The organism is Anoxybacillus sp. P3H1B, assembly GCF_001560855.1.
GTDB classification, from domain to species: Bacteria; Bacillota; Bacilli; order Bacillales; family Anoxybacillaceae; genus Anoxybacteroides; species Anoxybacteroides rupiense.
Genome location: NZ_LPUG01000031.1, coordinates 1 through 54,289 on the forward strand (window position 1 = coordinate 1; position 54,289 = coordinate 54,289).

The following is a 54,289-nucleotide window of genomic DNA, read 5'->3' on the forward strand; positions in this document are numbered from 1 at the left end:
CATTTATTACCAAATGGATAGTGATCACCTTTAGTTGGTTACTGCCTTGTTTTTCGTTTATCATAAAATATTTTATCCAGAAAATTCTGTATAAAATATTTTTATTTTTTATGCAACGCTACTGATAATGTATGTTGAAATCAATCTATTAAACTAGTTAAGGGGAGAATTCCTAATGTTTTATAAGCGACTGATTTATTTTTTCTTTGTAATCTCGTTGATGTGGATGATGACAACGGTAGAAGTTCGTGCAGAAACTGCCGTCTATTGGGAAGGAGCAAAACTTGTAAAAGGACAGATTGGTAAAATTGAAATATTAAAACCGATTAATCTATGGAAACGAGAAAATGGAAAATTACGTTTTGTAAGATTATTAAAGCCAAAAGAACAGTACCGTGTTTATTCATATGATAAAAAACAATATGGAGTGGGAGGCAGTTTATATGTAACTAATATCAAGGGATATGTACAGTATAAAACACCTTCAAAAGAAAAGCTAAAGCTTGTCGATCCGGAGCGGTATGGTGTTAAGAGAATAGCGCTTGGTACAATTATGAACGAGTCTTCTACAGTTATTGTTCCTGGTGTTGAAAAATCTGAATTAGATATATATGGGGATAACAGAAAACAGCATGTGTACAAGCTCGATATCAATACTAAAGAAGATCACATAGAGATTGAAACAGCACTTTCAAATGAACAAATACTTGGAGTAGAGTCTGTTCTTCAGCAAGCTAATCAAGCTAACACTGGTGACCACTTAGTGCTTGGTGCAATCAACGGTGATTATTTTAAGGCCAATGGCGCCCCGATTGATTTAATGGTGCATCATGGCGAAATCATTACAACTAACACAACTTCACAGGACAAACGGGTGATTTTTGGTATTCGGGCAGATGGCACCCCTATCATTGGAAATCCCGATGTCAGGATGGAAATGACAACTAATGATGCTAATAATCACCCTATCCATTCAATTAACAAGCCTCGTTATGCGAATAATCTTGTCCTTTATACTCCCTATTTTTCGACAACAACGTTAACCAATGCCCTCGGCACAGAAGTGGTATTAACGAACATCCAAGGAAAGTTAAACGGAAACAACACGATTACATCCAAGGTGAAAAAGGTGGTCAGCGGTGCGGGAAACGAACCGCTTCTTCCGGGAGAAATGATTTTATCTGGGCATGGAGAGGCAAGCAGCTATTTGCAGCAAGTCAAAGCTGGTGATACAATTCAAATTTCGATTCAGTATGACCAACATCCTTGGAATGAGGTACAAGAAGCGATTGGCGGGCGATATCGCTTGGTCGCCAATGGTGTTGCACAATCATTCAATATTGCAGGCGCACATCCGCGCACGGCTATTGGTATAGATAAAACCGGAAAAGTATTGGCTGTTGTAGTAGATGGACGTAACCCCGCTCATAGCAACGGTGTTACCTTAAATGAACTTGCTAAGTTAATGAAAGATTTTCATGCTGTTGAGGCAATGACCTTAGACGGAGGAGGCTCTTCAACATTCGTAGTAAGACAATCGGATGGGAAGTTGGCAGTTATCAACAAACCTTCCGACGGAACGGTACGACCAGTGGCGAATTCACTTCTTATCGTCTATAAAAAACAGGCAAAAGAGTCTCAATAACTTATCATTTCACCTTAAGACACTATATATAGTCACGGAAAATACCCTGCATATAATACTTAAAATGTCGGCAGTTCTTCAGGAGACGGTTTCATGTTTTTTCAACCCCATGGAACAGCTTCTGGACTAAGAGAACTTTGCAGATACCTTTGTTGCTTCAAAACAGTCGATGATGCTAAGCATCATTACTACTTCTTCCGAAAAACATCTGGAAGCCCCATGTTCAATTGCTTAATGATGTAAACAAGCTTGTAATCAAACGAAAAGAAATTTATATACGTGAGAATAAGACGCAATTATTCAATATTCAATCATTTTACAAAAAAGGAGATTTACTTTAAAACCAAGTCACTTTACATATACAACTCCCTATAATCTAGGCAAGTAAAAAACAATGTTTTTCAAGAATCAAATCAAAAAGAATCAGGAATACTAACAATTAATTCCTCTTGGTTCAAAAACCAACTAATACTCTGGTTATAGTCCGCATCCTCAAAGCAGTGACAATGGAAGACTTTTAGGGAAAAGCCCGTAATTGCTGATATGTGGAACTAGCTATGCTTCTTCAAGTGTTTATCACCGACAAATAAATTAAAAAATAGGGATTGTATATGATTTTGGTAAAAATTAGTTATATATATCTGTCCAAAACAGGAGGCGTCAAAAAATCATCATGTGGTATATGAAGATGCAAAAAGCCATGGGTTTGGTACACGAGTAAGAGATGGGAAATGTCGGTTATAATTGGATCAATTTTACAGAAACGTCAATTGAATTCAATAAAGATATTCGGAAGCTAATCATCCTAATATAGCTCTTCCGATTACACTTAGAACTATCGGTTCAATATGGAGATCCACGAATTAAATAAATATGTAGCTTTACTATATATATCGACGTCATTCAAGCAATTACAACCAATAGTCGCTTTATCTGTATTTTTTGTACTGCTTATTGTCAATACAGCTACCTTGATTTCCATAGAAAAACGTTTGCATTTCATCTGAAAGTATGTATATCATAAGACAGAATGGCTTGAAAACATGTGTATGCGGAGGGGGTTACAATGCTCTTATGACAAATCATGATATATTAAAACAATTGCAAGAAAACCCTCCTAAATTGATCGGAGGATATAAAAAACAAGGATGGGCTATTAAGGTATTAGAGAAAATAAGCAACCATGATCTTGAGGAAGAAGGAAATGGCTTAATTACGGCTAAAGCGGTTCTTGAGGCAAAAGATAAAACATACTATCCCGCTTTTCTCACATTAGATATACTAAAAAAAGGAATGATCGTTGGTTTGTATTTTATTGCAGAAAACAAAGAACAGTTTGACCTGATTCCATTCGAATTGGCAAAGCGGTTCTTAAATAAGCCCGAAAACGATTTATTACCGTTTCGCTATCGGACGTTAGCAAAAATTGAAGGAGATCAACAACAGACCAATTGGCCAGATTTTACCTAAAGGAGTAAGAAGAAAACTTACTCCTTTTATAATGCAAGAAGTTTATGGGCGTCAGAAAAACGGCTTGTATTTATATAGCTCTAATGTTGTACAACTTATGGCGATCCTATCTACACAACGCATTATTGCTGAAAGCACAGCACATGACAACTAGAGGCTGTTCCTGTCAAAGAACAGCCTCACATCCAGACTTCATTATAAATAACTAAGGAGTATAAAAATCTTGTGTATAATATGGCTGATCATAACTATTAAATGTCACTCCTACACCTAAACGTTGAAATTTAGGATGTAAAACATTCTGACGATGACCAAGCGAATTCATCCAAGCTTCATGGACAAAGATAGCATTAAATTGACCATAGGCAATATTTTCCCCTGCTGTGCTATAAGAAATTCCATCCCTCTTCATTCGATCAAATGGAGATAACCCTTGCAAGTTGGTATGACTAAAATAGTCTTGTTTCGCCATATCCTCGCTGTGCTTCCTTGCCGTTTCCGCCACTTTTCCATCCCATGTCAAAAGTGACAGATGATTTTTCAAACGCTCTGCATTGACTAAGTCAAAGATTTGATATTCATAAGCTGTGCGTAACGCTGTATCCGGTGTTCCATAAAAGCCTTTCTTCTTCTCTTCTAACTCTTTTCCCACTACTTGCACAGCCGTTACGCGGTTACTGTTATACTTATCAAAGAAAAAAGTGACATAATTTCCATTGAGCAAATACATATCATACTCTACATTTTTCATCATATATTGCGTACTTCCTTTTTGAATATAGGAAAGCGGCTGACCATATTTCGCTTCCACTTCCGTCTTAGTTGTTCCGAGCACTCCGCCCTTTTTCGTACTGACAATTGGTTGATTCGTATACATAGCAGCAACACGATTATTCTGATAACTCACCATCAAAAATTCTTTGTAGTTCCCGCGATCATATGCTTCCCAGTATAGCCCATAATCATTCCATGTTCTTCGCTTTGCTTTTCCATACAACGCTTCCACCTTCGACCGCGAATCTCCAAGCACCACTTGATTCATCGAAACAGTGGCGTTCGTCTGTTTCGCTTGCTCAATACAAGTCACACTCGCTAATTTCGCTTTCGATGGTGTTTCATACTTAATACTGGTATCACGTTTGACATAATAGCCACCACCAACGCTTAAATAGCCAGATTGAAACGCATACACCCTATAAACATTACCTGGATATAATGTTCGTACAGCAATCAACTCATTATTTTTAAATGATATCAAAGCTGTTTTTTTCAGCACTGTTAAGCGACCAAGTTGTCCTGGCCTTAGCTCTGCTCCATCCCACCAAACCTTCTCCTCTCCCGTGTATGACGCACAGTTTTCCACTGCCACAGCTTTAGAATACGAAAGCAGCCCAAACAGACCGCACACAAATGCAAATATCATCGCAAGCTCCGGACGAATGATCCTAGCCATGCCATCTCCTCCCTAGAAGTAGATTTACTTCTATCATACTAGGAAATTGAGTTTTTGATAAAGAGGATATTTCTCTGAATTTATATAAATCCAATTTCAAAAATTCCCTATATTATAATATATGAATGATTAATTCTTTCGACATAGCAATATCGCTTTCTCATGCAGATAAACAGTCTCATAATTAATATATAGCTTGAAGATGGAACTAATCAGCTCTGGAAAGCAACCAACCAAAGACAAGACTGTGCGACCTTCCTTGATTTTGTTGTCGATACCTTTCGTCCGACTGTTTATGAGAAGAGGATATAAACTGGGGTTAGAAGCACAACAGCTCGTATTCTCGTTTAACTTTTGAAAACATAATAGATGGACATACATCGCGTAGATAATCGTTTTCCAGACTTCATTGTTGCACTGCGTACTTTTCCCTTGACTAACTTTTCAAGACATCGGCTCCCCCAATCGGCAGATATACCCTCCTCTACTGAAATCCAGATTTAGTTATATTTTTACTTTAATATACATATGAGTATTTTTATTGATTTACAAGAATATTATTTTATATTTTCAAAGTATTTTACCTTGTTTTATACTAAAATTGCTAATGACAATTAATATAGGGGGTTACTTACACATGAGAAAAAAATTCATTCCTTTCGCTTTGGCTACATCGCTCGCCATCGCGGCATGTCCTGTTTCTGCTTTTGCCATGGATTCCCGCGATCCAGAGCTGCAAAGCTATTTGAATGAAATCGGCATGACAGTCGAAGAATTGGAGGAATACTTAGCAGACTCTTACGATTATACGCTTGATGATTTTGACAGCGTCGACGAACTCCGCGCTGAGCTCGGTGATGCGCTGACAGAAGAGAACTTGGCGCAATTGCTGAACGAATACGGAATGACCGAAGACGAACTTAAACAAATGCTGATTGACAATGGTGAACTCGAACCAAATCAACCAATCACCGATGTGTTTAAATTTTACAACGAGCTGGCTGATTATGTCGAATTTTTCCATGACTATTCGACTCCAATTACAGATGAAACATTAAACCAATTTTTGCAAGAACGCCATATGACAAAAGATCACTTGCTGACACTGTTAAAAAAACATGGAGAATCTTTAGAAGATTACAGCTCCATTGGGGATTTAGCAGATGCCGTAGACTATTATCAAAGCCTCACTCCGCTTACTGAAGAAGCGTTAAATGAATTTTTAAGCGGGCTTGGTTTAACGAAGCAGCAGCTGGAGAAGCTTTTAGCCGCTCACGGTGATTCATTAAGCCATTATACGACTGTCGAAGAGCTGGCAATGGCTGTCGTGGATTATCTAATGCCTGACTTGGATGAGCTTGGTCTGACAAATGACGAATTGGAAAAATTGTACAATCATTTTGGATCGTTAAATCTTGAAGATCCACAATTCGCAAGCAAAATGGAGGAAATCGGAGAACGCTTAGCCGCCATTGGCGCGTACGATTTTACAAGCGCAACCGAATTGTCTCCTGCTCAATTAGCGGAAATTGCCGATGTTCTTCATGACATGCTTGACCTGTTTGAGCTGGATGTTCAATTTTACCTAACAAAAGCTGGCGAGAAAAAACCATTAAGCTTATCGTCATTGCTGACTCTTGAATCGACCAATGGCTATGACCTTCTCATCGAAATTTACAACAAGCAAGGAGAAATGCTTGCTGATTTTGTGTTGACAGCCGATATGTTCAATTCCGATCTATTTGAAGAAGTCGGAAATGATGTGAAACAAGGCGGAAAAGTGATACAAATCCAAAAACAACTTAAACCAAAACCAGTCAAGAGAACGGAAACAGGAGCCAAGCTGCCAAAAACGGCTGCTCCTTATGCGGCAAACATGCTAGCTGGCGTTGCTCTTGTGGCCATTGGAGCCTTTTTATTCCGAACTCGAAAAGGAGCAGACAGCAAATAAAATGCGAAAACGAACCATCACCCGCTTTTTCGGTATCATCCTGATGGCGGCTGGTCTTTTGTTGATCTTATTCTATGGATACAAATGGGAAAAAGGCATTCATGCCTCTAAACCGATCCCAACCAAAACAGCAGACGCAAAACCAGCTGTATCGGCCAAAGCCGCACATGTCGTCTACCGTCATCCTCCAAAAACTGGAGAGCAAATAGGGGAGCTTCTCATTCCCAAGCTAAACGCCGCATTGCCGATCTATCACGGCACGAACGAAGACGAGCTTGAGAAGGGCGTCGGCCATTACGCTGGAAGCGTCCTTCCCGGTGAGCCAGACAACTGTGTGCTCGCTGGCCATCGCGACACAGTCTTTCGCAGGCTTGGTGACGTGGGAAAAGGAGATATCCTCATTGTCAAAACCGAAGCTGGTGAGTTTACTTATAAAGTCCGCAAAGTGCGGATTGTCGACGCCAATGACCGGACCGTCATTGTGCCAAAACCAAAAGCTACGTTGACCGTTTCCACGTGCTATCCGTTTCACTATATTGGAGCGGCTCCAAAACGGTATGTACTTGTCGCCAATCTTGTGAAAACAGAAAAAACATGAGGGTTCCGCCAACAAACAAAGCACGATCCGCATGGAAAAACAACGGCTTTATTCTTCGTTAGCCTATGTAAAACCGGAGCGGCCATTCCTTATTTGGAAACAGCTGCTCCGGTTTTTTCTTGCTTGCGCTAAATGAAGGGTCGCACGAAACAACGCGGTCTGCTATGCGATCCACTCCTATTTCAAGCACATGGCAACTCCCTATTCCTTTTCCATGTCGCCTCTTCGCCCGTCCTGCCGCTGTGTCTTCCTCCATAATGCTGACTTCGCATAAGCCATGACGCTGACCGGCAAAAGCAATAGCCCTGAAAAAACAAACACGATGGAGGCACCGAACGTATCGGAAAGCCATCCCATAATCAAAGAGGAAATTCCAAATATAGCGGTGGATATTGTCCCAATTGAAGTATAGACAGCAGCCAATTGTTCCTTTGGAACATTCGTTTGAATCAGTGTTTGTTGTGAAATTTGCTTCAATTGGCTAAAGCAGCCAATGACAGCCGATAAAATAAGCGCCAGCACCGGGATTCGTGTCATCCCTACCCCAATCGTCGCCATGCCAGACACAAGCGAACTCCATGCCATCAACGCTGCCCGTCGCCGGTCCACCCATAAAGGAAGTTTTACGCATAATAAGCTGCCGAGCATCAGGCCAATCAAGGAAGCGCTGTTTAGATACCCCCACCATATTTCCTGCACGTTTAACATCTCTTGTACGTACACCATTAATATGGCAGCGATCCAAACAGAGCTAGAAACCGTTTCTAAACATTCCATAACCGCAATCGTTTTTAATGCCGGTATCGCAGCAATCGTTTGCCAGCCTTGCGTCAGCTGATCCCGTCATGCGGTAAATCGTCGCCATCACACCGACAATATAAAGCACATCACCAATATTGGCCAATGATTGGCCCAGCATCAGCACTAGAAAATGCCGTTCTATGTTCAAATAAGATCCCCCATTTTTCTTAGTAATGATAGAAAACGTGGGAGAATATTTAAATTGGACGACTTGCCATATTCCCTTGCTCCTTTACCATCATGCCAGTCCATAACAGCCTGGAGGATCAAAAGCTGTCGCACTGGCAGTCATCTTAATCGTTGCAAATGAAAAAATCCATTCTCATCTTTAAGTTGTATTTTATATTAGGTTCACATTTTATTTCTACGCAAAATTTGCTGCATATTTCCCAATTTTAAAAATGAGCAGCATGTTCCTTCTTTAATTTAACGCAAAAAAATATTGACAAAGCAAAAACCACTTGCTACCATATTTCCAAGTAATCATATAGGAATTTACAATTTTATTGCTTCCTTGAACGAAAGGAACGTTAAATTTTAAAGAAGGGAGATGACCAATGGGACCAAGATCTACATATAAGAAGCATGTGCTTGCTAGAGGGGTTTCTTTCATCAGCGTCGCCTTCATACTTATGATTTGGACAGTCAGCACCCATTTCAAATGGGTCGATCCTGTATTTCTTCCACCCCCTCAATCTGTATGGCAAACGTTTTTAGAATTACTAAGAGACGGATATAAAGGCATTTCGTTAAGCTCTCATATACTCGATAGCTTACACCGGCTTTTTATCGCTTTAATCCTAGCCTTGTTCACAGCTGTACCGTTAGGGATTTTCTGCGGGATTTCCAAATACGTCCTTGCATTTTTTGATCCCATCATCGAATTTTACAGACCGCTCCCGCCGTTGGCTTATTATGCTTTGCTTGTTTTATGGCTAGGAATTGATGATCGATCAAAAGTAGCCCTGCTATTCTTAAGCGCCTTTGCTCCTCTGTTTCTTGCAACGGTGGCCAGTGTGCAGAGGGTGCCGCAAGATCGAATCAACGCAGCACGATCTTTAGGAGCTACCAAACCGAAAGTCCTTTTATATATCATCTTGCCATCCTGCTTGCCAGACATCATAACCGGTTTGCGCACCGCCATTGGGGTTACATATGCTACGCTGGTCGCAGCTGAAATGGTGGCCGCTACTTCAGGCATCGGGTGGATGGTATTAGATGCTAGCAAATATTTGCGGAGCGACATCGTCTTTGTCGGAATCATTCTAATGGGAGGAATCGCTATTCTTATGGATAGCCTCATCCGATTGTACCAACACTTGCAATTCTCTTGGGTGGGAAAACAAGACTCTTAAGCGATCATCATCGCTGATAAACTTTAATTTCACACAAAAAGACAGAATAGTGGAACGAATAATAATCAATCATAAGCAACGGGTGGAGGGAAAAAATGAAGCTTCAATGGAAATCAAATACGTTATCGCTAATTTTTCTGCTCATGCTAACAAGCGCCATCATCGGCTGTTCCAAGCAAGACACCGCGACAACAGCTGCCCAAAACACGGCATCAAGCCATGAGCCTAAGGAAATCAAGCTAGGATACCAAGTGTCGCCAAACGGGGAGCTTTTAGCCAAAGCATTAGGGCTGCTTGAAAAAAAATATCCCCACATTCAAATTCGGTGGATCAAATTTGATTCCGGCCGGGATGTAAATAATGCCATGGCAAGCGGGAGCATTGATTTCGGTCTTGTCGGCACCCCTCCGGGATCTATCGGCATCGCTAACAAGCTGCCTTATAAAGTGTATTATCTTCACGATATGATCGGTGAAAGTGAAGCGCTCGTGGTCAAAGAATCTTCTGGCATCCAATCATTGCATGACTTAAAAGGAAAGAAAATTGCGACTACATTTAGTTCCACCTCTCACTTTAGCTTGCTCGGAGCCTTAAAAGAAGCAAGCATTGATCCGAAAAAAGAGCGAATCACCTTGCTTGATATGCAGCCGCCTGATATTTATGCTGCTTGGCAACGGGGGGATATCGACGGCGCTTATATTTGGCAGCCGACACAGACAAAGCTTATCAATGAAGGCGGACGCGTAATAATCACCTCCAATGACCTAGCACAAAAAGGCGTGGTAACCGGAGAATTTGGAATTGTCAATAAAGAGTTCGCTCAAAAATACCCTGACATTGTAAAAGGTTATATTTCTGTTCTAGATGAAGCGGTACATTATTATCACAGCCAGCCGGAGCAGGCTGCTCAAGTACTTTCGAAGGAACTGGGATTGTCCCCTGATGAAAGCTTAAAAACCATGAAGCAAATTATTTGGCTGGACGCTTCGCAGCAAAAAGACTTTTTTGGTGAACCAAATCAACCAGGAAAATTAGCCAAAATATTAAAAGACACGGGAGATTTTATGGCTAAACAAAAAAACATACCATCTTCTCCTAGTCTGGACGTTTATCAAAAAGCATTATTAAGCGAGCTTTATCAATAAAGAATGGAGAGGGATGTTATGCAGACTAGTGCGCCAACGACCGCACATTCGTCAATGGCTCATAACCGCAATCCGACATTGATCGAGTTAAAAAATATTCGTTTAGCTTATTCGCAAGAACATCACGATACGCCCATATTGGATGATATCAATCTTCAACTGGATGCCGACGACTTTGTGTGCCTGCTGGGCCCATCAGGCTGTGGCAAATCTTCATTATTAAATATATTGGCAGGATTTCAGACACCAACCGCCGGCGAAGTAATGATTGACAGCCAGCCTCACACCGGTCCAAGCGCCAAAGTAGGGGTTGTCTTTCAACACCACAACTTGTTTCCATGGATGACCATCGCCAAAAATATTGAGTTTGGTTTAAAGATGAAAGGAGTGGAAAAATCCGAACGAAAAAAACTCGTTTCGGATTATTTGAATCTGGTAGGATTAGAGTCTTCCGCTCATCTGCTGCCTTATCAGCTCTCTGGAGGCATGAAGCAGCGGGCAGCGATCGCTAGAACACTAGCTACCGATCCGCAGGCCATTTTAATGGATGAACCGTTTAGCGCACTGGATGCTTTAACACGGGAAAATATGCAGGCTCATCTACTTGAACTTTGGCAAAAAACCAAAAAATGCATCTTTTTCATTACTCATGATGTAGAGGAAGCCCTTTTGCTGGGCAGAAGAATTTTAGTCATGCACGCCAATCCTGGAAGAATGGTAGTCGATTTGCAAAACCCGCTATCGTCATACCGCCAGTCTATTCAAGAACTCAAGCATTTGAAGGAATTTCATGATCTGCGATCTTATTTAATTTCTGCAATTAGAAATAAAGAAGTGAACAGTCCAAGGTTGGGCTGGTTGAGATAAAGTAAAAGCTTTCGACCATTCTCTTAATCTCGTATAGCTTTTGGACGGTCGGACACTCACACGACAAACCGCCCTAAGTACTATGAATAAGCTCATTCTCATTGTGCATTCACATGAAAAAGTCAAGTTCACAGATTGGCCTCCGACCGCCCTTTTTCCAAGATGATTCGTTCCATCTGATTCATGTTTCCGGCAGGCTTTATGATTGCTTTATGTTCAGAGTCATAGATCAATATTTGAAAGGAGCATATTGAATGTCTAATGTAAATACTCGTTATCCCCGTCCATTGAAATTTGAAAATCGTGATGATCATGTAGGTCCGCGTATTTTACGCCGTCTCCCTGAAGGTGTAGAAGAACAGCCCTATACACTGTTTAAAGTCAAACCGTTAAGTCCGATCATAGGCGCGGAAATCAGTGGTATCGATTTAAGAACCCCTGTTACACCGGAGCTGCAGGCAGAACTTAACCGCGCCCTCTTGGAATGGAAGGTTCTCTTCTTTCGCAATCAAAACATCACAAGCGAACAACAGCAAGCCTTTGCCCGGCTATGGGGCGAATTGGAAGTTCACCCGTTCTATCCTGTCGAAAAAGGTCAATCGAAGGAAGTGGTTCGCTTTGCGAGAAATCATAAGCAAGGAGGATATGAAAACATTTGGCACGCAGATGTGACTTTCCGAATCAATCCGGCTAAAGCGGCCGTATTAAGGCTTATTGAAGCTCCGCCGATTGGCGGTGACACGCTGTGGGCCGATATGGCCGCCGCATACGACAATCTGCCTGATGAAATAAAGGAACGTATTGATGGCCTTACGGCGATTCATGATTTCACTCCTGCATTTAGCCATTTGCTGACGCCAGAGGAATTAGCGATAAAGCAACAAGAGTTTCCGCCTGTTGAACATCCGGTCGTCCGCACTCATCCGGAAACAGGCCGGAAAACATTGTTTGTCAATCCTTCCTTTACAACGCAGATCGTCGGGCTGGAACCAGAAGAAAGCGAGCAGCTGCTTCAATATTTGTTCCGTCAAGCTCACGTTCCCGAGTATCAAGTACGCTTCCACTGGGAAAAAGACTCGATCGCCTTCTGGGATAATCGCGCCACTCAGCATTACGCTGTTTCCGATTATTATCCGCATCCTCGCAAAGCAGAGCGCGTAGCCATCGTTGGCGATCGGCCATTTTAAAATAAATAAAACGAATGGAATCCATTTTGGTTCCATTCGTTTTATTTATGAAAGTTACCGTTATTCAGCGGTTTCTTATCGACCTTTTTTATTGTATAATATTTCCATGAATGATCCCTATACATACTTTGTCTGATGGAAAACGCTTGTATGATTTTATTTCGTCATTACTTTAAAGAAAGAAGGAGAGTTTATGAGCTGGTTTTTTCTATTATTAGGAATCATCTCGGAAGTAATGGGTACTACTTCAATGAAAATGTCGCAAGGATTTGCCAAACTGATCCCTTCTATTTTCATGTTTGTTTTTTACGGAACCAGCCTGACTTTCGTAACGCTGGCGCTCAAAAAGATTGATGTCAGCATCGCTTATGCCATTTGGTCTGGACTTGGCACAGCCATTATCGCCGCAATCGGAATCCTATTCTTCAAAGAGTCTTTTTCTTTATTCAAGCTCTTAGCCATCCTTCTCATTATCATCGGAGTCGTGATGCTCAATATGAGCGGGGAAGCGCATGGAACTGAAGCCGCTTCATCATACGCACCTATGAAAAAAAATGGTGAACAATAACACGAGCTGTTTCCCATTTTTTCGCTGCTAAAAGAGAACGCCATGTCTCAATGATGCCCATGCCGTTTTCATTCCCCATCGAATTAGGTTATCGAATTAGGTTCGGCGTTTTTCTATTCACTTTCGTCCCTACCCAAACAAGCTCCTTGGAGGAGGCCCTCTCCAAGGAGCGGCTTCTATTCTCAAATGATCTCAAGAACGTGAGAGAATTTTCACGAGATTGCAGAAATCCCCTTTGATCCAACAGCTATTGAATGATGATCTTTCCCATATGCTTGACGCGCTCCAGCAACGCAAACAGCCTTGAATAGCCATCTTGGATCGTTTTCTCATTTTTTATATGATTGTAAAGTCCTACACCAAAATAGGTGTCTTTATAGAAGCCGATAAAATAATCGCCCGATTTCATTTGATGCGCCTTTTCATCGCTTAATTCACGATCGACAAACGCCAAATACACTTTCTCTGATTCAATAAATACAAACGGAACAGGAGATTGCAAATAAATGTCAGCATACGGCGGCTTGGCCGCTTCTTTTAAATAGCGTTTATGAATCAATACAGCATCGACATTTTGAAAATTTTTCTTTAACACATCCTCCATCGACAAGGGAATAAAGGAAATGTTTTTTTCGCGAACGTTCGGTGGCTCTCCAACGATGCCGATGGTTAATGCTTCTCCAGAATAAATCGGTGAGTCAAAATGAGGTGGTTGACTGCAGGCCGATAATAAAAGCAGGCTTGCGATAAAAATGAACCATTTTTTCATCTCGTCCCCCTAATAGATCTGCGATATGCAAGACAGCTAAGCCGGAACAAACCCTCTCAACCATCATCGGAATTCCATATCAATCATCTAAACGTAGTATAATTTGGTAAATATGGACTGTCAATCCTTCAGGATTATTCATCGTTCAAGAAAGCAGGCATATGGAATAAACTCCTTTTTCTGCCGCAAAGTTCAGATGTTTCGGTTCGATTAGCGGCTAGCGCAAACAAAAAAGAAGAGCTCGCCGCTATAAAGAGGACTGCTCTCCTTGTTCAAGCTCAAGCATAAAAAAGGGACTGCAACTCCTGATTCCAGCATCTAGAGAAGTGAGGCACCAGCTATCTCATCGCATACAACCGCTTGTAGCGTTCGCTTGTCTTTAATAATTGCTCGTGTGTGCCGTGCAGCTGAAGCTTCCCGTGATCCAAAAACAACACATCATCCACCATATGAATAAAGGCGAGATGGTGCGTGATCCATAAAACCGATTTGTCTTTTAACACCTCAAATATGGTCAGCATCAGCTCTTTCTCCGTCATCGGATCCAATCCGATGGTCGGCTCGTCTAAAACGACGATGGGCGCATCTTGCAAAAGAATTCTCGCAAGAGCGATCCGCTGTCTTTGCCCTCCTGAAAAACGGACCCCCGTTTCCAGCAGCGGCGTGTCATATCCAAGCGGGAGAGATTGAATATAATCATGCAATTTCACCTGCTTAGCTGCCCAAACAATCTCTTCGTCCGTTGCGTCTTCCCTTCCTAATCGAATATTATTTCGGATGGTCGTATCAAATAAATGCGGCTTTTGATTTAACACCGCCACCCATTTGGCGATATCAACGCCCAAGCTGGTTGTAGGAACGCCATTCAACACCACCTGGCCAGCCGTTGGCGACACCGCTCCTTCAATAAGCTTCAGGATGGTCGATTTCCCCGCTCCGCTCGGTCCAAGCAGCGCCAGCTTTTCCCCTGGTCTAATCGTAAAGGAAATATCGTCTAACGTCTGCTCCGTATGGTCATAATGAAACGAAACATGGCGCAATTCGAGCGTGACCCCGCCACCCGCAGCGATCCGTGGGATATCCTGATGAAGCGAAAGTTTTGGTTCCTTTTGATCTTTGGCAAGACGGGACAGGCGCCCAAACGAGTCCTGATAAGCCGGAATCTCGCTCAGCGCATCGGATATTGGCAAAAACGCCTCAGTAAGCGGAAAAATCACAAGGACAAAAGCGGCGATCATCACCGGTGCCAATTCGCCCCGCGCCGTTTGTTCCGCCGTCCAACGCAGCATGGACACCACCATCAAAGCGATCACCCCTTGAGCCGCCGTGTTGCGCCATCTCACAAAACGCATGCGCTGCCGCTCATCTTGAGAGAGGGCTTCTTCCTCGCGTTCATATTCTTGAATAAAATCATGTTGGCGGCCGCTAAACTGCCAGTCGCTGATTCCCATCACCGCATCGGTCAGTCGTTCATATAGCCGATGGCGCCCCGCTTTCATCGCTTGCACCTTTGCCTTCGTCACAAGAAGCGAGACAAGCGGAAAAAGAAGCAACAAAACACCAGCGTAAAAAGCCATCAAGAGAGCAAAAGGCCATGAAAACCAGCCGAGCGCCGCGATGGATAGCCCATACATCAAAAGAGTCGCAAGCATGGGAAAGACCGTTTTTAAATAAAGATCTTGGAGCCGTTCGATATCTTCCGCTAATATGCCTAGCACCTCTCCTGTTTTCCATTTCGCAAACGGAGATAGGACGTTCGGTTCCACGAGCTGGTAGACACGAAGCCTCATCTTTGTTAATAGGCGGAGCACGACATCATGGCCGACTAATCGCTCCATATAACGCGAAACCGCTCTTGTAATCCCAAAAGTCCGAACCGCTACAATCGGCACATAAATCATCAATAAATTTTCAGGGCGCGTCGCTGCTTTGGAAATTAAAAATCCCGATGTAAACATTAATAAAGCGGCTGAAAAAATCGTAAGCACCCCGAAAAAAATGACAAATCCCAGCATCCGTTTATTCTCTTTCAAATAAGGAAGCAACCAATCCTTCGTTTTCACGCCTGATCCCCCCAATGCGCCTTGGCCATTTGATAATAATGCCCTTTTCGTTCCATTAATTGCTGATGCGTTCCTTCTTCAACAATTTCCCCGTCCTTCAAAAAATAAATATGATCCATATGGGGCATCCAATGGAGGCGGTGAGTAGCCAAAAACACCAGCTTGCTGCAAAACAGCTCCAGCATTTTTTCCTTGATATCCAATTCCGTCTCCACATCCAAATGGGCGGTCGGTTCATCGAGCAATAAAATGGGGCGGTTTCCTAAAAAAGCTCTGGCTAAAGCCACTCGCTGCGCTTCCCCTCCGCTTAACGCCCGGCCTCCCTCGCCAATCTTTTCATGGAGACCGTTCGGAAGCCTTTGCACAAGCTCGCCCAATCCAGCCTTCTCCACCGCCGTCCGCACTTCTTCTACCGTCGCATGGGGCTGATAAAAGGTCAGATTGTTCCATAGCGTATCGTGAAAAATATACGGGTGCTGCGGAATATAAAGAAGCTGGCTTTGCCAGTCCTTTTTTTGCAAATGCGTCATTTCCTGTCCGCCGATCTGAATCGTCCCCTCCTGCGCCTGGACAAATCCCCCCATTACATCAATCAATGTCGACTTTCCCGCACCGCTTTCACCAACGATGCCAATCTTTTGAAATCCTTTTACAGAGAGCGTCACACCTTTTAATGACGGCGGATCGCCCTCTTCATGCCGAACCGTAATCCCGTTCAATTGAAGCTCCTGTTGATGATTCCAGCGCTCCAGCTTGCAGGTCCCTTCTTCTCTAAACCGAGGCAAGTCCACGATTTCCTTCAGCTTTCTTCCAGCTTCCTGTCCGTTTAACGTCGCGTGATAATCTGCTCCAATTTCCCGAACGGGCAGAAAGTATTCCGGCGCTAAAATAAGAATGGTTAAAGCAGGCCAGAGGGTCATCTCCCCGTCAACTAAGCGAAGTCCTAAAAACACGGCCACCGTTGCCACCGAGAGCATCGTAAAAAAATCGAGCGCAAACGATGACAGAAAAGCGATTTTTAACGTTCCCATCGTCGCCTTTCGGTACCGTTCGCTGACGCTTTGAATATTTTGGGTATGCGCTTGGCTGCGTCCTAAATATTTTAATGTTTCCAATCCTCGCAACGAATCAACAAAGTGGTTGGCGAGCACCCGGTACACCTTCCACTGTTTATCGGCCTTTTTCTTGGCGGCTAAACCAAGCAAAATCATAAAAATTACCAATAATGGCAGCATCACCATTAAGATGACGGCCGATGTCCGGTCCAGAAGCAGGACATAAAGCCAGACCATCGCGGGAATGATCGCCATATTCACCATTTTCGGCAGAAAAAGAGAGAGATACTGTTTAAATTGCGAAACTCCTTCTTGCAGCAGGGTGACGGCGTTCCCTGTTCCAAGCCGTCTGGCTACCTTTGGCCCTAAATGAAACAGCGCATCAAGCACCTCTTTTCGGAGATGGGCGCCAAGCTTTACAGAGTACTCGTACACCATTTTTTGCTTCACATGCTGCAAGAAATGCCGCATAAGAAAGGCGCCAATAAATAAGAGTAGCGTTTCATATACCTCATGGAACGCCTCTTGCTGAAACAAACGAGTGACCACCTCCGCAAGCCATTTGGCCTGCAGAATGATGGACACTCCTTGAACCACCGTGAAACCAAAAAGCAGCGCGAGGATTCGTTTCATTCCTTCAAAGGCAAGCAGTTCTTTTTTCATTAATAGACCATGTCCTTCCCATCTACACGCTTACGAAACACATAATAGCTCCATATTTGATAGCCAAGAACAAACGGCAGCAACGTGACCGCGACAATCGTCATCACCTTTAACGAATAAGCGCCGGAAGCGGCATTATAAATGGTTAAATCATAGGCGCTTGAAATCGAGCTGATCATGACGCGCGGGAACAATCCGGCAAAGATCGCTCCGACTGTTAAAGCAATCCCGAGACCGCTCATCGCAAAGGTCCAGCCATCGCGTCCTTTTTTAGAAAATAGGATGACCAACCCATACGAGACAACCACAAGGGCTACGAGCGGCACGGTTACCTCGCCGCGGTACGTAAATAAATCTGTCTCTGTATAAGAGAGGCCAACAAAAGCCACAAGCGCCGCAAGAACGGCATAGATCATTTTTTGGGCAAGCTTGCGGGCGCGCATTTGTAAGTCTTCCACTGTTTTGAGAGTCAGAAAGAGCAGCCCGTGCAAGAAGCATAAAAGCGTGACCGCGACGCCGCCCGTTACCGTATAAATATTCACATAATCGGAAAACTCCGCGTGCAGTGTCATCGATTGATCGATCGGCATTCCTCTTAATATGCTGGAAAATAAGACGCCAAAGAGGAACGGAGGGAGAATGCTTCCAAAGAAAATAATCCAATCCCACGTTTGTTTCCAGCTTGGATGATCGACCTTTCCTCTGAATTCAAAGGCGACTCCGCGGCCAATCAACGCAAGCAGGACAAAGACAAACGGAATATAATAGCCGCTAAACATCGTCGCATACCAATGAGGAAACGCGGCAAAAATCGCTCCTCCCCCTGTTAAAAGCCACACTTCATTGGCATCCCAGAATGGCCCGATCGTATTGATCATGATACGCCGTTCGACATCATTTTTTCCAAGAAACCGTCCAGCCATTCCCACACCAAAGTCGAAGCCTTCCAGAAAAAAGAATCCGATAAATAAAACAGCAACTAAAATAAACCATAATTCATTTAACGCCATCCTTGAACGGCCTCCTTTTCAAAAGGATCCACGGAAAGATCGCTTTCCTTCTGTTCATCATGATGCCCGGCTCCTTTTTTAATTTCCCGCACAAACAGATAAATGAGCACGATGGCCAAAATAAGATAAATCGTTGTAAAGGCAATGAACGAGAACAATAATGAGCCGACAGACACATTTGGCGAAATCGATTGAGCCGTTTTCATCAATCCAAAAATGGTCCATGGCTGACGGCCGATTTCTGTCATAATCCAGCCCGCCGTATTCGCGATAAATGGAAAGGCAATCAATGTCACCATGATCTTTAAAAAGGCTGATTTTTTCATTAGTGTCTCCCGGAAATTCCACCATAAGCCGAACGCGGCCATCACAATCATCAACAGCCCTGCGCCCGCCATGATGCGGAAGCTCCAAAATGTCGTTTTCACCGGCGGAATATAGTTGCCCGGTCCGTATTTTGCTTCATATTCCTTTTGCAAGGTGAGCATTCCCGGCACCTTGCCTTCAAACTTCTCATAAGCAAGATAGCTTAACGCATACGGAATCGATAGCTCCAAGTTATTTTTTTGGTTTTCCACATCAATAAGGGCAAAAATCGTCCAAGCGGCCGGATCGCCGCTGTCCTGCCACAGCCCTTCGCTTGCGGCCATTTTCATTGGCTGGGATTCCATTAAATGCTGAGCTTGGGCATGTCCACTAAACGCCACGCCGAGTCCGGAAATCAAAGCAACGACCATCGCCATTTGAAACGACTTCTGGAAAAACTCTACTTCTTGCCGCTTCAATAATTTATACGCGCTCACGCCGCCAATGAAGAAAGCGCCTGTCGCCAATGATCCAAAGATCACGTGCGGATATTCCACTAATAATTGTGGGTTTCGTAATAAAGCAAAGAAATCGTTCATTTCAGCCCGTCCATTCCGAATGACGATGCCAACAGGTTCCTGCATAAACGAGTTTGCGGCCAAAATCCAAAGAGCCGAAAGCATCGTTCCAATGGAAACAAGCCAAATGCACAATAAATGGATTTTCTTGGATAGACGCCCCCAGCCAAAAATCCATAAACCGATAAACGTCGACTCCATAAAGAAAGCGAGCAGTCCTTCAATGGCCAAAGGAGCGCCGAACACATCCCCAACAAAGCGCGAATACTCTGACCAGTTCATTCCAAACTGAAACTCTTGAATAATTCCCGTTACCACCCCAACCGCGAAATTAATCAAAAACAAATGCCCCCAAAACTTCGCCATTTTTTTATAAATCTCTTGATTTTTCACCACATAAAATGTTTCCATCAGTGCAACCATAAAAGCTAAACCGATGGATAGCGGAACAAACAAAAAGTGAAAAATCGTGGTTGCGCCAAATTGAAGCCGAGCTAAAAACAGTTCAGACATCGTAGCTTTCCCTCCTCGATGCATGTTACCCCTAATCATACGGTGAAAATATTGTTCAACCTTTCACATACTATTGTAATGAAAAACGATGTGCCTTTTGTTAAAGGACGTTGACTGATTTGTGACAAATATGTAGAGAATTTGTGACATAGTGAACAAACATTTCGTTGCCCATCTTTTTTCCACTCTCGACAAGTGACAGGGCATTCATCCTCTGTTTTTTGATGTTAACTATTAAAATGCAAAATATACTTTAATATTTTACTCAATCAACATAAAGTAGAATTAAAGCGGTATATCACCATATTCGCCATTGCGATTCCTATCAAGAGGTGAAAGGCATGTAAAAATGAATGAATTAAAAAATATTGACAATGAAAATGCAGGGAAATACAGAACACATCATGTAGGCATCTCAGGAAGCGTTCATCACCCTGTTCATTTTTTAAATGTCCAAGAGGAAATGAATCATTTATTTTCTTGGTATGAACAAAATAAGACCGCGCTTCATCCCGTCCCATTAGCTGCAAAGCTTCACTTTCGGCTTGTCTATATCCATCCTTTTGCGGATGGGAACGGACGAACCGCACGTTTGATGATGAACTTTATACTCATGCACCATGGATACCCTCCTGCGATTATTAAGGCAAGCCCTGAACATCGCTTAAAGTATTATGAATCGTTAGAAAAAGCAAGTGTAGAAGGGGAATTGGAGCCTTTTACCGAACTGGTGACCAAATGTGCAGAGGAAAGTTTGACACATTACCTCCAGGCTTTAGGAATAGAAGAATAAATAAAAACGAGGGGAAAGGGACAGGGCCTGTCATTCGTCGATTATTTGCAGGAAAAGGCGCAGGCGATTTTAGCCTAACGAAAACATCATCACACTTCAGACATATCAAAAAACAAAGCCGCTTCGTTGTAAACAACGAGGGCAGCGGATCTACCAGTTGTTAAAAATATTTTAAGATGATGGCCAACCCTATGATTCATTTTTGATCAGGTAGAAAAATTCCGATTTGACTGATGTTGCATGAGGGTTCAAGTTCTTTCTACGCAACAGTCCGTTCCTATCCCCCCCTCCAGCCGTATTTTAAGCAGCTGGAGGGGTTCTACATGATTTTCGACAAGTGACAGGCACCCGTTCCCACGTAGCAGGCTTTCCTTTTAAGAACTAGTATGAATGATGGAAGCATTAGCTTGGTCAGCTTTTACACAATCAATAGCAATGACAATGGCGACGATGATCTTTTCCATCTCTTCATCCAATATTTGAACTTCGTAACTATCCCCCCAAGTAAACCACTTCTTACTAACATAGCCGACAACCTTCCCCTGCCGCAAAACTTGAAAGTCCATTTCCCACCAATTACCACGAACTTCAATATTGGCTGCATCAATCGTATAGCGCGGTTTTAAAATAGAAAAATCTTTTCTTATTGTTAAGACTTCTTGACCATTCACCTCTACAAAAAACTTCGGTAAAAAACTGAACGTTTTTTTCGTAATAAGAGCTACTTCTTCTCCACTTGCATTCCGGATTGAAAACGTTTTAGGAATTTTCATAAAACTGCCTTCCACGTAATAAACATCTTTTTCCGTATGATCTTTGATTGTAAATTTTTCACCCATACCTAAATAGCTTCTGCTTGATAAAAAGTCGTTTCATTATCCATCCCCCCAAATAGACCATTCGCTATTGCCACCATCAAGAACATGGTCCAAACGCTGTCTTCGGCTCATTTCCTACTCATTGTAAGTTCAAAAACAAAGAGAAACATACTTTTATTTTACAACATTTCCATATTTCACAGAATCATCTTTAATCATATAAAATCTTTATTATAAAATAGAAGCAGTTTGATTTCCACCAGCACTGTAGCCAATGATTCCCGGCTAAAAAGGTTCACAAACATACAAAATGCCACCTTCGTTCTTGGTTAGGAGGTAACTGTGAAAAAATTAATTATTTGTTTTTTTATACCATTATTATTCATTTCTTGTGATAATGAGGAAACAGGAAGAAAACGGTCTGATTTTGTTTTATTTGAGGGGTATGTAGCGCTAAAGAAAGAGTATAACGGTAAAAGGCTATTGGTTATTCAAGATATGACAAAAGAAGATATACGCCGTATGTCCGAGGACGAAATATTGACATATGCAGCTAATCACGATAGTTTTTTATTTTATGTTCATGAGAAAGATTATCAGAAGATAAATGTTGGTCAAAAAATTAGAGTTTGGTATGCCCCGCCTGTACAAGAATCGAAAATTTTGCAGGTTGGGGCAGAAAAGATTCAGGTGATAGACAAGTGAACTATTGTAAAGGAATCAAGGGATGATAGCCGCTTGTTGCAACGGAGGGAGAGCCATTTTGAAAAAGAAATGGAGGGCTGTACTTTTATCATTCATACTTATACTTCTATGCTTTGCGGTTTTGGGCATAGTTTGCTAAAGGATCATTACGAACATCCCATGCTCTACCTTATCAGCGGGGCTGTCCACTTTTTGGCCAGCCCCTTAAACAGCAAATCAATATACAATTTGTAAAAAATCCTCCAATGATATATTGCCAAAATAATGTTTAACATCTATCCCATTGAGCGCTTTTTCAATTTCAGCTTTTTCATATTTTATTCCTGTTAATCGTTCTTCAATCTCTTTGACATCCCCAACACCAAAGAAGTCTCCATAAATTTTGCAGTTTTCAATCATGCCTTTATTCACTTCAAGACGAACATCAATGGAGCCAATCGGGAATCTTTGTGAATGCTGCAAATTAAATTTCGGCGATTTCCCATAGTTCCAATCCCAATTTTTGTATCTTCTCTCCGAAAGGCGATGAATTTCTTCCCAATCTTTTTCTGTCAACTGATATTCGGGAATGGGCTCTTTCCCCTCAAAAATATATTGCAGCAATAATGTTTTAAACTCATCCATCGTTATTTTTTGATCAAGAAATTCAGAAATGTTGGCCACACGGCTTCGAATGGATTTAATTCCTTTCGATTCGATTTTCTCTTTTTTCACTTTGAGTGCAGATACCACATGGTCAATCTCTGAATGAAGCATTAATGTTCCGTGGCTAAACATTCGTCCTCTCGTCGCAAATTGCGCATTTCCGGAAATTTTCCTTCCATCTACGACAATATCGTTACGGCCACTGAGTTCAGCATTGACCCCAAGCTTTTTTAAAGCGCGGATCACCGGTTCCGTAAATTTTCTGAAGTTATGAAAACTTTCTCCATCATCTTTGGTAATAAAACTAAAGTTCAAATTTCCGAAATCATGATAAACCGCTCCGCCACCTGAAAGTCTTCTAACCACTTTAATGTTATTTTTCTCCACATACTCCGTATTAATTTCTTCAATCGTATTTTGATTTTTGCCAATAATGATCGACGGCTCGTTTATGTAGAATAATAAATACGTTTCATTACTATCTAAATGTTTTAAAGCGTATTCTTCAATAGCCAAGTTAACGGTTGGATCTGTGATTCCTTTATTATCTATAAATAACATGGGACATCCTCCCTCTAGAAATATGGTGATATCAAGGTTCCCTAGCTTTTCAGGGGACAAAAAATTTCTTCGACAACACTCCCCTCCTCTGCTCCGTTTAGAGGTGGAAGGCTTGTCGGCGGATGATGTGAAACATGGGGCAGAATAGGCCCTGCTCACACGATGGTGATCCTTATGCTAAAGGGATATGACGGGCTTACGGGGATGGCCATTCTTGGACAAACCCCGGTTTCTGGCCATATCGTACAACACGATACCACTACTTGATCGTCTATTATATATTTTAAGTAAATAAATAGAAATCATTGAGAACGTTCCACCTAAGATAATAATAATGGATAAAGCAAGATAAATAAAACGTATATTGATCATATCTCCCAAATATCCAACTAATAAATAGGAAGTAAAACTTATATACGAAATCGCCATTGATATGGTGCTTTTTACTCTACCTTTTCGACAAGTGACAGGCACCCGTTCCACTCCCCTACTGTTGTTCTAACAGTTGCTTCACACCATCATTTACATCCTCCAATTGAACCTGTAACTCTTTTAACTCTCTCTGGTTTTCTGTTAATTGCTCGTTTTGAAAATATAACATGATGACCGTAATTACGTTTATAAGCAAAATTAAAATGAACATAATCATGTATTTCTTCGCTCCCTTCACCTTCTCTTCCCCTCTCACGTATTTGATTCAAGGACAGTGCCGATGCCTAAAAACTATTGATTTTAATAATCAAAAAATCCACATATTTTACATCTTATAATATATAAAATTTGGATTTATATAAAATTTTGGATTAATCACCTCGAATTTCGCTTGATATTTTTGGGGAGGCGTGTATGAAGAAAATAGATGGTACTAAAAAACGAATGTTCCTGTATGGTAAGCAGGTCCAAACCATTGGAGGAAAATTTGCATGTGTTCTCCGTTCATCAAAGAACTCATCGATTGACCAGATTTTTCGATTCAAAATGAGCGAAACGAAAGAGAACGCTGGATGTTTGAACTTTCTCTTCCCGAACCATGTTTTTTATGTCTGATCTGCTTGCAACGCACGACAAGAATGGCTCGAAAAAAGAAGCAATGGATGCATGGCGATGCCCAAAGAATCGGGATTTTTTGAGAAGAAATCATTTCGTGTATTTTGTTGCCTTATTCGAATGGGAGAACGGAAGGGATGAATAACAAAATCAAGTGGCTCAAACGTCAGGGGTATGGATACAGAAATATCTAACGATTGGCATTGTGTATTCGGTTAGAAACGTCTACCGCAATTCAAAGGTAGACGCAAGCACATCTTTTGGTGATGAACCACATTTAACTCAAATAGTATATTTATTCCTAAAAATTCTTAAAAAAATGACAGCCTTTCCATTCCAATACATAGCCCATTTTTAGGCCATATTGGATTATGTTTATGCACCCAAAACAAAAAAGCCCTATAAAAGCTGAGCTTTATAAGACCATAGAGGATCCATCACTGTTACGCCCCTTTTTCTGATGGATTTTACTTCGTAGTGACTGACTTCCATATGGAGGATAAAATCCGGTTTGGACTGATTTCTGCTTGCTTGATGTGCGGCAATATGGGCATCGCTTTTCTCCCACATTTTCCAATGCTCCTCTGACTCCTAGGCAACCAGCATCACCTCGCCGCCTTTTTTCACTAATATTTTCAAATCTACCAATCCTTCTTGCTGTTCAATCATTCCCGGCTGGCTGAATTGGTTCACAACCCGTTCTGTATATCCTTCTGCCACTGTGATTCTTCTTATTTGAATAAACATCTTTTTACTCACTCCTTTTATTCCTTTATTGCATGAGCAGAAATCGCACAGTCGCAGACGTTCACGATTCCGCCGTTGTCTCATCCTTCCGAGGGCCTTTGCTGTCTCCAACAGCTATAATGGGTTGATGAGGGATTTTTTCAATTCGTTCGTTCACCTCTTTCAAAAAGTGATCCGAAAACCAACAACAGGCGTTGGCCCTCCGAAGGGGGCGAACGCCTGTTTGTTCATCTTACAACGCTTCTTTAATCATCTTTTTATAATAAAGAACGGACAGGATGCCGAAAATCGAGTATAACGCCGTATAGACGAGCATGACGGTCAGCATCGGCATCCAAAGCTCGGTGCCAAAAAAGAACCAGCCGGAGCGGACGGCAAAATAGCTGTGGGACAATCCCAAGATTAAAGGAATGCCAAAGTTGAATAACTGCTTTCCTTGAATGCCCGAAAGCAAATCGCCTTGCGTAAAACCAAGCTTTCTTAAAATCGTATAATTCGGTTGCTCGTCTTGACCTTCATCCATTTGTTTAAAATAAAGAATGCAGCCTGATGTGATCAAAAAGGTTAATCCTAAAAAGGCGACAATAAACATGATCAGCCCAAATTGATACTTCTGGTTGCTGATGATGGCGAGCCGGGAATCGGCTGGAGCATGGAAATTCATCGTTTGAAACATGTCGTCCGCTTTTTCTACTTTTTCTTCATCGGAAATATGAATTCCGATATAAACCGTGGACTCCTTTTGGATTTTCGGATCGATGTCCTTTTTTAGCCGTTCGAAAATCGTTTTATCTACAATGACCGTCGGAAAGCCGTATGTGAAACGATAAGAAATATAATAGGTTTTTTCCAGTCCCAAATAACGCAGCTTGATCCCTTCGTGCTTTCCTTTTAACTGGATCTGCCCCGATTTTTTAAACGGCATAAATTGAGCGAGATAATCTTGATAACCGGTAAACAACGTTTGATCCGGCGGCAAATCGATCGTTTCCACATCGCTGTCGCGAATGACCGGCATCGGCATGGCTGCTAGATCCACATTTAAGATGCTCGAATCCACATTCTCGAGAATGGAGGTGAGATCCGCCTTCACCTGAATCACGTCGATCACTTTTTCTTTATACGGAATGCCTTTCTCCTTGAGAGCCTCCGTGAAGCGTTTGGCATCTTCTTGATTCATAAAAGAAAAATCGGCAGCCACGGTATTTCGCGCCGTCTGTCCTGCTGAATAGTAGGAAATATAACTTAAGGACAGCAGCCCAATGGCAAGGGCGGACACCGTTGTAATAATCGTCAGCAGCAAAGCATTGGATTTCATGCGGAACATTAAAGACGAAAGCGACAATACTTCGCCAATATTTAAGTATCCTCCTTTTCTTTTGCGAAGGAGATAAAAAAGAAAGCTGACCGTTCCCTTGAAAAAGAAGTAGGTGCCGATAATGACAGATCCTAATATAAAGGCCATCGCTAGGAAAAGCTCATTGATCGTGGCAAAATCGCCGTCAAATAATTTGGATGACACATAATAGCCTGTCAGTATCAATACGAGACCAAAAATTCCGATGAGCATTTCCAAAACCGATACTTTTTTTACTTCTGTCGTGGACGTTACGCGAAATAAAGACAAAATGGTCTGCTTTTGGATAAACCAGCGGTTCATCAGCATAATGAACAGATAAATCACACTAAACACAACCAGCGTTTGTACCAACGCTTTTTCGGAAAAAGACAAAGTGGCGATGGCTTCGATATTCGTCACTTTAAACAAAATCATCAGCAAAAGCTTGGAGCTGGCAAATCCAATAAAAATGCCAATGATGAGAGAACTGTAATAAAGGATAAAGTTTTCAGCCGTCAACATGCGGGAAATTTTTCCCTTCGTCATGCCGATTAACTGAAATAAACCGATTTCTTTGCTCCGCCGCTTGATGAAAATGGCATTAGCATAGAAGAGAAAAACACCGACAATGGCAATAAGCAGCACGGAAGCGGCCCGAATGGCAGCGGCTCCTTTTACCGTTCCTTTCATCTCATTCAAGGCCGGATCATATTGCAATGTCACAAAAGAGAAATAAAGCGCAACGGCAAAAATTAAAGCAAACACGTACAAATAGTAATTTTTCACGTTTTTTCTCAAGCTGCGAAAGATGAGTTGATTAATGCTCATGCTGCACCCCGCCTAACACGCCTTGGGTTTTCATAATGTCGTGAAAGAAGGCTTGCCGCGTTTCATTTCCTTTGTTTAATTGTGTATACACCTGGCCGTCTTTGATAAAAATGACCCTGCTTGAGAAACTGGCGGCGACCGGATCATGAGTGACCATCACAATCGTGGCTTTTCGCTTCCGATTTAAATGCTGCAGCTTATTTAACAAATCGGATGCCGATTTGGAATCGAGAGCGCCTGTCGGTTCATCGGCAAAAATAATGCTCGGTTCATGAATAAAGGCCCGCGCCGCTGAAGTGCGCTGCTTTTGCCCGCCGGAAATTTCGTTTGGATATTTATCTTTGATCTCATAAATGCCCAGCTCTGTCGCCAGTTCAGCAAATTTTTGCTCCGCCTCTTTTTTGGGCGTTTTCGTAATCGATAGAGGCAGTAGAACATTTTCCTTTACGGTCAAGGTATCCAGCAAGTTGTATTCCTGAAAAATGAATCCTAAATGGTTTTTGCGGAATTCCGCCAGCTGTTTTTCCTTCATGCCGACAATATCTTTGCCTTCAATTTTAATCATTCCTTGACTGACCCGATCAATGGAAGAAAGAACATTGAGCAGCGTTGTTTTTCCGGAGCCCGAAGGTCCCATAATGCTGAGAAATTCCCCTTTTTCTACACGAATATCGAGTCCTTTTAACACTTCTTGTTTATTAAATTTATTTCCATAGCTTTTGTAAATGTTGGATGCTTCTAAAATGATCATGTTGCTTCCCTCCTCGTTTTCTATGTTAATCCACCTGGTTGTTTTTTTCCTTCGATTGGCCGAACAAATCGAAAAAGCATGTGACAATTTTGTCACATGCCTGTGATGCGGACAAATTCATTTTTTTCCGGGAACGTGATCGTGAAAGTCGTCCCCTCATGGAGCTGCGATTGGACGTCGATATCGATGAGCAATGGTTCGGCGGCTTTTTTCGCCAAATATAACCCCATGCCCGTGGCCGCTTGATCTTGATGCGCCGTCGTCGATGTGAAGCCTTTATCGAAAATGCGCGGCAAATCTTTCGGATCAATGCCGCGGCCAAAATCCCGAATTTCTAATTGGACATGGCCCTTCTGCATCGAGCTTTTGATGACGATATCGGATGATTCGCTGTATTTCACGGCGTTGGTTAAGATTTGCCGAATGATAAAAGAAAGCCATTTCGCATCGCTCAGAACGGAAGAAACCTCCAGCTCGATGTCAAAGCCGATTCCTTTTTGCATACACCATGATTGCAGCGCTTTAATCTCTTTAAAAATAAGCGGTTCCAGCTCGACATGTTCGATGTATAAATCGTTTTCCATAAAAGGAATCCGCTTCTGATGGAGCTGCTGGTCAAGCAGCATATGAATGCGCAGCCACTCGTATGACAGCTGCGATTTGATTTTCTCCTCCTCTACCCGTTCAATGATTAAATGCATCGCCGTCAGCGGGGTTTTTACTTCATGGATCCATGATAGCAGCTCATCCTTCTCCTCTTCTAAGGAGACCCGATTCTCCCAAGCGGCCTGCTTCAGCAAGTTCGTTTGGTTGACGAGCGTGGATTCCACCATTTTTTCAAAAGGGCTTTCGGCATGGAGAACGTTTGAGAGGTCAAGATCGCTTTCCCATTCTTCTAAGCTTTTATAAAACTTGGTTTCTTTTTTATAGCGGACGATCACAAAAAGGATCAACATGATCGTCAATAAAAAGACTATATAAAAGGCAGACTGCAATGAGATCGCGGCATCAAGATAAGAGACAAAAAGGATAAATAGCTGCATAAATAAAAAGAAAAAGATCCAGCTTTTTCTTTCCATGATATATTTTTTAATCATCGATAGCGGCCTCTTCCTTTGCCATATAGCCCTGTCCGACTTTCGTTTCAATCAAGCGGCCCAAGCCAAGTTCATCCAGCTTTTTCCGCAAACGGTTGACATTCACCGTTAATGTATTGTCGCTGACAAAACGCTCGTCTTCCCATAGCTGCTTAATCAATTCGGTCCGGGTGACAATTTTGTTTTTCTTATGAAGCAAATGTTTAAGGATCAATATTTCATTTTTAGTTAATTCCATCGTGCCTTGATCGTTGGTAACGGTATTCTTTTCATAGTCGATCGTCGCGCCGCACCACGTTTTCAACTTCATTTGATCGGTGCTATAATTATATACTCTGCGAAGGATCGCTTGTATTTTCGCAATCAGCACATCAAAATGAAACGGCTTTTGGATAAAATCATCCGCCCCAAGCCGCATCGACATCACCATATCGGTCGGATGGTCCCGTGACGATAAAAACAAAATCGGAACATTCGAATGGGAACGGATCATGCGGCACCAGTGAAACCCATCAAATTTGGGCAGCTGAATATCAATGATGACTAAATCCGGTTTAAAAGCGGAACATTCCTCCATCACTTTTCCAAAATCGCGAATGCCCCGCACCTCGTATGTCCATTGCGTCAACCGTTCTTTTATTTCTTGAAAGAGGGTGAGATCGTCTTCAATAAGCAAAATTTTAAACATGTTTTCACCACGCTTTTCCGCCGATCTTCGACATTCCAGCACCATGTTTCCTATTCATTGGATGATCTGCCGGATTCATCACATTTGTTCTTATTATACCTGATTTTTCAATGGACATGAAATGGGTTTCGTATGGGGTGAGCGATTGCTAAAGCCGATCATCAAATCACTCTTATTGAAAGAAGGAGGGGAAACTGATGACAGGATCAAATCAAGGTTCTGTGAGAACTCTTCACATAAAGTGCCGAATGAACCCCCCTTATCATACAGAGGAATTTTTTCGATAGAAGCCAGCCTTTTTATCGTTTTTTAGTCGACTGACAAGCTTGTTTATATCGATACCACGAGAAGATAGAACGGATAGCCGCTACAAAAGCAGAAGCCGCTTTTGAATAAGCCCTATGCTCCATCTTCTCGTTGGATCTAGATCATTCACAAATGGATTGGCCTCCGAAATCAATGCCCCCTCTTCACCCCGTTTAGAGGTAGGAGACTTCTCAGTGGATTGCTAAAAAGATTTTCTTGATTTAGGCTGGTCGAGTGGGCTACAACCACTTTCCCTTCCTGTTAACAAGAATCATTCCTAACACAATTAAAAGCATGCCACTTATACTCAACATGGTTAAACTATTTTTGAATACAAAAAAATCAAATATCACTGTTATAGGTGGCACACAGTAAAATAAGCTTGTTACATTTGTGAGATTTCCCTTTTTTATCATCTGATAAAGCAACAGGGTTGCCCCGACAGAAATAACGAACACCATCCAAAATAGAGAGAATACAAACATAGGGGTCCAATTAATTTTTTGATCAAAAAAGTACAATAAAATGGATAAAAAAATGGTTCCAGATGTATATTGGATAGCCATATTGGATATTTGATTAGCTTGTATAGATTTTTGTAATATGGTTCCACCTGTAATACAAATAAGTGAAAGAAATGAACTAACCAAGCCTATCTTGGAAAATCTGTTAATCGCTGTATGATCGATTACTACAAGAACAAGACCCATTATTCCAATAAAAAGCCCAAGCCATTGAGTGATATTACTTTTTTCTTTTGAAATAAATGTAGTAAGAATAGGTTGTGCACCAAGTATTATGGTGAGAAGCCCAGGAGAAACCTTGTAATCCAAAGCTAAAAAGTAAAATGTTTGATAACCTGCTTGCATGCATAACCCAGTAAACATCATATATAGCCACTCTGTTGAAGTTGTTGGTAAAGGAGTTCGTAATATAAACATTGTTATCCAAAAAAGAAGTGATGAGATGAATAATCGGAAAAAAAGGAAAATAAATGGATCGGCATCATGTAAACCAAATTCTACAAAAATTGCCCCACTACTCCACATAAAAACAAATAACCAAGGGATAGCATTCTTCCCTAACGAACTTGTACCCTTTGTAGATTTTTTCATTCGTGCATTCACTAAAATTTTGAATGATTCATTCATTTTTCATCCCTCTTATTTTTTAAATAAAGAGCTTTGGAAATAAATCCAAAGCTCTTTACTTTTTCAGACTAATTGTTCAGATTCTGAGAAGTTAAATGAAAATCTTTCACCAAGTTTACGTTCTTCAACTAAAAATCTTCGCAAATTGATAGCCTTATTATAAACAGAAGAATCACCAGATTTTTCTGTTATTTCTACTAACCAGTCATAGCAGTCTGAAACGGATATATTCTTATAGAAGTGAATTTTTGAAAGAAGAAAAACAATATCCCTAAAGTTGTATTTAGAAAATCACTTTAGATAAAGACGTTACAAGCGATTCCTTAAAATCACTGGATACCTCTTCTCTCTTAATAATTGTTGGATCAAGATTTGGATTGTATACACTATCATTTATAAAGACATCCTTAGGGCTAAAGGGGCCGGGAAAAGCATAATCTAAACATAGGAAAATTCTGATCTTATTGGAAAAATTAATAGCAGCATGGACAATCGCGGCATCTAAAAACCAAACTTCTCCTTTTTTCATTTGAAATACATTTTCTTCATCTGAGTGAAAAGCATACTCATTATCTTCTAATGGTATAAAAACTCTAAAATATTGATCTTTTGATCTCTCTAATTCTACAAAGTCTTTATGCGGAATAACCATACCATCAATTAGATTTCTCGTTCTAACCATTTTCAGATTATTGAATGTGAAATTTTCTCTAATTAATTCGTCAATATATGTTAGAGCCTTACCATATCGTGTTTGTTGAATTGGGTAATCATAGTCTTTATACATTGGTATTTAATTCATCACTAGTCCAACTCCACAAGGTGCAATTTTGCCAAAATCCTGTACCAAATTCGTCATACTCTTCAGCAATCTTAGGAAATTCATTGTGAATTTCTAAATCTCTTTTTAATTTTTCATCATCAATATTAATCTTGCCTAAAATATAAGAAGCCATAGTACTTCCTCCTTCAAATAAAAGATATACTATTTTTAAAAGAACAAATTTCCAATACAATTTTATAAATTTTTCATGAATTAGTAAATTTAGTGATTTAAAATATAATTATCGAATTTTTCAATAAGAGGTGTGAGGGTTTATGGAAATTAGACATCTGAATACCTTTAAAGCCATTATCCAAACAGGGAATTTTTCCAAAGCCGCAGAGCTTCTTAATTATTCCCAATCAACTGTAACTTTTCATATAAAAGCAATAGAAGATGAACTAGGGGCCCCCATTTTTGATAGGATAGGCAAAAAGGTGTTATTAACGGAAGCAGGTAAAAAGCTATTGCCCTATGCCATTCAGATACTAAATGCTTTCGGAAATTTAAAAGAAGCTGTAGGAGAGCAGGGGGAAATAAGAGGTCAATTAAGGATTACAGCACCTGAAGCTCTTTTAATCTATAGATTACCTCCGCTTTTAAAAGAGCTGAAAGAGGACTTTCCAGGCATTGAAATTCAATTGCAACATTTGGACCCAATCAATTGGCGAACAGATTTAAGTACAGGGAATGTTGATCTAGCGTTAGTAATCGAGAAGGATAAAAATGAAGACAATCACATTATTTTGGAAAAGTTATGTGACGAGACGATGGCACTTATTTCAGCCAAACCCATTAAACTGAATGAATTACATTCATTGAAAGGACAAGTGTTTTTATTAACCGAGAAAGAATGCAGTTATCGCGCAATCTTTGAAAGGATCATTATGGAAAATATTCCAGATACATCACCAGAATATTGGAAGCAATCTAGCATTGAATTTTGGAGCATAGATGCTACTAAGCAGTGTATAATGTGTGGCTTCGGTATAGGATTATTACCGTATAGCACAGTCAGTCAAGAAATAAGTAAGGGATTCATGCATGCTCAACCTTTGCCATCCAGTGAAAATTTATCTGTTTATTTGTCTTATCATAAAGATAAGTGGCTCTCGCCTTCGATGCGAACATTTCTAACCCTTTTGAGGAAGCATGCTAGCAAATGGAATCTCGAGATGACTTAGTTCATCACCGTCTATCTTAATAGCCACTAGAATATTGAAATTATCGTTCATCCAAAAATAGATTCCTATTTTTTCTACAGTCGAAGGCAAGGAGACTGACTTGCCTTCGTTACACAACGACCAACAGGATACATCCGGATCAATGAACTTGTCGGGATGTAGTGTTGTTTGGTCATCCAACCGCCAAAAGACGAAAGAAGCCTTATAGAGAAAAGCGCTCTACAAGGCTTCCTTGGATGCCGGCTCGACATCCTTTCAGAGATGGCAAGTATCATATTTGAACAGGTGTGACGGCATCATGCAAATATGTTTCTAATTCTTTTTGATACTGGTGTTGCTCCGCTTCACTCCATTCCAAGGTTTTCGCCATATAGTGAATCACCGATTCCTTCCATTGACGAACGAAATGAATATTGAAAAATAATGCTCCCGTTCTTCGAATAAAGAAGTCTTCCGGTTTGACAACCATCTCTTCCTCCAGGCCATATTGAAGGGAAGCCAACACATCGACCGGCAATTGAAGCTCGGCCGCTTCTTTCTTTAATTGAACGGCTAATTCAAACACCCGGTCTACATTTGTGCCATATAAGCGAGCCAATCGTTCGGCCTGTTTTCTCGAAAGTCCCGCCTTTTCTCCCTGTTCGGCTTTTTTGGCCACAAACGCTTCCATATGGGCGGAGCCTCCGAAATCGCCCCCGGAAATGGGCAGCTTTTTCGTTTGGCAAGGGGAAAAGCTGGCGTTTCCTTCTTCTTTTAGCAATTGAGCGACCCGATCCACAATCGTTTCCGCCATTTTGCGGTATCCCGTTAATTTTCCGCCGGCGATCGTGATCACACCTGAATCTGCTGTCCAAATCTCATCTTTTCGGGAGATTTCCGACGGGCTTTTCCCTACCTCATGAATCAACGGTCTGAGTCCAGCCCAGCTGGATTCAACATCTTCCGCGGTAATGCCGACCGTTGGAAACATATCATGAATCGCCCGAAGGAGATAATCACGATCCTCCACGGTCATTTTCGGATGGGCCAGATCCCCCTCATAAAACGTATCCGTTGTGCCAACATATGTTTTTCCATCACGCGGAATGGCAAACACCATTCTGCCGTCAGATGTATCAAAATAGATCGCTTGTTTTAATGGAAAACGGCTTTTGTCAAACACTAAGTGAATGCCTTTTGACAAAATCAGATGCTTTCCTTTCAAGCTGTGATCTTTTTCCCGCAAAGTATCGACCCAAGGGCCAGTGGCGTTGATGATTTTCTTCGCGAAAACCTGATAGGACTTTCCGGTGATTTGATCCACTACGCTTACCCCTACAGCTCTCCCCTTCTCATAAATAAACGCATTGACCTTGGCATAATTGAGCGCTTTGGCGCCGCATTCGACTGCCTTTTTCATCACTTCAATCGTCAAGCGTGCGTCGTCTGTTCGATACTCGACATAATATCCCCCGCCTAATAATCCTTCTCGCTTTAAGAGCGGTTCCTTCTCCATCGTTTGCGACGCCGTCAACATCGTTCTTCGTTCGCTTTTTTTCACATCCGCCAGATAATCGTATATTCTTAGTCCAATCGAGGTGCTCCATTTACCAAAGGTTCCTCCTTTATAAATCGGCAGCAGCATCCATTCAGGCGAAGTCACATGCGGCCCGTTTTCATAAACAATCGCGCGTTCTTTCCCCACTTCAGCGACGAGCTTCACTTCCAGCTGCTTTAAATAACGGAGCCCTCCATGCACCAGCTTCGTGGAACGACTGGAGGTTCCAGCGGCAAAATCCTGCATCTCAAATAAAACGGCACTCATTCCTCTTGCCGTTGCATCGAGCGCAATCCCCGCGCCGGTAATGCCGCCGCCAATAATGATGACATCAAATGTTTTGCCTGCGACCTCTCTTAAAATTTCTTGTCTTTGCTGTGCAAATACAGGTTTCTTCATGAATGATTCCTCCTATGATCCGTCAAAAGTTGAAAAAAAGAGACCACATACACACTACGCTCCTTTTACAGACGCAATGTTATGTGGTCTCTCCTTGTCTCCAACCGAATATTAACTTTGTATGTATTGTATCATATTTTTCGATTTCTGAAAAATTTTTTGCATGTAAATACGATGAATTTTTTCCATCTATATCCGCGACCCAGCGCATAGATTCCTCTCCCTTCACGTTTCGATGCCAGGCATCCCCCTTTGTCGTATAATGGAGATAAGAAGGATTTCTCCAATCTTTCTCTCTTTTCCCAACAATTAACATAATAAAAACATGGGAAAATGCGGGATCTAGGATGAGGGTTTTAAAAAACCGCTCTGTTAAAATATCCATAAGGAGGAAATAAAATGTTTCTAAAACTCACCGTCCATAAAAAGAACGGCCTTCACATCCGAATGGCGGCCGCGTTCATTTCGCTGCTTCAAAACTTGCTTCCGAATCAAGAAACACTGAAAAAGACGTACGTTCTTTATCGCGATCAAAAAGTGCAGGTGAACAATCTGCTATCATTAGTGTCCTTAAAGATCGGCCAAGGAGAGGAATTTATCCTGCACGTTGCCGAAAAACTTGACGATTCGGCCGTCCAGCAAATTCAAAGCTTTTTCGCGCCAACGGATCTTGAAGACTCGCAGCAATCGGAAACCGATCGTCTTCTCATGGAAAATTCCCTTACCCTTCATGAAGCCATCTCAGCTTTACCGAATGGAATCATCGTGGTCAATAGCGACAATATCATTACTTACGTCAACGCGCGGGCAGCCCAGCTTTTGCAAACCAATCCTCATGAGCTGATCAATCAGCGCGCGGACGAAGTCATCCCCCATTCCCGACTGCATGAAGTGCTAAAGACGGGAAAAACGGAATTATCGAGAAAACAAACGATCCATCATCATACGCTGCTGACCACCCGTTCCCCGATTATGTTTAATGGAAAAGTGATTGGAGCCGTCGCGATTTTTCAAGATATATCAACCATCGAGAAAATCAGCAAAGAATTAAATGAAGTAAAAGAGCTGCAGCAACGGTTGCATCTCGTTCTAAAATCGGTCTCGGATTTGATCGGATTAACAGATGAAAATGGGACGTTGATCTACACGAATGAGGAAATGAACGCTTTGCTAAAAAAGATCAAGGGCGGGCCCCACATTCAATCGATCATCGGCCCGCATGAATGGAACCATGTGAAAAAAGCCGAAAAGCAGCTAGTAAAGCTCATCCAAGTAAACCAACAATCTAGTTATATCACGAAAATCAATCCGATGTTTGTGGACGGCGCATTTCGCGGAGCAGTCGCCACGCTGACTCCTTTCGATGATATTCGAACACTTCTTGACAAAATTGATCTCATGGAGCAAAAAACGAAATACCTAGAGTCAGAGCTGGCGAAACACCAAGGGGTTCATGAAGCCTTTCACCAAATCATCGGAAATAGCGAGATCCTTAAAGAATCGTTAACGATTGCGGCAAAGGCGGCAAAAACCGATTCAACGGTCATCATCACAGGCGAAAGCGGCACAGGAAAAGAACTCGTTGCGAAAGCGATCCATGAGGCCAGCTCTAGAAAGAACCATCTATTAGTTCGCGTAAATTGCGCGGCCATCCCTCCTCATTTAATGGAAAGCGAGCTGTTCGGCTATGAAAAAGGAGCCTTTACCGGGGCGTATAAAACACACCGCGGCAAATTTGAACTCGCTCATAAAGGGACGATTTTTTTAGATGAAATTGGTGATTTAAGCTTGGAGTTGCAAGCTAAAATTTTACGTGTGCTGCAGGAAAAGGAAGTGGAACGAATCGGGGGATATGCGCCGATTCCATTGGATGTTCGCGTGATTGCCGCGACCAACCGCGATCTTAAAAAAATGGTGGACGAGGGGCGGTTTCGCGAGGATCTTTATTATCGGCTCCATGTCGTGCCGATTCATCTCCCCCCTTTAAGGGCAAGAAAAGAAGATATTCCCCTCTTAGTGGAAGCGTTTCGTCAGCAACTGAATGAGCGTTTGGGAAAAAATATCAAGGGCTATGAAAAAGGATTCATGGAAGCTCTGCTTAGCTACCACTGGCCAGGGAATATTCGAGAATTGCAAAATGTGATTGAACGGCTCTTTAATCTCGTAGATGACGATATTTTACGCTGCAAGGATTTGCCTTACTACATCTCCCACCCTTCATGCCATGAACAGCAAAACACGCCTGAGAAACAAGCAATCGATTGGGGCAACGAAGTGCGGCCCTTCAAAGAATATGAAAAACAAATTTTTGCTTTTGCTTGCCAGTATTATCCGAGCTATAACCAGCTGGCCCAAGCGCTGGGAATCACTCATAAAACGGCCGCCAAAAAAATAAGAGAATACGGCTTGGAGCACTTGGTCGGGAAAAAGTATCAAACAAATTGATACTTTTTCCCAACGTATTCGTCATCCCATAATGAAAACGCTATAATAAAGCGCTTTCATTTTTGGCATGATTTTTGCAGTTATAAAATAAAGAAATTATTCAGAGGAGGTAAGTCTATGAAAAAATTAATCAATGACCCGAACCAAGTAGTCGATGACATGCTGGCAGGAATGGTGGAAGCCCATTCTGATAAACTAAAAAGATTGCCAGACACGAACGTCATGATTAGAAAAGACGCTCCGGTTTCCGGGAAGGTCGGCGTCATCAGCGGCGGCGGAAGCGGCCACGAGCCGGCGCACGCCGGATATGTCGGCAAAGGCATGCTTGATGGAGCCGTATGCGGTGAAGTGTTCACGTCCCCCACCCCCGATCAAATTTTGGCAGCGATCCAAGCGGTCGATAGCGGAAAAGGCGTGTTGCTCATTATCAAAAATTACACCGGGGATATGATGAATTTTGAAATGGCGGCGGAAATGGCGGAAGCAGAAGGAATCCAGGTCGCAAAAGTGGTGGTAAATGACGATGTGGCGGTAGAAGATAGTACATACACCACAGGCCGGCGGGGCATCGCCGGTACCGTGTTCGTCCACAAAATCGCCGGTGCTCTAGCGGAGCAAGGGGCCACGCTCGCAGAGGTGGAAGCGGTCGCGAAGAAAACAGTGGAAAATGTGCGATCCATGGGAATGGCCTTAACTCCTTGCACCGTTCCCGCAGCTGGAAAACCGGGATTTGAACTGGGTGAAAATGAGATCGAAATCGGCATGGGAATCCATGGGGAGCCCGGCATCGAAAAAACCTCCATCCAATCGGCGGATGAAATCGCCCAAATCCTTCTCAACAACATTCTCGAGGACTTGCCGTTGAAGGAACACGACAAGGTGGCGGTCATGATCAACGGCTTAGGCGCCACGCCATTAATGGAATTGTATATTATCCATAAAAAAGTTTCCGAGATTTTAAGAGAAAAGCGCATCCATATACATGAAACGTTCGTCGGCGAATTTATGACCTCGCTCGAAATGGCCGGCTGCTCTATTTCATTATTAAAATTAGACGACCAGCTCAGCGAACTGCTCGATGCGCAAGCGGACACCATTGCTTTCAAAAAATAACGGCTTTGCTTTTTGATCAGTCGCCGCTAAAAAAGGAGGGAGATCCAACATGTTATGGAATGTAGAACAAGCAAAAAAATGGATCAAACGGTTTAACGACAACATTCAAGAAAATAAAGCGTATTTAACGGAACTGGATCAAGCCATTGGCGATGGAGATCACGGTTTGAATATGGCGCGGGGACTCCAAGAAGCGGCCAACAAAATCGCAGACAGCCACTACGACGACCTCGGTTCGTTGTTTAAAGATGTCGGCATGACGCTCATTGCGAAGGTGGGCGGAGCTTCAGGCCCATTATATGGAACGGCTTTCATGAAAGCTTCTCTTGTTCTTAAAGACCGAAAAGAAGCGGATAGGAACGCTTTCGTTGCGGCGTTCTCAGCCGCCTTGGACGGGCTCAAAATGCGGGGAAAAGCACAAGTCGGAGACAAGACGATGATCGATGTGTGGGATCCGGTCATCGCGTGGATGAAAAGCCATGAAACGATTCGTGCAAACGAATTGGTGGATTTATCGAAAGAAAAAATGGAAGATACGAAAGAGCTGGAAGCAAAAAAAGGCCGGGCGGCTTATTTAGGAAAGCGGTCTGTCGGCCATCTTGATCCCGGAGCCGTTTCCTCCTATTTACTATTTGCTTCTTTAGCCGAATCATTCGAAAAAGGAGAGTCAGCCCCATGAAATATGTCAGCCTTGTCTTAATCTCGCACAGCTATGAAATTGTCAGCGGGTTAAAAAAACTGCTGAGCCAAGTTCATCCTGACGTACCGATCGCCATCGCCGGAGGAGCGGAAGGCGGAATCGGAACCAATGCACTCGACATCCAAACAGCGATTGAATCCGTCTATTCCGAAAAAGGTGTTGTGGTCTTATTTGATTTAGGGAGCGCGCTTATCAATGCGGAAATGGCCCTTGAAATGATGGAGCCGCACGAAAACATCAGGATAGCCGACGCCCCTCTCGTAGAAGGAGCCTATGCAGCGGTCGTGGAGGCCGGCTTAGGAAGCTCGTTGGCAGAAGTCGTCCGCGCGAGCGAAAGCGCAAAGGAACTTGTGAAAATTCACCGCTAGCCAAACATTTGAGGAGTGAACCCAATGATCGAAAGAGAAGTGACCGTCACTATTGAAAACGGGCTCCATGCTCGACCAGCGGCCCAGCTTGTCCAGCAAGCCAGCCAATATCAAAGCAAACTGGAGCTTGTGATCGGCCAACAAAAGATTAATGCAAAAAGCATCCTTCATCTGATGAGTGTGGCCATCTCCGAAGGGCAAACCATCAAAGTGATGGTCGACGGGGAGGATGAGCAAGAAGCATGGACGTTCATCGCTTCTTTTCTCCAACCAAGCAATGAATCTACTCTGCGATAACGAAGCGTTGGCATCACCCCAGCAACAAAATTTCATATCTGTGATGATGTGGCTCCATTTTATCCGTATGTCACAAAAATAATCTAATAATTCAAAAAAGGGAATTGACAACGCTTTCTTTTTATCGTAATCTGAAACTAAGTTAATAGTTGTGACGGAGAAATGGAGATCCACAGTCATTCCCTACAGGCAGTCTGCTTCATTGCAGGCGCGGGGGGAGTTGCTGTGGATCTTTTTTATGAGCCAAAACAGCTGTCTCCTCACAAAAGACAACCATACGAAAAGAAAAGGAGGAAATAGGAATGTCTGCGTTTTTTGGCGAACTTATTGGTACCATGATATTGATTATTTTTGGAGGTGGCGTAGTCGGCGGCGTGGTCCTCAAAAAATCAAAAGCCGAAAATTCCGGCTGGATTGTCATTACGATGGGATGGGGACTTGCCGTAGCCATGGCCGTATACGCTGTCGGCCAAGTTAGCGGCGCCCATCTGAATCCGGCAGTGACCATCGGATTAGCGGCGATCGGGGAGTTTCCTTGGAGCGATGTGCCCGCTTACCTTGCCGCTCAAATGATCGGGGCCTTTATCGGCGCCGTCGTCGTGTATTTGCATTACCTGCCTCACTGGAAAGCGACCGACGACCCGGGAGCCAAGCTAGCGGTATTCTCCACCGATCCAGCCATCAAAAATCCGGCGGCCAATCTTTTAAGCGAAGTCATCGGCACGTTTATTTTGCTGCTTGGCTTGCTGTCGCTTGGAGCGAATCGATTCGCAGACGGGATTAATCCGTTTATCGTGGGCTTTCTCATTGTGGCCATCGGGCTCTCCCTAGGCGGGACGACGGGATATGCCATCAATCCAGCCCGGGACTTAGGCCCGCGAATCGCCCATTTCCTTTTGCCGATTCCGAGCAAAGGAAGCTCCGGCTGGGGCTATGCGTGGATTCCTGTCGTCGGGCCGATCATTGGAGGCACTTATGGAGCGTTATTTTATCAATGGGCTTTTAAAGGAGATAGCACCCCTGCCTTTTGGATTTTCACCATGGTGGTTGCCGCTATCATAGCAGCAGCGCTAGTCGGCAATAAAGAACAAAAAAGCGTCAACCTCTATAAGAATACGAAAGTATCAAGCTAAAAAATGGTGATTAAATAAAAATGAGGTGAAGAAAATGGAAACTTATATTTTAGCTCTTGACCAAGGAACAACGAGCTCACGTGCCATCATCTTTAACAAACAAGGAGAAATCGTTCATCTGTCGCAAAAAGAATTTACACAATATTTTCCAAAACCAGGTTGGGTTGAGCATAATGCCAATGAAATTTGGGGCTCCATCTTATCAGTCATCGCCACTTCCTTGTCCGAATCTGGAATCAAGCCGGAGCAAATCGCCGGTATCGGCATTACGAATCAGCGCGAAACTACAGTGGTTTGGGACAAAAACACCGGGCAGCCGATCTATAACGCCATTGTTTGGCAATCACGGCAAACCGCAGACATTTGCGAGGAGTTAAAGGCGAAGGGGCTTGATGATACTTTTCGCCAAAAAACAGGATTGCTTATTGATGCCTACTTTTCCGGCACCAAAATCAAATGGATCTTGGATCATGTGGAAGGAGCCAGAGAAAAAGCGGAGCGAGGAGAACTGTTATTCGGAACGATTGATACGTGGCTCATTTGGAAGCTCTCGGGCGGAAAAGCGCACGTCACGGATTATTCCAACGCTTCTCGAACTTTGTTATTCAATATCCATGAACGGAAATGGGATGATGAACTGTTAGACTTATTAACCGTACCGAAGTCCATGCTTCCAGAAGTGCGGCCATCTTCTGACATTTATGCCCATACCGTGCCGTATCATTTCTTCGGACAAGAAATTCCGATTGCGGGAGCAGCCGGCGACCAGCAAGCCGCCCTATTCGGCCAAGCGTGCTATGAAGCAGGAATGGCGAAAAATACGTACGGAACAGGCTGCTTTATGCTGATGAACACCGGCGAAAAAGCAGTTGCGTCCCAGCACGGGCTACTGACCACAATCGCGTGGGGACTTAACGGCAAAGTGGAATATGCGCTGGAAGGAAGTATTTTTGTCGCGGGCTCTGCCATTCAATGGCTAAGAGACGGGTTGCGCATGTTCAAAAACGCGGCTGACAGCGAGCAATATGCCGAACGCGTCACCTCCACAGAAGGCGTGTATGTGGTACCAGCCTTTGTCGGGCTAGGAACCCCGTATTGGGACAGCGATGTGAGAGGAGCGATCTTTGGATTGACACGGGGAACGCAAAAAGAACATTTGGTTCGCGCTACGCTAGAATCCCTCGCCTATCAAACAAAAGATGTGCTCACGGCCATGGAAGCGGATTCAGGCATTTCCTTGAAAGCGTTGCGCGTGGATGGCGGCGCAGTAAAAAACAACTTTCTCATGCAATTCCAAAGCGATATGCTCGGCGTACCGGTGGAACGCCCGGTCGTCAACGAAACGACCGCGCTTGGAGCGGCCTATTTAGCTGGCTTGGCGATAGGATATTGGAAGGACCAAGACGAAATCGCGCAACAATGGAACATCGACCGGACATTCACCCCAACGATGGGCGAAGAAGCCCGAAGCGCATGCTATGCAGGATGGAAAAAAGCCGTCAAAGCGGCGATGGCCTTTAAATAAACAGACTGCGCCGCTCCCTTGATCGTTTCTGGGGAGCGGCGCTTATTCTGTATACGTTTCCATGGATTATGTTCCATTTTCGATGTTTGCTCCACAGCCGCTTAACCATCTGCCCTCTCCTCACTTCTATAAGGCTTTTTTTTGCCCTAAACCATCGCATCGACAAAGCCTTTTGTTACTTGAACATCAAAAGCGCAACAATTCCCAATGCCAAATCGCGAAAAAAGAAGCATAGCTTCTCGTTTTATTTTTTACGCTGTTCATCATGGCGATAAACGCAATAATGCCTCCTTTTTTTTCCACAAACCACCCGATTTGTTGGAAAGGCGGTGATTTCATGCACTGCTCCTTCGCAGGCGCGCCATCAGGCAGTGACAAAAAAAGTCAGGTTTGCTACACTAAAAGAAACATCTGCTGATGATTTTTATGCGAGGAGAGATAGGAACATGAACTCATCTGTCGTTTATCCGTCGCGCAGCCCTGTTGCTAAGCTAGCTGTTGCTTTTTTAGCCGCATTAGCCGTAGCGACAGGCGGGCTGTATGTGGGGCAATCCATTTCCACCGCTTGGTATTTGCCGCTTTACATTCTTGAAGTCATTTTGCTGCTTGTGATGATCTTTTCACGGCGCCAAAAAGTGGTGGGCTACCCGCTAATGTTTGCGTTTATGTTCGTTTCAGGCGCCACGTTGGCTCCCGTCATCGGTTACTACGTTTCCATTATTGGGGCGGCAGCCGTCTTTAAAGCGTTTGCTTTAGCGGTCATTTCCTTTTCTGGCGTTGCTCTTTACGCCGCGAAAACGAAAGAAGATTTTTCATTCCTCGGCGGCTTTCTCACGCTTGGGGCATTCGCATTGCTCGGCTTACTCATCGTCCAGTGGTTTATTCCGTTTTCAAGCGTCGGACAAATGGGCATTGCCGCTTTAGGCATTTTGATTTTTCTCGGCTTTACGATTTATGACATCAACCGGCTTGCCCGCCACGGGTTTAGCGAAGCAGACATCCCTATGATCGTCGTTAACATCTATCTCGACTTCATTAATTTGTTCATCTATATTTTACGTTTCTTCGCCAGCGACGAAGACTAAGTGCCTGTCACTATCCAAAGTTTTTCGAACCTAGAAACAGAGAGTCGAAGGACTCTCTTCTTTTTCATTTCCAAAGCAGGAGTGTTGTCCATCTTGTCGAAAGCATATATGACGGTTGATCATGACCGATTGTTTAAGGAATTGATCACGACTTTTTTTGAAGAGTTGATTCTTCTCTTTTTCCCGCACATGTATGAGTATATAGACTTCGAGCATGTATCGTTTTTGTCGGAGGAGCTGTTCACCGATGTGACGGCGGGGGAGAAATATCATGTCGATATACTGGCAGAGACGAAACGGAAAGGAGAAGATCGTCTCATCATCGTCCATATTGCAAATCAAAGCTACGTACAACCTTCTTTTCCAGAACGAATGTTTATTTATTTTAGCCGCTTGTTTGAAAAACATCGCAAGCCTATTGTCCCCATTGCGGTGTTGAGACTCCCTTCGTCATGAACCTTCAGACTTTACACTTCAATTTCCGTTTGGAAAAATCATGGACTTTCACTTTTTCACCGTTGAGTTAAGCAGAATGGGGTATGCTGAAAATGAACGAGTAAGAGCTAAAGAAGCAATTTTTACGTATGATGGTGCGTATGGAATGGGACGAAGCAAAGCAACGATTGTTAATCGGCTTTTTTGAGACATATGTCAACCTATCAGACGAAGAAGAACAGCAATTATGAAACGAGATGAATGAAATAGAAACAAAAGAAAAAAAACAAGTGTTGGAATTGATCATTTCGTACGAGAAAAAGACGCTAGAGAAAGGATGGAAAGAAGGCGTGGAGCGAAGATTACGCAAGGATGGCAACAAGAAAAACGCCACATCGCGAAAAAAATGCTTACCAAAGGATATGGACATCCAAGCGATTCATGAACTGACGGAGCTGTCTTTGGAGGAGATTGAGAAGTTGAGATAGATGCTCGTCACGTCCCGAAGTTTTTCGAAGATCGGGAGAAGAGAAATGAAAAGAGGATGCGGGAGCGAACGTCCTTATTTAAGGAAGCTTTTATCTCTGTCAAAAAAGAAATGATAAAACTCGTGCGCCCACATGAATTTTTCGTATATTCTCGCTGTGCGTTGTTAATATGGACACAATAATCACCGTTATAGTCATACACAAGCCCACCATAGTTAGCATTTTGAATCGGAAACTGCAATACATTTGCGTGCTCGTAAAGATCAGTTTTTATAAAATAAGCGGCTTTACATGAGCAAGAGGATCTCTGAGAGAGTAAATACGGTCCATTGCCTTTTTCATTTTCGACAAATGTGTTTTGTTAGGCTCTAAAATCATTTCAAGATTATCTTTTGTAATCAAGGACTCCCCCTTGGATTTTCCGAATTTGTGACTGATTTTAAAACATCGATCCGTTCAACAAATTCACTAAAAAGATGCATCCCCTTTTTTAATTCTTCGTCCACTGTACCGTAAAACGAAAGTGCCACATAATTCATAAATGAATCAGCTCGGCTACGGCCAAACGTTCTTTCTTTGAATTCCATATCTGCCTTGTAAAAAAAGAACGGATCCTTAATGCAGAATAGCTTATTGGTCTTTGCAACATACTCCTCCACATTTCCTTCGCCTTTTAAGAAATTATAATAAGCTTTCTTCTTAATACCCGTACGTTCCATCACCCATGAATGTTTAAAGGACAAAAATAGCCCTTTCTGAAAAAGAAAGGATGATGTCAAATCAGATATGTTTCTATTTTCGCTAGGCATTCATCAATGATTCTATCTATTTCTTCAATTTGTGCATCTTCTGGATTATATTTCTTTAAAATTGTTAGATTACGAGCTTTCCAATCCAATGATTTAATTTGATCCGTTAAAACTACCCCTGTTATTGGATAGCCATCGCCATCAAGGGATATTCCTTCTTTTGGTAAATCTACTTCGAAGGGATAACCCTTCTTTTGATTGGTCATCGGACAAACAACGATAAATCCTGTTGCTTGATTGAATTCTTTAGGCGATAAAACAATAGCATTCCTTCTCCCGGCCTGCTCATGACCAGCTTGTGGATGAAAGTTTAAAACAACGAAATCGCCTCTCTCTGGTACGTCTGCTGGCATTAAATCAATTCACTCCCTTCTACCCCAAAATCAACTTCCTCGTGCCGATTTTCAGGTGTAATCTGTGATAGCAGTTCTTCCAATGTGTATTTCTTCCGTGTTCTTTTTGGCTTTAATGTGATGATCCCTTCATTTCCAATCACGTTTAATTCCATTTCGGAACCTTGTTTGATCCCTATTTGATCAGCAACATCTTTTGGGATACGAATGCCCAAACTGTTTCCCCATTTTTGAGCAACAACTGTAGACATGTAGTCCCCTCCTTTACTTTGGTTGATTTTGCTTTCTAAATGTTCCTTTGCGTTCATTATATCACCCTCATCCCGAAATGTATATACATAGTATATACATTCTTCCGGAAAAGGATACCCCTGATTTTTCGACAAGCAAATATTCTTTCCGCAAAGGCGATCATTTGAATCGATGAATGAAAAATGCTTTTTTCAGACTCAAAAGCATATATCAACCAGTATCGTTACAAACATTGAACTGCGAAATGAGGCATAAAGCTTTGCCATAACAAAAAAGAAAGGATCTTCAAGGAGAATCTAAAGCATCTATATAAAAAATCATACAAACTCCTTTTTGTTCATGTGGGCAATGCGTATGACTCATCCTTTATCATAATTCAACAAGCTTACGAGCGGTTTTCCGATGAAATCCTGCGCCTCTATTCGGGCAGTGACAGACACCAACCCTTACTCCACTTTCTTTATCATGTTGAGAGACGCATCTTTCGCTTCATTCAGTTTGTCTTCATAACGTTGTAGCCAAGGAACGAGTTCATCCCGCAACCCTTCGATCGCGGGCATGCTTACGCCAGGAAGGTTCATCGCGAGAGAAGAAAGCTCCCACGACAAGGTCGTCCGCGCCCGCTCGCAAGCATCTTCAGCATCCGAAATATGCCGGGCGATCTCCTCTAACTCATCCAGCTTCAGCCGGATCATCGTCTGTACAGCTCCCCCGTTGGTTTGAACCATTCCTCTGATGTTTCGCTTCGTTCTCGATCGAAAGGTAGGACCATCTTCCGTTTTCCTGTATGCATGTTGACTCACTCCTCCATCTATCTTTTTTATAGATGGTAACATAAGTAAAATAAGGGTAAATGATAATTCTATAACGATTTTTATCATCAATCATTCATTATATATACCTAATTTTCACCTGACAAATAATCCAAAAGTCCTTAACTATTGGTGTTTGGAATGGATGGTGACTGGCTTGTTTCAAAAGAGCCAAACCACTTGGTGACATTACGCATCCTTTCCGTTGATTGTAGCTATCACACAAGATAACACGATTCACTTGATAGCAGAAAAATCAAGCTTCCCTTCGATTTATGGGCTTTTTGTGCGTATTTTGCATCCATTATGCGTTTTGCCACATGCTCTTGCTCCATTACTGAGTAAATATAATGTGCTTAAACTTGCTCTTTTTACTTGTAACTTTATACAGGCATTTCAAATATAAATATTTCGTGCTCAATTTTGGTTAATGGGAGGAATTTGAGTGCCTAGTACATTTGAGCAAATGAAAAATGACATAGAGAAAGGATGGGATATCGTTCTTTGGTCCAAGTCGTACGGTTGGGGTGAAGCAGCAAAATTAGCAGGATGTATATACCTAGGCTGCGCTACAGCTTATCTTGGTCAGCAATTGGAAGAACTTGCTGCTAAGGTAGGTCCAGATTTACTTAAACAAGCTTTAGCTAATAAGGGGAAAATATTTGGTGCTGGACAATTTGAGGTAGAAGCGGGGACTGCCTATTGGAGCACCTACTATAATGTTTGGAATCCTTTTAAAAGGCGTCATGAAAGAGTTACTACAGACCGATATGTTCGATTATACGTGAGAATGAGGAGAAAAAGAAGCTCAGCGGAGTACAAAGTACACTATGAACAAACGTATCAGCCGGAGCACTTCCAATACCCGGAATACTCTGGCGGGTTGGTATATCCAGTCACTGAAAAGGGGGATATCATCTTATAAAAATAAATCTAATAAAACTTTGAGAAGGGGATGGGAACGGTGCCTGTCAAGCTCCAAAGTTATGTTGATGTACACTATTTATGGCTCGATTCCCCTCTTTTCTATCATTCCAGTTACTATTGGTTGGTTGATACTCGTTCATCCTTTTCCCTTCTAAAACAAAAATAGCCCTTTCTTGTTTGGCTTGCTCAACCGAATAGCTCGCCACCTTTTCTGTCTGTTTATTATACTGCTTCCATTCATATACAAGCAATGAGCATTAAGATATTGGCAGTCACTAATAATTTATTAGGCCGAGGCCATATAGAAAGCTCCGCAGTTGCTGCAAAATTTGTCATTAGAATTAGTTCGATTTCCTCATTTAGCGCAATACACCCCCTCTTTTTCACCTTAATACATGCACTTATTATTATATGCCGACAATAAGTAAAATTCCGACCGTCATTTTCACACATAATAAGGAAGATTTGGATAAGACTAAAATCGAAAATGAGCATGATGTATATTCGCTCATCCGCCCCATATTTCCAGATGCTAGATTAGAGGTGGGAGATGATGCTGGTTATGCTTCCGTCAGATATGATATCGTACTCGATGAATATGGAATGGTAATAGAGGTGAAATGTACAAGGGAAAACATGACGGAACGTAAATTAAGGGAAGAGTTAGGCTCAGATTCCTTTCATTATGAAGCTGATCATCTTTTCCTGTTTATCTTTGATAAAGTGAAATTAATAAAAAACCCTGATGCTTTTGAGAAGGCTTTTCGAAGAGAAAAACACGGCTTCGATAAAGAATTGGAAACCATTATTATTCGGGAAATCACTTTCTGATTTCTAAAAGCGAACAAGTGTTGCTAGTTACAACATCCATTTCTTTCCCACGACACTTCGAAAACGTGCCATGGCTTCATCCCCTTCCTTTTTCTTGAACGCATTCCCTCATCTCTCCTATTCTCTTCCCTCCTTATTTTAATATGTATGGAAATTGTATGAGACGAAAAAGCTCCGCAGTCATTCCCTGCGAGGAGCCTTTTGGCATTACACTTCAACGTGTGACGGGTACGGATCGCCGAGAATCTGGTGGCGCTCTGTTTCTTTTTTAAGGGTTTGCAACCGCTGAAGGGAAGAGGAGATCTGCCTTTTAAAACGCATACGCGCGACTGATTACAAGCCGCTTGTAGAAGCGAAATTGGTTCCTTTGACAAATTCCATATACTTTTGTCTCTGTTCGTCTTTTGTTCCTGAAAAATAATCAACTCATATATCTGTGTTCATAAATGAGGCTGGGAAAGAGTTTGGGTACATATATACAGGGGCAATAGCGCGTTCTTGATCCTAAATATCCACATTGGACATGGATTCATCGCCCCAATCAGAATAAAATGAGCAGGATAAGTGGCTTTGGAAGCAACGCGGCTCATCGTCACTTTTCCTGTCTCTAACGGCTGACGAAGCATATCCAATGTCTTTTTCGTAAACTCTGCCATTTCATTTCGGATGATGACAGGCCCGCAACCAATGCGCTAAACTTGAACATGCAGGTTATGATCCTGTCTACTTGTACCATCAATGATGAAAGGAGTATTCAATGCCTGCGAAATTTTAAAAAGCGTCTCTATCCTAGGACTTGTAAGTCCCGCTTCAATTCTCCCAATCGTGGATTTTGGAACTCCAATACGGTCTGCAAGTTCCTGTTGAGACATATTCAGCTGCTTACGTCTTGTTTTAATCTGTGCAGCTATCGTTCCTTCTAATTGAAGTTTTTGAACATGCTGCTCGCCTCGAATGGCTGCATATTTCTTAAAAAAATCACTCATTCTTTTTCCCCCCAGTTGATTAATAAAGGCAAGGATCAACAGCGCAATAACTTTCATATGCTGATTCAGCAGGCACAATATCCTCTCGTCTTGTCGCTCCGTTATACTGCTTGTCAAAATAATGAAGCAGTATGACTTTTGAAAAATTGTGGATCGCAAATATAATTCTGTGATTTCCAGTTCTTCCACCCCTTATACCCCATCTGTAAAAATTATCATAACGAGTATTCATGCTAAGATGTTTCAATGACGGAGGGGTTATATCGTCCGGAAAGCTGTTGTCCTCCGGATCAGAAGGATATGGATTATGTTGAATAATCGTAAGTTGCCTTGCATATACATCAGCAACATGGCACCATATACCCGGACGACCTTTTTGTCTAAGTTCTTGCTCGGCTTTACTCAATAGATAATCTTCAAATTCCTTTACATTTCCTGTGTATATTACCTCAAACAACATCCTCTACCCTTTACTAATTATTATACACATGGTAGCATTTATGCTACTGAAAAGCAATAATTTATAATTACATTTTCCTTAATGCTTGCACCTGTTCCTCATAAATAGCTGTTGTTTGAATGCTTTCATGCCGAGCAAGCCGTCTAATAATTTCAATGGGCGTTCCGGCATTGGCTAGGCTTTTGCAAAAACTATGACGGAAGCGGTGCGGGGGAATGTTCTCCATATTGGCTAAATCCGCGTATTTCGTTAGCATTTTGTGAATGGCCCTCTCTGTTAGAAACATGGATCTTTCCAATACGAATAAACGTTGAGATTCCTAAGTGTAAGGGGTACCTCCTATCCCACTATGGAGAAAAAGAAACAGAGAGTCATCAGACTCTCTGTTTCTATGTTCGACAAACTTCGGAGCGTGACAGGCACGCAACCCAAAACAAAGCAGCGGTTTTTAAATTATTCAGCAGTAACAGTCAACTTAACCGTTGCTGTTTTACCATCTAACAAGTAAGTTACTGTGAAAGCATCCCCAGCTTCTGCGCCAGTAATACCAACTTCATTTGTACCATTTACAATCATAATGCAGGGGATTGAGAAAGATGAGACTTAATATAGTTCGTCAATATACGTTGCATTTCTTAACAAAGGCAAAGTTGTTGTTTTGTTCACTAAGTATCTCGCCTCTAAACCATTTTTCAGCGGAAGAGGATTCGCGAATGTTCCCACTTCACGTAAAAGAACCACATTCGTCGTTTCCCACGTGCGAATTTCATCCCAAAACTTCGGATCGTTTATTAAAGGTTGTAGTTCAGGAATATGCATGTAGTCGCCTGGCTGAATGTCATAAATGATTTCCTTTACTTTTCCATAATAAGCGATATGACGCGGATGCTCGTTTTTTGTTCCATCACTTTCTTGCTTCGTCGTTTCATAAAAAAGCAAATACTGCATCGGTGTCACTCTTCCAAGGGAAGGATTAAAGAAGTAAACGTTGTGCTTATGAAGCAACTCCATAAACCATGGGTGTTGAGTGACGATCACCGCCTCCCTCACTTCTTTCACCTTCAACTCATCAATGTTCACACGCGAAAAAGACACATTCGTTTTCATTTCTTTCTCAACCCTTTCCTCAATAGTTTGAATAAGAAATTCATTCAGCGACTGACTATAGGACGAAGCTAATTGTGCAACTTCTTGATGTAATTGGGGAGACATTCTTAGTAAGATTCGACCACTATATTCTTTCATTACTGCCACCTTTAATATGATTCGTTGATGATATCATTATATAATCGTGCTGAATGCATGTCAAGCAAGATGTACGATTTGATATCACTTTTAAAATGATCGTTATTCTTAGCGATTCCACCAGAGAACACTAGATAGCATTAAAAGCTTTATTAGCACGTTTTATAGCTTCTTTTCCATCCTCTCTGGATCATTAAAAACTTTAAAAGTTATTAATTCCAGCCAAACGTAACTTATAACCCTAAAAGAAAGAATCACAGCACTTACACTTAATCAACATTCCGATTTTTCACATCAGAAAAGTTATAATTAGAGTAAATACCTTGATACATCTAGTTTTTTGCTGTGTTGAATAATTCTATATACTCATTTGCCTTGTAGAAATAATGATAAAAGTAAGCAAGTAATTTGTAAGCTATGCGTAAATCTTGTTATTTCTGAACGTGTTGCAAAACGCATAATGGATGTATAAAAGCACGCAAAAAATCCACCCTTCTTGGAAATCATATACAGTGACTAAAAATCCTTCATTCCAAGGGGTGGACACGATCATGATTTCCAATATTGTCATCAAACATGCACTGTCTAGCGAAATCGATCCTCTTTTACAGGATTTATTTCAATACATTGACCAACTTTCTTTACCTGAAGCACCTTATGTGGCAGGGCGACCACCGATTTCGAAAAAATCATTGTTAAAATGTTTCTTTTTAAAAACCTATTTTTCCATTGGACCTCTGTCAATAGATTGGACAGAGGTCCAATTCCTTGTCACTCATCGAATCTGCCATACATGGTTGGAATCCCTTTAGTTTTGTCGTGAGATTTTCGGAAAAAATGTCGTGAGTCGGTCTCATTCCCGGCTGATTCGCTCCAAGTAGCGGATATAGCTCTGCAATAGGTTCCGGTCGTCACGGTCTGCAATCCGGCGCAGAGCGGCTTCGATTTCCCTTTCGTTAATCTCAATCTCTTCGTCTATCACCTCCTCCAACAACATTTGAACAAGCTCATCTTCGCTAAGCATCTCGCCGTAGCCATCCAGCCCGTAGCTGTATTCCCGATAGTACGGCACTCCGTCAATGATGATGCGATGGTATTTTGCCATTTTCTCTTCCCCTTTCATTTGGTCTAACCGTGATATTCCCGAACGAACATCCGCCAATCTCAGACATATATTTCGTAAGCGATTGGCTCTCCATTCTTTATCCACACCTCGTACAATTTCTCCTTCGTTTCCTCATTTCTTACAAATCCCGCGCTATCCACTCATTTCGTTTTTCATCAACATACGTTAGAGTCTCAAAAAGCAAAGGATTCGGGAGTTTTTCCAGATGCTCTTCAGGTACAAGATAGTTGTCCAGCTCTTCGTGATAGAATTCATACGCTTCATAGCCCACCTCGTCAATGTTGACTGCTACGTTGAACGTTCTTTTCATTGTCCTTACAAACCAATCCATGTGCAACATCTTCTCGTCTCCTCTCAAATATATCCTTTTTCTTTCAGCGACAAATATCGTTCAGGACAAACAATCAAATGGTCTAGCACATCAATGCCTATCACTCTTCCAACCTCTACTAACCGGTTCGTTACCTCGATGTCTTCCCGCGACGGCTCGCAATGACCGCTGGGATGATTATGGGCAACGATGATAGAAGCAGAGTTGGAGAGAATGGCAGCCTTCATCACCTCCCTCGGATGCACGATGCTTGAATTGAGACTGCCTACGGGCTGGTTTTTCGTATCAAGGCAGACAACGACAAACTTCTCCCGGTCGGCTTCCACAAGAAACGACTGCAGCAGCTTGTACGCATCTTCCGGAGATTTGATTTGACGTTCCTTGTGAAGTATGCTAGATTCCTGAACGAGCTTTAGGCTGACAATGTTGACACGCTTCTCTGGTTGTTTGGTAGACACCTCCCTTTCTAGCAACTCTAGCTGTTGGTGATTGATGGTTTGATACTTGCTCATCCTTTCCCCCCTAAAATAGAAATAGCCTCAATTCCTCGAAAGGAATTGAGGCTTTATGACTGTAAGTTCAAAATCATAATATATATTTGAGATTAAATTTGATGCAAATTTGAGCAAAAAGAAAAGCCCCGCAGAGATTTCTCTCTACAGAGCTTTTCGGCATATTTCGAAGCGTAACAGGAACGGCCATCCTTAACGTTTAGATTTTCTATAGCCAGCAGCGATTGCTTCTTGCTCTGTACAGAAAATTTCTTCTGGTTCCGTACTATCGTAAAATTGTCCTCCCGGCAAGTGGTAAATTTTTTCACCCGAACTTGAAATGTTCCCTTTAATATTTAAGCAAGCTTGTTTAGGTTGTTGTTGAGGTTCAGGCTTAGGTTGAGATTTCGGTTGTGGTGCTGGTGACGATTTGGATTGTGATTGTGGTGACGTCTTTGGTTGTATATTAGATTTTTCCTTGTTTTCTTGTGAAGGTGCTGGTGTTTTTTCATTCTCTTTGTTTTTGGTTGTCGATGGACCTCTGTCAATAGATTGGACAGCCAGAATCGAGAAAATTACGCAATTTGACCGTACATTTGTTCGTATTGAAAAGGTGTAAGATACCCGATAGCGGAATGTACGCGTTTCCGGTTGTAGAAAA

General features: G+C 42.2%; 55 protein-coding genes and 7 pseudogenes. 24 read left to right on the plus strand and 38 right to left on the minus strand.

The window, feature by feature from the left end; translation table 11 throughout:
* Positions 1-262 precede the first annotated feature (262 nt).
* Together AT864_RS16575 and AT864_RS16580 are read left to right on the plus strand one after the other, a co-directional pair.
* Positions 263-1,642: pseudogene (locus AT864_RS16575) on the plus strand (phosphodiester glycosidase family protein); the annotation flags it as partial.
* 1,077 nt (positions 1,643-2,719) lie between these two features.
* Positions 2,720-3,115, plus strand: a complete 396-nt coding sequence (locus AT864_RS16580; RefSeq protein WP_066150934.1) for a hypothetical protein — start codon at positions 2,720-2,722, stop codon at positions 3,113-3,115.
* Positions 3,116-3,320: 205 nt separating this feature from the next.
* On the opposite strand, the gene AT864_RS16585 is transcribed toward AT864_RS16580, so the two are convergent.
* Positions 3,321-4,568: a CAP-associated domain-containing protein gene (locus AT864_RS16585; protein ID WP_066150937.1), complete on the minus strand. Its 1,248-nt coding sequence runs from the start codon at positions 4,566-4,568 to the stop codon at positions 3,321-3,323.
* 637 nt (positions 4,569-5,205) lie between these two features.
* On the opposite strand from AT864_RS16585, the gene AT864_RS16590 reads away from it, so the two are divergent.
* Positions 5,206-6,519: a processed acidic surface protein gene (locus AT864_RS16590; protein ID WP_066150939.1), complete on the plus strand. Its 1,314-nt coding sequence runs from the start codon at positions 5,206-5,208 to the stop codon at positions 6,517-6,519.
* 1 nt (position 6,520) lies between these two features.
* Positions 6,521-7,117 carry a class D sortase gene (locus AT864_RS16595; RefSeq protein ID WP_066150942.1) on the plus strand — a complete coding sequence of 199 codons (597 nt, stop codon included), beginning with the start codon at positions 6,521-6,523 and terminating at the stop codon, positions 7,115-7,117.
* Between the two features lie 58 nt (positions 7,118-7,175).
* Here the strand turns inward: AT864_RS16595 and AT864_RS18565 are convergent, their stop codons facing one another.
* The 3 genes from AT864_RS18565 to AT864_RS16605 are packed head-to-tail and all read right to left on the minus strand — an operon-like array spanning position 7,176 to position 8,066.
* The gene (locus AT864_RS18565) at positions 7,176-7,307 is read right to left on the minus strand and encodes a hypothetical protein (protein WP_255357524.1); all 132 of its coding nucleotides are present in this window, start codon (positions 7,305-7,307) and stop codon (positions 7,176-7,178) included.
* Positions 7,308-7,318: 11 nt separating this feature from the next.
* A complete protein-coding gene (locus tag AT864_RS16600) occupies positions 7,319-7,894 on the minus strand; it encodes an MFS transporter (protein WP_197431036.1) in 576 nt (191 codons plus the stop codon).
* The gene (locus AT864_RS16605; protein ID WP_066150948.1) at positions 7,869-8,066 is read right to left on the minus strand and encodes a hypothetical protein; all 198 of its coding nucleotides are present in this window, start codon (positions 8,064-8,066) and stop codon (positions 7,869-7,871) included. Before AT864_RS16605 ends, AT864_RS16600 begins: the two co-directional genes overlap by 26 nt.
* A gap of 409 nt (positions 8,067-8,475) precedes the next feature.
* Here AT864_RS16605 and AT864_RS16610 point away from each other — a divergent pair, with 409 nt between their 5' ends.
* The 5 genes from AT864_RS16610 (at position 8,476) to AT864_RS16630 (ending at position 13,040) form a co-directional block, all read left to right on the plus strand.
* Positions 8,476-9,273, plus strand: coding sequence for an ABC transporter permease (locus AT864_RS16610; RefSeq protein ID WP_066150952.1), 798 nt, complete (start codon positions 8,476-8,478; stop codon positions 9,271-9,273).
* Positions 9,274-9,368: 95 nt separating this feature from the next.
* Positions 9,369-10,418, plus strand: a complete 1,050-nt coding sequence (locus AT864_RS16615) for an aliphatic sulfonate ABC transporter substrate-binding protein (protein ID WP_082741725.1) — start codon at positions 9,369-9,371, stop codon at positions 10,416-10,418.
* Positions 10,419-10,436: 18 nt separating this feature from the next.
* Entirely contained in the window at positions 10,437-11,285 is an 849-nt protein-coding gene (locus tag AT864_RS16620) for an ABC transporter ATP-binding protein (RefSeq protein ID WP_082741726.1), read from the plus strand.
* A 254-nt stretch (positions 11,286-11,539) separates the two neighbouring features.
* Entirely contained in the window at positions 11,540-12,472 is a 933-nt protein-coding gene (locus tag AT864_RS16625) for a TauD/TfdA family dioxygenase (RefSeq protein ID WP_066150954.1), read from the plus strand.
* A 193-nt stretch (positions 12,473-12,665) separates the two neighbouring features.
* Complete coding sequence (locus AT864_RS16630; RefSeq protein ID WP_066150957.1) at positions 12,666-13,040, plus strand: multidrug efflux SMR transporter; 375 nt, start codon at positions 12,666-12,668, stop codon at positions 13,038-13,040.
* A gap of 247 nt (positions 13,041-13,287) precedes the next feature.
* Here the strand turns inward: AT864_RS16630 and AT864_RS16635 are convergent, their stop codons facing one another.
* The 5 genes from AT864_RS16635 to AT864_RS16655 form a co-directional block, all read right to left on the minus strand.
* Positions 13,288-13,809, minus strand: coding sequence for a hypothetical protein (locus AT864_RS16635; protein ID WP_066150960.1), 522 nt, complete (start codon positions 13,807-13,809; stop codon positions 13,288-13,290).
* A 338-nt stretch (positions 13,810-14,147) separates the two neighbouring features.
* A complete protein-coding gene (gene cydC / locus AT864_RS16640) occupies positions 14,148-15,872 on the minus strand; it encodes a thiol reductant ABC exporter subunit CydC (RefSeq protein WP_066150962.1) in 1,725 nt (574 codons plus the stop codon).
* Positions 15,869-17,590 carry a thiol reductant ABC exporter subunit CydD gene (cydD, locus tag AT864_RS16645; protein WP_066150965.1) on the minus strand — a complete coding sequence of 574 codons (1,722 nt, stop codon included), beginning with the start codon at positions 17,588-17,590 and terminating at the stop codon, positions 15,869-15,871. Before cydD ends, cydC begins: the two co-directional genes overlap by 4 nt.
* Positions 17,590-18,600 carry a cytochrome d ubiquinol oxidase subunit II gene (gene cydB, locus AT864_RS16650; protein ID WP_066150969.1) on the minus strand — a complete coding sequence of 337 codons (1,011 nt, stop codon included), beginning with the start codon at positions 18,598-18,600 and terminating at the stop codon, positions 17,590-17,592. The genes cydD and cydB overlap by 1 nt, the downstream gene beginning before the upstream one ends.
* Entirely contained in the window at positions 18,591-19,997 is a 1,407-nt protein-coding gene (locus AT864_RS16655; RefSeq protein WP_066150972.1) for a cytochrome ubiquinol oxidase subunit I, read from the minus strand. Before AT864_RS16655 ends, cydB begins: the two co-directional genes overlap by 10 nt.
* Before the next feature lie 349 nt (positions 19,998-20,346).
* On the opposite strand from AT864_RS16655, the gene AT864_RS16660 reads away from it, so the two are divergent.
* Positions 20,347-20,790: a Fic family protein gene (locus AT864_RS16660; protein WP_082741727.1), complete on the plus strand. Its 444-nt coding sequence runs from the start codon at positions 20,347-20,349 to the stop codon at positions 20,788-20,790.
* Positions 20,791-21,164: 374 nt separating this feature from the next.
* On the opposite strand, the pseudogene AT864_RS16665 reads toward AT864_RS16660, so the two are convergent.
* Positions 21,165-21,666 (minus strand): annotated as a pseudogene (locus AT864_RS16665) (LURP-one-related/scramblase family protein).
* 284 nt (positions 21,667-21,950) lie between these two features.
* Between AT864_RS16665 and AT864_RS16670 the strand changes: the two are divergent.
* The gene (locus AT864_RS16670; RefSeq protein WP_066150975.1) at positions 21,951-22,313 is read left to right on the plus strand and encodes a DUF3221 domain-containing protein; all 363 of its coding nucleotides are present in this window, start codon (positions 21,951-21,953) and stop codon (positions 22,311-22,313) included.
* 216 nt (positions 22,314-22,529) lie between these two features.
* Here AT864_RS16670 and AT864_RS16675 read toward each other — a convergent pair whose 3' ends face one another.
* Together AT864_RS16675 and AT864_RS16680 are read right to left on the minus strand one after the other, a co-directional pair.
* Complete coding sequence (locus AT864_RS16675) at positions 22,530-23,519, minus strand: lipoate--protein ligase (RefSeq protein ID WP_066150978.1); 990 nt, start codon at positions 23,517-23,519, stop codon at positions 22,530-22,532.
* A gap of 487 nt (positions 23,520-24,006) precedes the next feature.
* Positions 24,007-24,189: a hypothetical protein gene (locus AT864_RS16680; protein WP_066150981.1), complete on the minus strand. Its 183-nt coding sequence runs from the start codon at positions 24,187-24,189 to the stop codon at positions 24,007-24,009.
* A 469-nt stretch (positions 24,190-24,658) separates the two neighbouring features.
* Here AT864_RS16680 and AT864_RS17770 point away from each other — a divergent pair, with 469 nt between their 5' ends.
* Positions 24,659-24,760, plus strand: a complete 102-nt coding sequence (locus AT864_RS17770; RefSeq protein ID WP_255357527.1) for a transposase — start codon at positions 24,659-24,661, stop codon at positions 24,758-24,760.
* A 205-nt stretch (positions 24,761-24,965) separates the two neighbouring features.
* Here the strand turns inward: AT864_RS17770 and AT864_RS18825 are convergent, their stop codons facing one another.
* The 10 genes from AT864_RS18825 to AT864_RS18445 all read right to left on the minus strand — a co-directional run bounded on the left by AT864_RS18825 (position 24,966) and on the right by AT864_RS18445 (position 32,429).
* Complete coding sequence (locus AT864_RS18825; protein ID WP_369815670.1) at positions 24,966-25,136, minus strand: hypothetical protein; 171 nt, start codon at positions 25,134-25,136, stop codon at positions 24,966-24,968.
* 21 nt (positions 25,137-25,157) lie between these two features.
* On the minus strand, positions 25,158-25,325 hold the full coding sequence (locus AT864_RS18830; protein ID WP_369815671.1) for a hypothetical protein: 168 nt from the start codon (positions 25,323-25,325) through the stop codon (positions 25,158-25,160).
* Positions 25,326-25,545: 220 nt separating this feature from the next.
* The gene (locus AT864_RS16695; protein ID WP_066150988.1) at positions 25,546-27,480 is read right to left on the minus strand and encodes an FtsX-like permease family protein; all 1,935 of its coding nucleotides are present in this window, start codon (positions 27,478-27,480) and stop codon (positions 25,546-25,548) included.
* On the minus strand, positions 27,470-28,231 hold the full coding sequence (locus AT864_RS16700) for an ABC transporter ATP-binding protein (protein WP_044744364.1): 762 nt from the start codon (positions 28,229-28,231) through the stop codon (positions 27,470-27,472). Before AT864_RS16700 ends, AT864_RS16695 begins: the two co-directional genes overlap by 11 nt.
* A gap of 92 nt (positions 28,232-28,323) precedes the next feature.
* Positions 28,324-29,328 (minus strand): sensor histidine kinase, encoded by a 1,005-nt coding sequence (locus tag AT864_RS16705; RefSeq protein WP_066150991.1) that lies wholly within the window; start codon positions 29,326-29,328, stop codon positions 28,324-28,326.
* Complete coding sequence (locus AT864_RS16710; protein WP_066151061.1) at positions 29,321-30,016, minus strand: response regulator transcription factor; 696 nt, start codon at positions 30,014-30,016, stop codon at positions 29,321-29,323. Before AT864_RS16710 ends, AT864_RS16705 begins: the two co-directional genes overlap by 8 nt.
* Before the next feature lie 545 nt (positions 30,017-30,561).
* A complete protein-coding gene (locus AT864_RS16715) occupies positions 30,562-31,473 on the minus strand; it encodes a DMT family transporter (RefSeq protein WP_066150994.1) in 912 nt (303 codons plus the stop codon).
* A gap of 63 nt (positions 31,474-31,536) precedes the next feature.
* The gene (locus AT864_RS18435) at positions 31,537-31,740 is read right to left on the minus strand and encodes a hypothetical protein (RefSeq protein ID WP_369815675.1); all 204 of its coding nucleotides are present in this window, start codon (positions 31,738-31,740) and stop codon (positions 31,537-31,539) included.
* Between the two features lie 16 nt (positions 31,741-31,756).
* Positions 31,757-32,260: an aspartyl/asparaginyl beta-hydroxylase domain-containing protein gene (locus tag AT864_RS18440; RefSeq protein ID WP_231734679.1), complete on the minus strand. Its 504-nt coding sequence runs from the start codon at positions 32,258-32,260 to the stop codon at positions 31,757-31,759.
* Positions 32,253-32,429, minus strand: a complete 177-nt coding sequence (locus AT864_RS18445; RefSeq protein ID WP_231734680.1) for a hypothetical protein — start codon at positions 32,427-32,429, stop codon at positions 32,253-32,255. Before AT864_RS18445 ends, AT864_RS18440 begins: the two co-directional genes overlap by 8 nt.
* 142 nt (positions 32,430-32,571) lie before the next feature.
* Between AT864_RS18445 and AT864_RS16725 the strand changes: the two genes are divergently transcribed.
* A complete protein-coding gene (locus AT864_RS16725; RefSeq protein ID WP_066150996.1) occupies positions 32,572-33,480 on the plus strand; it encodes a LysR family transcriptional regulator in 909 nt (302 codons plus the stop codon).
* Positions 33,481-33,751: 271 nt separating this feature from the next.
* Here AT864_RS16725 and AT864_RS16730 read toward each other — a convergent pair whose 3' ends face one another.
* Positions 33,752-35,416, minus strand: a complete 1,665-nt coding sequence (locus AT864_RS16730; protein ID WP_066150999.1) for a glycerol-3-phosphate dehydrogenase/oxidase — start codon at positions 35,414-35,416, stop codon at positions 33,752-33,754.
* Positions 35,417-35,815: 399 nt separating this feature from the next.
* Between AT864_RS16730 and AT864_RS18570 the strand changes: the two genes are divergently transcribed.
* The 7 genes from AT864_RS18570 (at position 35,816) to glpK (ending at position 42,997) form a co-directional block, all read left to right on the plus strand.
* Positions 35,816-37,861 (plus strand): sigma 54-interacting transcriptional regulator, encoded by a 2,046-nt coding sequence (locus AT864_RS18570; RefSeq protein ID WP_066151005.1) that lies wholly within the window; start codon positions 35,816-35,818, stop codon positions 37,859-37,861.
* Between the two features lie 117 nt (positions 37,862-37,978).
* Positions 37,979-38,974 carry a dihydroxyacetone kinase subunit DhaK gene (gene dhaK / locus AT864_RS16745; RefSeq protein WP_066151007.1) on the plus strand — a complete coding sequence of 332 codons (996 nt, stop codon included), beginning with the start codon at positions 37,979-37,981 and terminating at the stop codon, positions 38,972-38,974.
* A gap of 49 nt (positions 38,975-39,023) precedes the next feature.
* Positions 39,024-39,653, plus strand: a complete 630-nt coding sequence (gene dhaL / locus AT864_RS16750) for a dihydroxyacetone kinase subunit DhaL (RefSeq protein WP_066151010.1) — start codon at positions 39,024-39,026, stop codon at positions 39,651-39,653.
* Positions 39,650-40,042: a dihydroxyacetone kinase phosphoryl donor subunit DhaM gene (gene dhaM / locus AT864_RS16755; protein WP_066151012.1), complete on the plus strand. Its 393-nt coding sequence runs from the start codon at positions 39,650-39,652 to the stop codon at positions 40,040-40,042. The genes dhaL and dhaM overlap by 4 nt, the downstream gene beginning before the upstream one ends.
* A 24-nt stretch (positions 40,043-40,066) precedes the next feature.
* Entirely contained in the window at positions 40,067-40,339 is a 273-nt protein-coding gene (locus AT864_RS16760; RefSeq protein WP_066151015.1) for an HPr family phosphocarrier protein, read from the plus strand.
* Between the two features lie 302 nt (positions 40,340-40,641).
* The gene (locus AT864_RS16765) at positions 40,642-41,472 is read left to right on the plus strand and encodes an MIP/aquaporin family protein (RefSeq protein WP_066151018.1); all 831 of its coding nucleotides are present in this window, start codon (positions 40,642-40,644) and stop codon (positions 41,470-41,472) included.
* A gap of 34 nt (positions 41,473-41,506) precedes the next feature.
* On the plus strand, positions 41,507-42,997 hold the full coding sequence (gene glpK, locus AT864_RS16770; protein ID WP_066151021.1) for a glycerol kinase GlpK: 1,491 nt from the start codon (positions 41,507-41,509) through the stop codon (positions 42,995-42,997).
* A gap of 186 nt (positions 42,998-43,183) precedes the next feature.
* On the opposite strand, the gene AT864_RS18040 is transcribed toward glpK, so the two are convergent.
* On the minus strand, positions 43,184-43,336 hold the full coding sequence (locus AT864_RS18040; protein ID WP_156450561.1) for a hypothetical protein: 153 nt from the start codon (positions 43,334-43,336) through the stop codon (positions 43,184-43,186).
* 107 nt (positions 43,337-43,443) lie between these two features.
* Here AT864_RS18040 and AT864_RS16775 point away from each other — a divergent pair, with 107 nt between their 5' ends.
* Positions 43,444-44,082 carry a Bax inhibitor-1/YccA family protein gene (locus AT864_RS16775; RefSeq protein WP_066151024.1) on the plus strand — a complete coding sequence of 213 codons (639 nt, stop codon included), beginning with the start codon at positions 43,444-43,446 and terminating at the stop codon, positions 44,080-44,082.
* A gap of 108 nt (positions 44,083-44,190) precedes the next feature.
* Positions 44,191-45,005: pseudogene (locus AT864_RS16780) on the plus strand (Rpn family recombination-promoting nuclease/putative transposase).
* A gap of 270 nt (positions 45,006-45,275) precedes the next feature.
* Here the strand turns inward: AT864_RS16780 and AT864_RS18580 are convergent.
* The 5 genes and pseudogenes from AT864_RS18580 to AT864_RS17780 form a co-directional block, all read right to left on the minus strand.
* The gene (locus AT864_RS18580) at positions 45,276-45,407 is read right to left on the minus strand and encodes a hypothetical protein (protein WP_255357525.1); all 132 of its coding nucleotides are present in this window, start codon (positions 45,405-45,407) and stop codon (positions 45,276-45,278) included.
* A complete protein-coding gene (locus tag AT864_RS16790) occupies positions 45,404-45,724 on the minus strand; it encodes a hypothetical protein (protein WP_231734681.1) in 321 nt (106 codons plus the stop codon). The genes AT864_RS18580 and AT864_RS16790 overlap by 4 nt, the downstream gene beginning before the upstream one ends.
* Positions 45,725-45,780: 56 nt before the next feature.
* On the minus strand, positions 45,781-46,167 hold the full coding sequence (locus AT864_RS16795) for a type II toxin-antitoxin system PemK/MazF family toxin (RefSeq protein ID WP_066151030.1): 387 nt from the start codon (positions 46,165-46,167) through the stop codon (positions 45,781-45,783).
* The gene (locus AT864_RS16800; protein WP_066151033.1) at positions 46,167-46,475 is read right to left on the minus strand and encodes an AbrB/MazE/SpoVT family DNA-binding domain-containing protein; all 309 of its coding nucleotides are present in this window, start codon (positions 46,473-46,475) and stop codon (positions 46,167-46,169) included. Before AT864_RS16800 ends, AT864_RS16795 begins: the two co-directional genes overlap by 1 nt.
* 423 nt (positions 46,476-46,898) lie before the next feature.
* Positions 46,899-47,114: pseudogene (locus AT864_RS17780) on the minus strand (hypothetical protein); the annotation flags it as partial.
* A 562-nt stretch (positions 47,115-47,676) separates the two neighbouring features.
* On the opposite strand from AT864_RS17780, the gene AT864_RS16810 reads away from it, so the two are divergent.
* Positions 47,677-48,156, plus strand: coding sequence for a hypothetical protein (locus AT864_RS16810; protein WP_066151039.1), 480 nt, complete (start codon positions 47,677-47,679; stop codon positions 48,154-48,156).
* Positions 48,157-48,623: 467 nt separating this feature from the next.
* Entirely contained in the window at positions 48,624-48,989 is a 366-nt protein-coding gene (locus AT864_RS16815; protein WP_231734682.1) for a hypothetical protein, read from the plus strand.
* 478 nt (positions 48,990-49,467) lie between these two features.
* Here AT864_RS16815 and AT864_RS17785 read toward each other — a convergent pair.
* From AT864_RS17785 to AT864_RS18840, 9 genes and pseudogenes are all read right to left on the minus strand, one after another.
* Positions 49,468-49,663: pseudogene (locus AT864_RS17785) on the minus strand (ATP-binding protein); the annotation flags it as partial.
* A gap of 18 nt (positions 49,664-49,681) precedes the next feature.
* Complete coding sequence (locus AT864_RS18465) at positions 49,682-50,164, minus strand: helix-turn-helix domain-containing protein (protein WP_231734683.1); 483 nt, start codon at positions 50,162-50,164, stop codon at positions 49,682-49,684.
* A 338-nt stretch (positions 50,165-50,502) separates the two neighbouring features.
* Positions 50,503-50,736 (minus strand): annotated as a pseudogene (locus AT864_RS16830) (tyrosine-type recombinase/integrase); the annotation flags it as partial.
* A gap of 302 nt (positions 50,737-51,038) precedes the next feature.
* Positions 51,039-51,680: a toxin-antitoxin system HicB family antitoxin gene (locus AT864_RS16835; protein WP_066151047.1), complete on the minus strand. Its 642-nt coding sequence runs from the start codon at positions 51,678-51,680 to the stop codon at positions 51,039-51,041.
* Positions 51,681-52,533: 853 nt separating this feature from the next.
* On the minus strand, positions 52,534-52,785 hold the full coding sequence (locus AT864_RS16845) for a hypothetical protein (protein ID WP_066151050.1): 252 nt from the start codon (positions 52,783-52,785) through the stop codon (positions 52,534-52,536).
* A 139-nt stretch (positions 52,786-52,924) separates the two neighbouring features.
* Positions 52,925-53,146 carry a hypothetical protein gene (locus AT864_RS16850; RefSeq protein ID WP_231734684.1) on the minus strand — a complete coding sequence of 74 codons (222 nt, stop codon included), beginning with the start codon at positions 53,144-53,146 and terminating at the stop codon, positions 52,925-52,927.
* Positions 53,147-53,160: 14 nt separating this feature from the next.
* Complete coding sequence (locus AT864_RS16855) at positions 53,161-53,649, minus strand: RadC family protein (protein WP_066151053.1); 489 nt, start codon at positions 53,647-53,649, stop codon at positions 53,161-53,163.
* Between the two features lie 192 nt (positions 53,650-53,841).
* Positions 53,842-53,991, minus strand: a pseudogene (locus tag AT864_RS18835) (nuclease); the annotation flags it as partial.
* A gap of 212 nt (positions 53,992-54,203) precedes the next feature.
* Entirely contained in the window at positions 54,204-54,257 is a 54-nt protein-coding gene (locus tag AT864_RS18840) for a hypothetical protein (protein ID WP_369815676.1), read from the minus strand.
* Positions 54,258-54,289 lie beyond the last annotated feature (32 nt).

Excerpts from the sequence above, each read along its gene's own strand:
- AT864_RS16580 (WP_066150934.1), top strand. The coding sequence starts at position 2,720 with ATGACAAATCATGATATATTAAAACAATTGCAAGAAAACCCTCCTAAA.
- AT864_RS16585 (WP_066150937.1), bottom strand. The coding sequence starts at position 4,568 with ATGGCTAGGATCATTCGTCCGGAGCTTGCGATGATATTTGCATTTGTG.
- AT864_RS16590 (WP_066150939.1), top strand. The coding sequence starts at position 5,206 with ATGAGAAAAAAATTCATTCCTTTCGCTTTGGCTACATCGCTCGCCATC.
- AT864_RS16595 (WP_066150942.1), top strand. The coding sequence starts at position 6,521 with ATGCGAAAACGAACCATCACCCGCTTTTTCGGTATCATCCTGATGGCG.
- AT864_RS16600 (WP_197431036.1), bottom strand. The coding sequence starts at position 7,894 with ATGGAATGTTTAGAAACGGTTTCTAGCTCTGTTTGGATCGCTGCCATA.
- AT864_RS16610 (WP_066150952.1), top strand. The coding sequence starts at position 8,476 with ATGGGACCAAGATCTACATATAAGAAGCATGTGCTTGCTAGAGGGGTT.
- AT864_RS16615 (WP_082741725.1), top strand. The coding sequence starts at position 9,369 with ATGAAGCTTCAATGGAAATCAAATACGTTATCGCTAATTTTTCTGCTC.
- AT864_RS16620 (WP_082741726.1), top strand. The coding sequence starts at position 10,437 with ATGCAGACTAGTGCGCCAACGACCGCACATTCGTCAATGGCTCATAAC.
- AT864_RS16625 (WP_066150954.1), top strand. The coding sequence starts at position 11,540 with ATGTCTAATGTAAATACTCGTTATCCCCGTCCATTGAAATTTGAAAAT.
- AT864_RS16630 (WP_066150957.1), top strand. The coding sequence starts at position 12,666 with ATGAGCTGGTTTTTTCTATTATTAGGAATCATCTCGGAAGTAATGGGT.
- AT864_RS16635 (WP_066150960.1), bottom strand. The coding sequence starts at position 13,809 with ATGAAAAAATGGTTCATTTTTATCGCAAGCCTGCTTTTATTATCGGCC.
- cydD (WP_066150965.1), bottom strand. The coding sequence starts at position 17,590 with ATGAAAAAAGAACTGCTTGCCTTTGAAGGAATGAAACGAATCCTCGCG.
- cydB (WP_066150969.1), bottom strand. The coding sequence starts at position 18,600 with ATGGCGTTAAATGAATTATGGTTTATTTTAGTTGCTGTTTTATTTATC.
- AT864_RS16655 (WP_066150972.1), bottom strand. The coding sequence starts at position 19,997 with ATGTCTGAACTGTTTTTAGCTCGGCTTCAATTTGGCGCAACCACGATT.
- AT864_RS16660 (WP_082741727.1), top strand. The coding sequence starts at position 20,347 with ATGAATGAATTAAAAAATATTGACAATGAAAATGCAGGGAAATACAGA.
- AT864_RS16675 (WP_066150978.1), bottom strand. The coding sequence starts at position 23,519 with ATGTTATTTATAGATAATAAAGGAATCACAGATCCAACCGTTAACTTG.
- AT864_RS18825 (WP_369815670.1), bottom strand. The coding sequence starts at position 25,136 with ATGTGGGAGAAAAGCGATGCCCATATTGCCGCACATCAAGCAAGCAGA.
- AT864_RS16695 (WP_066150988.1), bottom strand. The coding sequence starts at position 27,480 with ATGAGCATTAATCAACTCATCTTTCGCAGCTTGAGAAAAAACGTGAAA.
- AT864_RS16700 (WP_044744364.1), bottom strand. The coding sequence starts at position 28,231 with ATGATCATTTTAGAAGCATCCAACATTTACAAAAGCTATGGAAATAAA.
- AT864_RS16705 (WP_066150991.1), bottom strand. The coding sequence starts at position 29,328 with ATGATTAAAAAATATATCATGGAAAGAAAAAGCTGGATCTTTTTCTTT.
- AT864_RS16710 (WP_066151061.1), bottom strand. The coding sequence starts at position 30,016 with ATGTTTAAAATTTTGCTTATTGAAGACGATCTCACCCTCTTTCAAGAA.
- AT864_RS16715 (WP_066150994.1), bottom strand. The coding sequence starts at position 31,473 with ATGAATGAATCATTCAAAATTTTAGTGAATGCACGAATGAAAAAATCT.
- AT864_RS18440 (WP_231734679.1), bottom strand. The coding sequence starts at position 32,260 with ATGTATAAAGACTATGATTACCCAATTCAACAAACACGATATGGTAAG.
- AT864_RS18445 (WP_231734680.1), bottom strand. The coding sequence starts at position 32,429 with ATGGCTTCTTATATTTTAGGCAAGATTAATATTGATGATGAAAAATTA.
- AT864_RS16725 (WP_066150996.1), top strand. The coding sequence starts at position 32,572 with ATGGAAATTAGACATCTGAATACCTTTAAAGCCATTATCCAAACAGGG.
- AT864_RS16730 (WP_066150999.1), bottom strand. The coding sequence starts at position 35,416 with ATGAAGAAACCTGTATTTGCACAGCAAAGACAAGAAATTTTAAGAGAG.
- AT864_RS18570 (WP_066151005.1), top strand. The coding sequence starts at position 35,816 with ATGTTTCTAAAACTCACCGTCCATAAAAAGAACGGCCTTCACATCCGA.
- dhaK (WP_066151007.1), top strand. The coding sequence starts at position 37,979 with ATGAAAAAATTAATCAATGACCCGAACCAAGTAGTCGATGACATGCTG.
- dhaL (WP_066151010.1), top strand. The coding sequence starts at position 39,024 with ATGTTATGGAATGTAGAACAAGCAAAAAAATGGATCAAACGGTTTAAC.
- dhaM (WP_066151012.1), top strand. The coding sequence starts at position 39,650 with ATGAAATATGTCAGCCTTGTCTTAATCTCGCACAGCTATGAAATTGTC.
- AT864_RS16760 (WP_066151015.1), top strand. The coding sequence starts at position 40,067 with ATGATCGAAAGAGAAGTGACCGTCACTATTGAAAACGGGCTCCATGCT.
- AT864_RS16765 (WP_066151018.1), top strand. The coding sequence starts at position 40,642 with ATGTCTGCGTTTTTTGGCGAACTTATTGGTACCATGATATTGATTATT.
- glpK (WP_066151021.1), top strand. The coding sequence starts at position 41,507 with ATGGAAACTTATATTTTAGCTCTTGACCAAGGAACAACGAGCTCACGT.
- AT864_RS18040 (WP_156450561.1), bottom strand. The coding sequence starts at position 43,336 with ATGAAATCACCGCCTTTCCAACAAATCGGGTGGTTTGTGGAAAAAAAA.
- AT864_RS16775 (WP_066151024.1), top strand. The coding sequence starts at position 43,444 with ATGAACTCATCTGTCGTTTATCCGTCGCGCAGCCCTGTTGCTAAGCTA.
- AT864_RS16790 (WP_231734681.1), bottom strand. The coding sequence starts at position 45,724 with ATGGAACGTACGGGTATTAAGAAGAAAGCTTATTATAATTTCTTAAAA.
- AT864_RS16795 (WP_066151030.1), bottom strand. The coding sequence starts at position 46,167 with ATGCCAGCAGACGTACCAGAGAGAGGCGATTTCGTTGTTTTAAACTTT.
- AT864_RS16800 (WP_066151033.1), bottom strand. The coding sequence starts at position 46,475 with ATGAACGCAAAGGAACATTTAGAAAGCAAAATCAACCAAAGTAAAGGA.
- AT864_RS16835 (WP_066151047.1), bottom strand. The coding sequence starts at position 51,680 with ATGAAAGAATATAGTGGTCGAATCTTACTAAGAATGTCTCCCCAATTA.
- AT864_RS16845 (WP_066151050.1), bottom strand. The coding sequence starts at position 52,785 with ATGGCAAAATACCATCGCATCATCATTGACGGAGTGCCGTACTATCGG.
- AT864_RS16850 (WP_231734684.1), bottom strand. The coding sequence starts at position 53,146 with ATGTTGCACATGGATTGGTTTGTAAGGACAATGAAAAGAACGTTCAAC.
- AT864_RS16855 (WP_066151053.1), bottom strand. The coding sequence starts at position 53,649 with ATGAGCAAGTATCAAACCATCAATCACCAACAGCTAGAGTTGCTAGAA.